Source organism: Leptospira yanagawae serovar Saopaulo str. Sao Paulo = ATCC 700523 (assembly GCF_000332475.2).
Lineage (GTDB): Bacteria > Spirochaetota > Leptospiria > Leptospirales > Leptospiraceae > Leptospira_A > Leptospira_A yanagawae.
Map to the genome: position 1 here is coordinate 230687 of NZ_AOGX02000024.1, position 54755 is coordinate 285441.

The 54755-nt window shown below is 41.1% G+C and carries 67 protein-coding genes and 2 tRNA genes (2 of these 69 running past the window's edge); 8 read left to right on the forward strand and 61 right to left on the reverse strand.

The genetic code is table 11. The annotated features are described in order from the left end of the window. The 4 genes in view from LEP1GSC202_RS12720 to LEP1GSC202_RS12735 are tightly spaced (at most 5 nt apart) and all read left to right on the forward strand, a layout consistent with a single transcriptional unit that may run on beyond the window. Window positions 1-645: the 3' portion of a glutathione S-transferase family protein gene (locus LEP1GSC202_RS12720; RefSeq protein ID WP_015678009.1), read on the forward strand. 27 nt of this gene lie to the left of the window's left edge; only the last 645 of its 672 coding nucleotides appear in the window; the start codon falls outside the window, past its left edge; it ends in the stop codon at window positions 643-645. 1 nt (window position 646) lies between these two features. Further along, window positions 647-871 (forward strand): BolA/IbaG family iron-sulfur metabolism protein, encoded by a 225-nt coding sequence (locus LEP1GSC202_RS12725; protein ID WP_015678128.1) that lies wholly within the window; start codon window positions 647-649, stop codon window positions 869-871. Between the two features lie 2 nt (window positions 872-873). Continuing rightward, on the forward strand, window positions 874-1182 hold the full coding sequence (grxD, locus tag LEP1GSC202_RS12730) for a Grx4 family monothiol glutaredoxin (RefSeq protein WP_015678202.1): 309 nt from the start codon (window positions 874-876) through the stop codon (window positions 1180-1182). A gap of 5 nt (window positions 1183-1187) precedes the next feature. After that, entirely contained in the window at window positions 1188-1430 is a 243-nt protein-coding gene (locus LEP1GSC202_RS12735) for a glutathione S-transferase N-terminal domain-containing protein (protein ID WP_015678379.1), read from the forward strand. On the opposite strand, the gene gshAB is transcribed toward LEP1GSC202_RS12735, so the two are convergent. The 18 genes from gshAB to LEP1GSC202_RS12825 all read right to left on the reverse strand — a co-directional run bounded on the left by gshAB (window position 1423) and on the right by LEP1GSC202_RS12825 (window position 17666). Continuing rightward, on the reverse strand, window positions 1423-2430 hold the full coding sequence (gshAB, locus tag LEP1GSC202_RS12740) for a bifunctional glutamate--cysteine ligase GshA/glutathione synthetase GshB (RefSeq protein ID WP_015678188.1): 1008 nt from the start codon (window positions 2428-2430) through the stop codon (window positions 1423-1425). The genes LEP1GSC202_RS12735 and gshAB overlap by 8 nt on opposite strands. 1 nt (window position 2431) lies before the next feature. After that, window positions 2432-4033: a glutamate--cysteine ligase gene (gshA, locus tag LEP1GSC202_RS12745; RefSeq protein ID WP_015678029.1), complete on the reverse strand. Its 1602-nt coding sequence runs from the start codon at window positions 4031-4033 to the stop codon at window positions 2432-2434. A gap of 3 nt (window positions 4034-4036) precedes the next feature. Then, window positions 4037-5773, reverse strand: coding sequence for a gamma-glutamyltransferase (gene ggt, locus LEP1GSC202_RS12750; protein ID WP_425256025.1), 1737 nt, complete (start codon window positions 5771-5773; stop codon window positions 4037-4039). A 32-nt stretch (window positions 5774-5805) separates the two neighbouring features. Further along, complete coding sequence (locus tag LEP1GSC202_RS12755) at window positions 5806-6129, reverse strand: metal-sulfur cluster assembly factor (RefSeq protein WP_015678234.1); 324 nt, start codon at window positions 6127-6129, stop codon at window positions 5806-5808. Continuing rightward, a complete protein-coding gene (locus LEP1GSC202_RS12760) occupies window positions 6113-6550 on the reverse strand; it encodes an iron-sulfur cluster assembly scaffold protein (RefSeq protein WP_015678153.1) in 438 nt (145 codons plus the stop codon). The genes LEP1GSC202_RS12755 and LEP1GSC202_RS12760 overlap by 17 nt, the downstream gene beginning before the upstream one ends. Beyond that, complete coding sequence (locus tag LEP1GSC202_RS12765; RefSeq protein ID WP_015678383.1) at window positions 6534-7778, reverse strand: cysteine desulfurase; 1245 nt, start codon at window positions 7776-7778, stop codon at window positions 6534-6536. Before LEP1GSC202_RS12765 ends, LEP1GSC202_RS12760 begins: the two co-directional genes overlap by 17 nt. Next, window positions 7775-8089 carry a Rieske (2Fe-2S) protein gene (locus LEP1GSC202_RS12770; RefSeq protein WP_039929049.1) on the reverse strand — a complete coding sequence of 105 codons (315 nt, stop codon included), beginning with the start codon at window positions 8087-8089 and terminating at the stop codon, window positions 7775-7777. Before LEP1GSC202_RS12770 ends, LEP1GSC202_RS12765 begins: the two co-directional genes overlap by 4 nt. Next, window positions 8089-9264 (reverse strand): SufD family Fe-S cluster assembly protein, encoded by a 1176-nt coding sequence (locus tag LEP1GSC202_RS12775; RefSeq protein ID WP_015678225.1) that lies wholly within the window; start codon window positions 9262-9264, stop codon window positions 8089-8091. The genes LEP1GSC202_RS12770 and LEP1GSC202_RS12775 overlap by 1 nt, the downstream gene beginning before the upstream one ends. Then, the gene (sufC, locus tag LEP1GSC202_RS12780; RefSeq protein ID WP_015678328.1) at window positions 9261-10013 is read right to left on the reverse strand and encodes a Fe-S cluster assembly ATPase SufC; all 753 of its coding nucleotides are present in this window, start codon (window positions 10011-10013) and stop codon (window positions 9261-9263) included. The genes LEP1GSC202_RS12775 and sufC overlap by 4 nt, the downstream gene beginning before the upstream one ends. Window positions 10014-10106: 93 nt before the next feature. Beyond that, window positions 10107-11345 (reverse strand): EAL domain-containing protein, encoded by a 1239-nt coding sequence (locus LEP1GSC202_RS12785; protein WP_015678386.1) that lies wholly within the window; start codon window positions 11343-11345, stop codon window positions 10107-10109. A 116-nt stretch (window positions 11346-11461) separates the two neighbouring features. Then, window positions 11462-12745 carry a sugar phosphate nucleotidyltransferase gene (locus LEP1GSC202_RS12790; RefSeq protein WP_015678100.1) on the reverse strand — a complete coding sequence of 428 codons (1284 nt, stop codon included), beginning with the start codon at window positions 12743-12745 and terminating at the stop codon, window positions 11462-11464. A gap of 54 nt (window positions 12746-12799) precedes the next feature. Beyond that, window positions 12800-13447: a phosphoribosylformylglycinamidine synthase subunit PurQ gene (gene purQ, locus LEP1GSC202_RS12795; RefSeq protein ID WP_015678243.1), complete on the reverse strand. Its 648-nt coding sequence runs from the start codon at window positions 13445-13447 to the stop codon at window positions 12800-12802. Then, window positions 13444-13692, reverse strand: coding sequence for a phosphoribosylformylglycinamidine synthase subunit PurS (gene purS, locus LEP1GSC202_RS12800; protein ID WP_039928992.1), 249 nt, complete (start codon window positions 13690-13692; stop codon window positions 13444-13446). Before purS ends, purQ begins: the two co-directional genes overlap by 4 nt. Further along, window positions 13674-14531, reverse strand: a complete 858-nt coding sequence (locus tag LEP1GSC202_RS12805; RefSeq protein WP_015678092.1) for a phosphoribosylaminoimidazolesuccinocarboxamide synthase — start codon at window positions 14529-14531, stop codon at window positions 13674-13676. Before LEP1GSC202_RS12805 ends, purS begins: the two co-directional genes overlap by 19 nt. After that, window positions 14528-15655 carry a PP2C family protein-serine/threonine phosphatase gene (locus LEP1GSC202_RS12810; protein ID WP_015678206.1) on the reverse strand — a complete coding sequence of 376 codons (1128 nt, stop codon included), beginning with the start codon at window positions 15653-15655 and terminating at the stop codon, window positions 14528-14530. The genes LEP1GSC202_RS12805 and LEP1GSC202_RS12810 overlap by 4 nt, the downstream gene beginning before the upstream one ends. A gap of 6 nt (window positions 15656-15661) precedes the next feature. Then, complete coding sequence (gene ccsA, locus LEP1GSC202_RS12815; protein ID WP_015678355.1) at window positions 15662-16360, reverse strand: cytochrome c biogenesis protein CcsA; 699 nt, start codon at window positions 16358-16360, stop codon at window positions 15662-15664. 54 nt (window positions 16361-16414) lie between these two features. Continuing rightward, a complete protein-coding gene (locus LEP1GSC202_RS12820; RefSeq protein ID WP_015678068.1) occupies window positions 16415-17068 on the reverse strand; it encodes a heme exporter protein CcmB in 654 nt (217 codons plus the stop codon). Continuing rightward, window positions 17058-17666 (reverse strand): ABC transporter ATP-binding protein, encoded by a 609-nt coding sequence (locus tag LEP1GSC202_RS12825; protein WP_015678002.1) that lies wholly within the window; start codon window positions 17664-17666, stop codon window positions 17058-17060. Before LEP1GSC202_RS12825 ends, LEP1GSC202_RS12820 begins: the two co-directional genes overlap by 11 nt. A gap of 8 nt (window positions 17667-17674) precedes the next feature. On the opposite strand from LEP1GSC202_RS12825, the gene LEP1GSC202_RS12830 reads away from it, so the two are divergent. Beyond that, window positions 17675-18691: a tetratricopeptide repeat protein gene (locus LEP1GSC202_RS12830; RefSeq protein ID WP_015678232.1), complete on the forward strand. Its 1017-nt coding sequence runs from the start codon at window positions 17675-17677 to the stop codon at window positions 18689-18691. On the opposite strand, the gene LEP1GSC202_RS12835 is transcribed toward LEP1GSC202_RS12830, so the two are convergent. Next, entirely contained in the window at window positions 18646-19434 is a 789-nt protein-coding gene (locus LEP1GSC202_RS12835) for an ABC transporter ATP-binding protein (RefSeq protein ID WP_015678172.1), read from the reverse strand. The genes LEP1GSC202_RS12830 and LEP1GSC202_RS12835 overlap by 46 nt on opposite strands. Window positions 19435-19510: 76 nt before the next feature. Here LEP1GSC202_RS12835 and LEP1GSC202_RS12840 point away from each other — a divergent pair, with 76 nt between their 5' ends. After that, window positions 19511-20410 (forward strand): hydroxymethylglutaryl-CoA lyase, encoded by a 900-nt coding sequence (locus LEP1GSC202_RS12840; RefSeq protein WP_015678116.1) that lies wholly within the window; start codon window positions 19511-19513, stop codon window positions 20408-20410. Continuing rightward, complete coding sequence (locus LEP1GSC202_RS19670; protein WP_083930029.1) at window positions 20400-21296, forward strand: TIGR02757 family protein; 897 nt, start codon at window positions 20400-20402, stop codon at window positions 21294-21296. The genes LEP1GSC202_RS12840 and LEP1GSC202_RS19670 overlap by 11 nt, the downstream gene beginning before the upstream one ends. Here LEP1GSC202_RS19670 and LEP1GSC202_RS12850 read toward each other — a convergent pair. The 4 genes from LEP1GSC202_RS12850 to LEP1GSC202_RS12865 form a co-directional block, all read right to left on the reverse strand. Continuing rightward, window positions 21256-21330 (reverse strand) — tRNA-Glu (locus LEP1GSC202_RS12850). The two genes, LEP1GSC202_RS19670 and LEP1GSC202_RS12850, sit on opposite strands and share 41 nt — an antisense overlap. 40 nt (window positions 21331-21370) lie before the next feature. Continuing rightward, window positions 21371-21443, reverse strand: a tRNA-Lys gene (locus tag LEP1GSC202_RS12855). 78 nt (window positions 21444-21521) lie between these two features. Then, entirely contained in the window at window positions 21522-22796 is a 1275-nt protein-coding gene (locus tag LEP1GSC202_RS12860; RefSeq protein WP_015677991.1) for an adenylosuccinate synthase, read from the reverse strand. 7 nt (window positions 22797-22803) lie between these two features. Beyond that, on the reverse strand, window positions 22804-23829 hold the full coding sequence (locus LEP1GSC202_RS12865) for an ATP phosphoribosyltransferase regulatory subunit (protein ID WP_015678263.1): 1026 nt from the start codon (window positions 23827-23829) through the stop codon (window positions 22804-22806). Between the two features lie 122 nt (window positions 23830-23951). On the opposite strand from LEP1GSC202_RS12865, the gene LEP1GSC202_RS12870 reads away from it, so the two are divergent. Then, on the forward strand, window positions 23952-25970 hold the full coding sequence (locus LEP1GSC202_RS12870; RefSeq protein WP_015677966.1) for a 1-acyl-sn-glycerol-3-phosphate acyltransferase: 2019 nt from the start codon (window positions 23952-23954) through the stop codon (window positions 25968-25970). Here LEP1GSC202_RS12870 and LEP1GSC202_RS12875 read toward each other — a convergent pair. From LEP1GSC202_RS12875 to rplL, 38 genes are all read right to left on the reverse strand, one after another. Further along, window positions 25960-27780, reverse strand: a complete 1821-nt coding sequence (locus tag LEP1GSC202_RS12875) for a PAS domain-containing sensor histidine kinase (RefSeq protein ID WP_015678247.1) — start codon at window positions 27778-27780, stop codon at window positions 25960-25962. The two genes, LEP1GSC202_RS12870 and LEP1GSC202_RS12875, sit on opposite strands and share 11 nt — an antisense overlap. A gap of 115 nt (window positions 27781-27895) precedes the next feature. After that, complete coding sequence (rplQ, locus tag LEP1GSC202_RS12880; RefSeq protein ID WP_039928996.1) at window positions 27896-28414, reverse strand: 50S ribosomal protein L17; 519 nt, start codon at window positions 28412-28414, stop codon at window positions 27896-27898. Window position 28415: 1 nt separating this feature from the next. After that, entirely contained in the window at window positions 28416-29393 is a 978-nt protein-coding gene (locus tag LEP1GSC202_RS12885; RefSeq protein WP_002974165.1) for a DNA-directed RNA polymerase subunit alpha, read from the reverse strand. A 25-nt stretch (window positions 29394-29418) separates the two neighbouring features. Further along, on the reverse strand, window positions 29419-30051 hold the full coding sequence (gene rpsD, locus LEP1GSC202_RS12890) for a 30S ribosomal protein S4 (protein ID WP_015677993.1): 633 nt from the start codon (window positions 30049-30051) through the stop codon (window positions 29419-29421). A 9-nt stretch (window positions 30052-30060) separates the two neighbouring features. Then, window positions 30061-30474 (reverse strand): 30S ribosomal protein S11, encoded by a 414-nt coding sequence (gene rpsK, locus LEP1GSC202_RS12895; protein ID WP_012388922.1) that lies wholly within the window; start codon window positions 30472-30474, stop codon window positions 30061-30063. Window positions 30475-30485: 11 nt separating this feature from the next. Continuing rightward, entirely contained in the window at window positions 30486-30863 is a 378-nt protein-coding gene (rpsM, locus tag LEP1GSC202_RS12900; RefSeq protein WP_035983662.1) for a 30S ribosomal protein S13, read from the reverse strand. 6 nt (window positions 30864-30869) lie between these two features. Then, window positions 30870-30983 carry a 50S ribosomal protein L36 gene (gene rpmJ, locus LEP1GSC202_RS19675; RefSeq protein WP_002974084.1) on the reverse strand — a complete coding sequence of 38 codons (114 nt, stop codon included), beginning with the start codon at window positions 30981-30983 and terminating at the stop codon, window positions 30870-30872. A 9-nt stretch (window positions 30984-30992) separates the two neighbouring features. Next, window positions 30993-31211, reverse strand: coding sequence for a translation initiation factor IF-1 (gene infA / locus LEP1GSC202_RS12905; protein WP_012476295.1), 219 nt, complete (start codon window positions 31209-31211; stop codon window positions 30993-30995). A gap of 10 nt (window positions 31212-31221) precedes the next feature. Next, a complete protein-coding gene (locus LEP1GSC202_RS12910; RefSeq protein ID WP_039928997.1) occupies window positions 31222-31785 on the reverse strand; it encodes an adenylate kinase in 564 nt (187 codons plus the stop codon). Window positions 31786-31788: 3 nt separating this feature from the next. Then, window positions 31789-33168, reverse strand: coding sequence for a preprotein translocase subunit SecY (secY, locus tag LEP1GSC202_RS12915; protein ID WP_015678147.1), 1380 nt, complete (start codon window positions 33166-33168; stop codon window positions 31789-31791). Window positions 33169-33175: 7 nt separating this feature from the next. Continuing rightward, the gene (rplO, locus tag LEP1GSC202_RS12920) at window positions 33176-33709 is read right to left on the reverse strand and encodes a 50S ribosomal protein L15 (protein ID WP_015677989.1); all 534 of its coding nucleotides are present in this window, start codon (window positions 33707-33709) and stop codon (window positions 33176-33178) included. A gap of 4 nt (window positions 33710-33713) precedes the next feature. Beyond that, entirely contained in the window at window positions 33714-33893 is a 180-nt protein-coding gene (gene rpmD / locus LEP1GSC202_RS12925) for a 50S ribosomal protein L30 (RefSeq protein ID WP_002974048.1), read from the reverse strand. A 13-nt stretch (window positions 33894-33906) separates the two neighbouring features. Then, the gene (gene rpsE / locus LEP1GSC202_RS12930) at window positions 33907-34410 is read right to left on the reverse strand and encodes a 30S ribosomal protein S5 (protein WP_002973816.1); all 504 of its coding nucleotides are present in this window, start codon (window positions 34408-34410) and stop codon (window positions 33907-33909) included. A 3-nt stretch (window positions 34411-34413) separates the two neighbouring features. Beyond that, the gene (gene rplR, locus LEP1GSC202_RS12935; protein ID WP_039928998.1) at window positions 34414-34782 is read right to left on the reverse strand and encodes a 50S ribosomal protein L18; all 369 of its coding nucleotides are present in this window, start codon (window positions 34780-34782) and stop codon (window positions 34414-34416) included. A gap of 6 nt (window positions 34783-34788) precedes the next feature. Further along, window positions 34789-35328, reverse strand: a complete 540-nt coding sequence (gene rplF / locus LEP1GSC202_RS12940) for a 50S ribosomal protein L6 (RefSeq protein WP_015677958.1) — start codon at window positions 35326-35328, stop codon at window positions 34789-34791. Window positions 35329-35342: 14 nt separating this feature from the next. Beyond that, a complete protein-coding gene (gene rpsH / locus LEP1GSC202_RS12945) occupies window positions 35343-35741 on the reverse strand; it encodes a 30S ribosomal protein S8 (protein WP_002973604.1) in 399 nt (132 codons plus the stop codon). A 17-nt stretch (window positions 35742-35758) separates the two neighbouring features. Continuing rightward, window positions 35759-35944 carry a type Z 30S ribosomal protein S14 gene (locus LEP1GSC202_RS19680; protein ID WP_012476296.1) on the reverse strand — a complete coding sequence of 62 codons (186 nt, stop codon included), beginning with the start codon at window positions 35942-35944 and terminating at the stop codon, window positions 35759-35761. Between the two features lie 10 nt (window positions 35945-35954). Then, complete coding sequence (gene rplE / locus LEP1GSC202_RS12950) at window positions 35955-36506, reverse strand: 50S ribosomal protein L5 (protein ID WP_015678219.1); 552 nt, start codon at window positions 36504-36506, stop codon at window positions 35955-35957. A gap of 2 nt (window positions 36507-36508) precedes the next feature. Beyond that, window positions 36509-36892 (reverse strand): 50S ribosomal protein L24, encoded by a 384-nt coding sequence (gene rplX, locus LEP1GSC202_RS12955; protein ID WP_012388931.1) that lies wholly within the window; start codon window positions 36890-36892, stop codon window positions 36509-36511. 1 nt (window position 36893) lies between these two features. Next, window positions 36894-37286, reverse strand: coding sequence for a 50S ribosomal protein L14 (gene rplN, locus LEP1GSC202_RS12960; RefSeq protein WP_002974152.1), 393 nt, complete (start codon window positions 37284-37286; stop codon window positions 36894-36896). Further along, a complete protein-coding gene (gene rpsQ, locus LEP1GSC202_RS12965; RefSeq protein WP_012388932.1) occupies window positions 37283-37552 on the reverse strand; it encodes a 30S ribosomal protein S17 in 270 nt (89 codons plus the stop codon). Before rpsQ ends, rplN begins: the two co-directional genes overlap by 4 nt. Before the next feature lie 3 nt (window positions 37553-37555). Then, a complete protein-coding gene (gene rpmC / locus LEP1GSC202_RS12970; RefSeq protein ID WP_015678229.1) occupies window positions 37556-37828 on the reverse strand; it encodes a 50S ribosomal protein L29 in 273 nt (90 codons plus the stop codon). Further along, window positions 37825-38238, reverse strand: coding sequence for a 50S ribosomal protein L16 (gene rplP / locus LEP1GSC202_RS12975; protein WP_015678382.1), 414 nt, complete (start codon window positions 38236-38238; stop codon window positions 37825-37827). Before rplP ends, rpmC begins: the two co-directional genes overlap by 4 nt. Before the next feature lie 22 nt (window positions 38239-38260). Then, the gene (gene rpsC / locus LEP1GSC202_RS12980) at window positions 38261-38938 is read right to left on the reverse strand and encodes a 30S ribosomal protein S3 (RefSeq protein WP_015678131.1); all 678 of its coding nucleotides are present in this window, start codon (window positions 38936-38938) and stop codon (window positions 38261-38263) included. A 3-nt stretch (window positions 38939-38941) separates the two neighbouring features. Further along, window positions 38942-39292, reverse strand: a complete 351-nt coding sequence (gene rplV, locus LEP1GSC202_RS12985) for a 50S ribosomal protein L22 (RefSeq protein ID WP_012476297.1) — start codon at window positions 39290-39292, stop codon at window positions 38942-38944. 8 nt (window positions 39293-39300) lie between these two features. Then, window positions 39301-39579, reverse strand: a complete 279-nt coding sequence (rpsS, locus tag LEP1GSC202_RS12990) for a 30S ribosomal protein S19 (RefSeq protein WP_002974021.1) — start codon at window positions 39577-39579, stop codon at window positions 39301-39303. Window positions 39580-39592: 13 nt separating this feature from the next. Continuing rightward, window positions 39593-40429 carry a 50S ribosomal protein L2 gene (gene rplB, locus LEP1GSC202_RS12995; RefSeq protein WP_015677973.1) on the reverse strand — a complete coding sequence of 279 codons (837 nt, stop codon included), beginning with the start codon at window positions 40427-40429 and terminating at the stop codon, window positions 39593-39595. Window positions 40430-40431: 2 nt separating this feature from the next. After that, window positions 40432-40737, reverse strand: coding sequence for a 50S ribosomal protein L23 (locus LEP1GSC202_RS13000; RefSeq protein ID WP_012388938.1), 306 nt, complete (start codon window positions 40735-40737; stop codon window positions 40432-40434). Window positions 40738-40741: 4 nt separating this feature from the next. After that, window positions 40742-41377, reverse strand: coding sequence for a 50S ribosomal protein L4 (gene rplD / locus LEP1GSC202_RS13005; protein ID WP_015678264.1), 636 nt, complete (start codon window positions 41375-41377; stop codon window positions 40742-40744). An 11-nt stretch (window positions 41378-41388) separates the two neighbouring features. Beyond that, the gene (gene rplC, locus LEP1GSC202_RS13010; protein WP_012388940.1) at window positions 41389-42012 is read right to left on the reverse strand and encodes a 50S ribosomal protein L3; all 624 of its coding nucleotides are present in this window, start codon (window positions 42010-42012) and stop codon (window positions 41389-41391) included. Window positions 42013-42023: 11 nt separating this feature from the next. Beyond that, a complete protein-coding gene (gene rpsJ / locus LEP1GSC202_RS13015; protein WP_002974412.1) occupies window positions 42024-42332 on the reverse strand; it encodes a 30S ribosomal protein S10 in 309 nt (102 codons plus the stop codon). A 5-nt stretch (window positions 42333-42337) separates the two neighbouring features. Then, window positions 42338-43543, reverse strand: a complete 1206-nt coding sequence (gene tuf, locus LEP1GSC202_RS13020) for an elongation factor Tu (protein ID WP_015678070.1) — start codon at window positions 43541-43543, stop codon at window positions 42338-42340. Window positions 43544-43592: 49 nt separating this feature from the next. Beyond that, on the reverse strand, window positions 43593-45521 hold the full coding sequence (locus LEP1GSC202_RS13025; protein WP_015678396.1) for an elongation factor G-like protein: 1929 nt from the start codon (window positions 45519-45521) through the stop codon (window positions 43593-43595). A gap of 77 nt (window positions 45522-45598) precedes the next feature. After that, on the reverse strand, window positions 45599-46072 hold the full coding sequence (gene rpsG / locus LEP1GSC202_RS13030) for a 30S ribosomal protein S7 (protein ID WP_015678186.1): 474 nt from the start codon (window positions 46070-46072) through the stop codon (window positions 45599-45601). 14 nt (window positions 46073-46086) lie between these two features. After that, entirely contained in the window at window positions 46087-46461 is a 375-nt protein-coding gene (gene rpsL / locus LEP1GSC202_RS13035) for a 30S ribosomal protein S12 (protein ID WP_004783543.1), read from the reverse strand. A 146-nt stretch (window positions 46462-46607) separates the two neighbouring features. Then, a complete protein-coding gene (gene rpoC / locus LEP1GSC202_RS13040; protein ID WP_015677975.1) occupies window positions 46608-50909 on the reverse strand; it encodes a DNA-directed RNA polymerase subunit beta' in 4302 nt (1433 codons plus the stop codon). Between the two features lie 14 nt (window positions 50910-50923). Further along, window positions 50924-54610 (reverse strand): DNA-directed RNA polymerase subunit beta, encoded by a 3687-nt coding sequence (gene rpoB / locus LEP1GSC202_RS13045; protein WP_015678105.1) that lies wholly within the window; start codon window positions 54608-54610, stop codon window positions 50924-50926. Window positions 54611-54735: 125 nt separating this feature from the next. Next, window positions 54736-54755 carry the end of a 50S ribosomal protein L7/L12 gene (gene rplL / locus LEP1GSC202_RS13050; protein WP_012388946.1) on the reverse strand. The gene runs 364 nt beyond the window's last position, so 20 of the gene's 384 nt are visible here — the last part of the coding sequence; the start codon falls outside the window, past its right edge — the gene reads right to left on this strand; the stop codon is at window positions 54736-54738.

The following is a 54755-nucleotide window of genomic DNA, read 5'->3' on the forward strand; positions in this document are numbered from 1 at the left end:
AAACTCTGTCCTTATGTGCAAAGATCTGTGATCAACCTTTTAGAAAAGAAGGTAGATTATGAAATCAAATACATTGATCTAGCAAATAAACCCGAATGGTTTTTAAAAATTTCTCCTTTTAGAAGGGTGCCAGTACTCGTTGTCGGGGAAGATGTTTTATTTGAATCAGCTGTCATCAACGAATACCTAGACGAAACAAACCTTCCATCCCTCCATCCCAAAGACCCACTTCATAAAGCAAAACATAGAGCCTGGGCGGAATTTGCAAGTGCGCTACTTGTTGATCAATATGGTTTTACAATGGCAAAGGAAGAAAATGAGGCATTGAAGAAAAAGCAAGAGATCCTTACCAAATTTCAGACTTTGGAATCCATTTTGCCTGTGCCTAAGAATGGAAAATTATTCTTTGCAGGAGAAACCATGCACCTAGTGGATACAGCCTATGCACCGTTTTTTATGCGACTTGAATTTTTAAAACAGAAAGACGATCAATTTGATTTGGTGAGTGGCTTTTCCAAACTCAAAGTCTGGAGTGATACCTTACTTTCTTTGCCTTCCGTAAAGAATTCTGTTTTACCGGAAGTGCCTGAAGAATACATTGCATTTATCAAAGCGCATCATTCGTGGATGGGAGGCAAACTATAGGATGACCATTCCAGAAATCCAAAAGAAAATCGAAAAAGGATTACCAGGGTGTAAAGTAGAAATTTTAGATCCTTACAGAGATGGTGTCCATATCAAAGCCGTTGTGACATACAAAGGTTTTGAAGGTAAGGGACTCATCGAACAACACCGAATGGTGTATGCAACATTAAAAGAAGAACTAAAAGAAGAAATCCATGCTTTAGCATTGGAAACTAGGAGTGAATAACCATGGAACAAGAGTTAAAAGATAAAATTGAATCGTTAATCAAATCAGAGAAGGTGTTTCTTTTTATGAAAGGAACACCTGAAATGCCACAATGCGGATTTTCAGCGGGTGTTGTCTCAACGCTGAAACAACAAGGAATTCCCTTTGGATCTTTCAACGTATTATCTGATATGAAAGTCCGGGAAGGAATCAAAGAATACACAAATTGGCCAACCATTCCACAGCTCTACATCAATGGAGAATTTGTGGGTGGACATGACATCACTGTGCAAATGGCACAATCTGGGGAACTCAAAAAAAAAGTAGGTTAATCCGTATGTTTAAACTCTACCAATATGATTCTTGTCCATATTGTTACCGTGTGAGGCAAACCATAGAAAAACTTGGCCTTACGGAAGGAAAAGATTATATTTTGGTAGAGGCAAGGAATGGAACACCTGGTCGCGACGAAGTGATTCGGTTAGGTGGAATTTCGCAAGTACCTTTTTTAGTAGATGGTGATATGAGGATGTATGAATCCCTCGACATCATCTCCTACCTTCAAAATAAATTTAAGTAAACCCTAACAAATTTAAAATTTTATCCCCTACTGCCCTCGGTTTTCCTGAATAAGGAAATTCGTGAATGTACAAAACAGGATTGAAATTGATCTCAAGCACCGCATACCGATTTGGGTTTGGTTTTTCTGCTATCGCACTGGAAATGATATCAATCCCACAAATCACTGCATTGGCAGCCTTTGCAGCTTGCAACGCTATCGTTTTATATTCAGGATGAACAACATCTGTGACGTCAATGGAATCCCCACCAGTTGAGATATTGGAATTTTTTCGTAAAAAAACTTGTTCTCCTTTTTTTGGGATCGTGGAAAAATCATAACCCATTCCAGACAAAACCAAACGTTCCACCTCAGTCATTTGGATTTTTTCCAAAGCAGTGATATGGCCCTCACCCCTTCTTGGGTCTTTGTTTTTTTCCTGAATCAACTCAGCGATACTTTGAACCCCATCTCCCACAACGTTTGCGGGAACACGATTGCACACAGCCACTACTTCATCACCTAATACCAGAAAACGATATTCAGGCCCATCAATGAATTCTTCTATAATGATCGAACTTGAATGAGAAAAGGCTTCCTTCACAAAGTAAGAAAATGACTCCAAGGAATCGTTTGGGTTTGAGATCCCTATCCCAATTCCAAAATTGGTTGTGACTGGTTTGATCACCTTTTTTTTATTTTGAAAAAAAGCATAATCTCCTATGGCATCGGCGAAAACCCCATAATTTCTGCCGATGGGAACCCTCACACCATTTTCACTTAACACAAGTTTGGATGCGATTTTATTTTCCATCACTAGATAGGTCATAAGACTATCCAGCCTAGTTTTACTCGCTTCTTTTACAAACTCAACATGTGATCCTTGTTTCAAACGCAAAAAATTTTCTTTGCGATCAATCACATCGACACTGATGCCTCGTTCTTTTGCATCGCGAATGATAATCTGTGTTGAAATTTCTAAGTCTTCCCAACCTGGGAGCAAAGCTTTCGGATTCGACACATCAAACCTCACTACAAAGTTTTAAAGGTTTGATTTGGATTGGTTTCTGATTCTTTTTTAAGTGGCTCCCTTCCAAGGTTTCCATTTTTTTTTGTTCGTAAATGGATTGTTCACTCATATCTTCGTAATACTTCATTCGATTCGGAGAAAGGTTTATTTGTAAAAGTTCATCCTTATGGGATTTTGCCAAAGCTAACCCAAATTCACGAAAACTAGATTTGTTAATTTTTAAATCCAATTCAGTCATGGCCCCTCCTAATAAGGATGGATCATCCCATTTTTCCCATTGCAATTCTAAAGCACGACTATAGGGTCCAGTCGCATCATTTTCATCTAACAAATCAGCAATGGGTTGAAGTTCGACAAAAAGTTGGAATAACATATCTCTAAGTGGGATTTCCTTTCCCATCAAATGAACTAAAGTATCAGTTTTTCGACCTAACCAAGTTGTAATTTCTTGGTTTTTCCGCCATTGTGCCATTTCCACCAAATCAGCTTTAGGTGATTCATGTAACATACAATAGAGTAAAACCATATGAAGGAAGTATAACCTGGATTCTTCCACGCCAATGGCCGAAAAAGGATCTAAATCTAACAATCGAATTTCGAGGTATTCTACACCTCTTTCCATAAGGGCATCCACAACACGTTCTTCTCCTTTCGGAACTTGTTTTGGCCTTACGAGAGAATAGTATTCATTTTCTAATTGTAAGACAAAATCATTCAATTGGTTTGTGGCTTTTGTATTAAATTTTTTATACGGTGCATAAGTTTTGGAAACTACTTGGCACATATCCGATGCGTATTCTTTTAATGAATTCACTGAGATTGGATATTTGCCTTGTACTTTGCTTGTATAACCAATATTCGATAATCGGAGAGTAGTTGCAAACGGGGCATTAAACGTTTTTGGGTCCAATTTTTGCAATTGTTTATAAGACTTTGGCTCGTCTACAAATGTTACATCTGTTAGGCTTGAACTACCGAATAAATATAATAATGCAGGTGAAATTCGATAAAAATTGCGTATGGTATCAAAATATATTTGAGATTTTGTTTCGATGGAAAGAGCTTTTTGAAAACGTTTTTCAGACACAACCGACAACATACAACTATCAAAGGAAACATTGTAATGAACCCCTGAGATTGTTTGCATTTTTTTTCCATACCGATGCCCAAGACCATTGCGATAGATTGTTTTTTTCCTACCTTCGATCGATGTTCCATACTGTCCCACGTCAATTTTGTTTTCTTGTGGTAAAACAGGAGGCATACTAAAAGGCCATAAAAATTCGTTTTTTAACTGTTTCGCTGTAAAACTATGGAGTTCAGTTAACTCAGCCAATGCCTCGGGAATCGTTTTATGTATGTTTGTTGCATATTCAACTTGTGCTTCCGCAAAATCAGTTTTGATGAGTGGATGGGTAAGGCTAGACCCAAGTTCTTTCGGATGAGGAGTTTTGGATAAGTTTGCATTTTCATTTACCCGAATGCTTTCCCGTTCCAATCCATGTTTGGCACTTAACAAACAATCTCTATATTCTTTTGTTATCAGTGTAAGGGTTGAATTTTTTTGTTTTGATTTTAATAATTTTGATTTCATCGACTAAAAACCTAAAGGAACTCCTTCTCCTTTTGGATCAGAAACTCCGATCAGTTTGTCTCCTTCTTTCGACACAACGAATACCTTCGCCCTGTGCCTACCATATTGGACTTGGTAAAATGGGAGTTCAGTTTCAGGAAAATATCCTTTTAATTCAGGATCTAAAAATAATGTATCTGGTAGGAATTGGTGGTGGATCCGAGGAAAGGAAACACTTTCATATAAATTTCTTTTTTGGACCAAATAATGATACAAAACATTGAAAATAGAGGTGGGAATTTGAGAACCACCGGGCGCCCCAATCACAAGTTTTGTGGCACCATTTGTTTCGGTTAAGATGGTAGGGCTCATACTCGAAAGTGGTGTTTTTCCAGGTGCAATGGCATTGGCTTTAGAACCCACAAGTCCATACAAATTGGGAACTCCTGGTGCAATCGAAAAATCATCCATGGTATTATTCAAAACAAGGCCAGTTCCGGGTACCATTTGTACGGCACCAAAAATTCCATTGATCGACTGGGTGGAAGAAACTGCATTTCCATCCTTATCCATTACCGAGATATGAGTTGTGTTATAGGAATCTTTTGGTTCGTTTGTTTTGGGAATTGTTTTCCAATTGCCTGACACTACTTTCTTTTCAATTTCAGAAACCTCGTCTTGGATATAAGATTGTGAGGTGAGTTTGGATACGGGAACTTCCGTAAACCTGGGGTCACCACCAAAAACGGAACGGTCCCTGTAGGCAACTCGCATCGCTTCCGTGATTTGAATCGATTCCCCCACAAGGCCTTTTGGAAAGGACTTTCGTTTTGCCATCTCAGCTACCAGTTGCATCATAGTGACCAAATGGACCCCAGAACTCGGTGGTGGCATGGTCATCATTTGGTAACCCCAAAGGTTGGAAACGAAAGGTTCTGTTTGCTTCACTTGGTATTCCTTCCAATCTTCCTCCGTGATAAATCCATCAAAATTTTGATAGTATGAAGAAACTCGTTTGGTTGTTTCTCCGTCCGTCCATTCCTTCTCCTCATTTTCGGTAATCCGTTGTAAGGTTTCGAATAAGTCATTTTGAATGAGAAGTTCTCCTTCCCGAATGGGACGACTATCAATCCCAAAAACCTTTTGCATTTCAGGATTCATATTAGGCCAAACTTTAGTAATTGCATTCGCCAAATCCGCATAGACAGCAAATCCATTTTTCGCATAACGCATTGCAGGTGCCATCACTTCGACTAAAGATAATTTGCCATGCTGTTTTTGGATTTTTAAAATTCCTTGTACATTGCCTGGCACTCCTACACTAAAAGCACCCTTTAGAATTTTATCAGTATTCGGTGTTCCATCTGGATTGGTATAATAATTTGGAGTTCCTTTTTTGGGTGATCGTTCTCGAAAGTCATAGGCCCACTTCCCTTTTTTAGGAAGGTACAGAATCGCAAAACCACCACCAAATAATCCAGTGGATTGTGGCCTCAAAACAGAAATGGCAAAACTAGCAGCAGCAAATACATCCACAACATTCCCACCTTGTTTCCAAACCTCAACCCCTGCTTGAGACGCAAGAGGATGGTCCGTGGCAATCATAAACTCACGACCAATCAGTTCGTATCGATCTCTTTTTAGAATAGATCCTTGGATTTGTGGAAAGGAAGTTTCTTTATCGATTGATTTGTTTTTCGATTCCAGAAAACTTTGAATTGACTCACAACTAACAAACGATAGTTGAGAATAAATCAAAATGAAAATCGAACTTTTCTTAAATAAAAAAAACCTCAATCGAATATCCCCATTTGCATTTTTGCCTCTTCACTTGCCATTTGTCTTGGTTCCCATTTGGGATTCCATACCACTTGAACCACAACTTCATTGATCCCATCCACACGTAGGGCATGGTTTTCAATGTCCTGTTTCATTTGGGGACCAGCTGGGCAAGCAAGTGAGGTATATGTCATAGTGACTTCTGCTTTTTCCCCTTCCACTTTCACATCATAAATCAATCCCAATTCAACTAGGGAGATTCCAATTTCAGGGTCTTCGACAGAACGGATGCTATGATACACTTCCCATTCTTTTTCAGTTTCAGGTTCTCGGATCATGGTTTACCTCAATGATTTTTAATAGGGTTTGCCAAGGCAAAAGGGCACATCGGTGCCTACTTGGGTGTGACTTCACTGCTTCTAAAAAGGATAACTCTTCTAAATCCCCAAACAAGGAAGATTCCTTTCCTTCCAAGATTTTTTTTCGTTCCGTTAGGTAAGTAGGAATGGAACTGATTTCAAAATGGGTTTGGTTTTTGAATAAAAATCCTAACGCTGCGGAACAAATGGAACAAGATTCTCCCGCTACAGCAACAATTTGTAGTTTTTGGTTCCCTAATTCTTTATAATAGAGTTTCACCTCGTCGCCACAAAGGGGATTGAGGGAATACACCTCCGAAAGGGTTTCCTTCGGAATTTGCCAATTGGCATATGATTTCCATTTCAGAAAATCTACATATGATTTATTTTCTAACGACACGACCAAATATCGATTTCACTTTTCCAATGGAATGGACAAGCATATCTATATCTTCCTTAGTATTGTAAAAATAAAAAGAAGCACGGCAAGTTCCTGGAATTTGCAATTGTTTCATCAATGGTTGGCAACAGTGATGACCTACTCGGATCGCAACACCTTCCTCATCCAAAATGGAACCAACATCATGCGGATGGATTCCTTCCATTGTAAAGGAGACAACCCCACCTCGTTTCTCAAGATCCTCTGTTCCGTAAAGGGTCAAACCACCTATTTTTCTTAATTGGTCTAACGCATATTCGGTTAACATACGTTCGTGGTCTTTGATGTTTTTCATCCCTACTTTTTGTAAATAATCCAATGCATGTGAAAAACCAATGACACCTGCGATATTGGGAGTTCCTGCTTCTAACTTGGCTGGCAGTGCCGCATATGTAGAACTTTCTAATTCCACAGATTCGATCATATCACCACCACCTAACCAAGGTGGCATGGCCTCTAAAATCTCTTCCTTTCCGAATAAAACCCCAACACCGGTAGGACCCAACATCTTATGTGCCGAAAAGGCATAAAAATCAACATCCATATCAACCAAATGGATGGGCATATGGCAAGCAGCTTGTGCACCATCCACAAGGACTTTCGCTCCCACTTGTCTTGCACGATCAATGATTTTTGATAGGTCATGGACGGTACCAGTCACGTTTGACATTTGGCTAATCGCAACAATTTTGGTACGTTTGGTAATAATTTCGTTTAACTTTGATACGTCGTATGTTGTGTCTTCAAGGATAGGGATAAATTTCAGGAATGCTTTTTTTTCTTGCGCCAACATTTGCCAAGGAACCAAATTGGAATGGTGTTCTTGGACGGATAATACGATTTCATCCCCTTCTGATACATTAGCCCTTCCATACGTTTGTGCCACCAAATTGATGGCATCTGTTGTCCCCCGTGTGAAGATGATTGCCTTTGCACACTGTGCTTGGAAAAAATGAGAGGTTTTGATCCTTGTCCTTTCAAAAAGTTCCGTTGCATGTTGAGAAAGGTAATACACACCCCTATGGATGTTCGCATTTTCCTTCGCATAATATTCGTTTGTTGCCTGAATGACAGAATTTGGTTTTTGGGACGTGGCACCATTATCTAAGTACACAAGTGGTTTTCCATTGGGCATGGTTTGCGAAAGGATAGGAAAATCCAATCTCAGTTTGTAAGGATCCAAACTCATACTGACTCCAAATCCACTTCTAAATCATTCCCATTGACCTTTGTAGGAAATACTGTAAGTGGTTCTGTGGCAGGAAGTGCCAAAACACTTCCATCTCGAATGTCAAATTTTGCAAAATGGCGTGGGCAAGTGATCACACATCCTTCCAATTTTCCACAGGAAATTTCTTCCCCATCATGGGTACAAGAATCTTCAAAGGCATAATATTCATTTTCCCATTTGGTGACGGCAACAGAAAAATGCCTAGTTTTGATCACAGTCAACTTGCCATCTTCAATTTCCTGAATGGAGACTAATTTCTTAAACGCCATCATTTCCCTCCCACGAGAATGGTATGAATGGAAGATTCCAAGTTTTGTTTTGTTTCTTCATCGAATCCAATTGATTGGATGGTCTCCCCATAAAAAGCAGTCACAAGTAAAGATTTAGATTCTTCTGGAGAGAGTCCCCTAGACAATAAATAAAAGTACTGTTCTTCATCAATATCTCCAACCGTTGCACCGTGTGTGCAGGATACATCTTCCGCAAGCACTTCCAATTTAGGATTCGCCTCAGCCCTTGCTTTTTTATTTAGAGAAAGATTAAACGATTCCTGGTGTGCCACCACCTTTTTCAAATTAGGTGGAATGATCAAATTCCCTGTAAACACATGGTGGGATTTGTCCGTTACAATTGCTTTATAACTGATTTTACTTGTGGTATGGTCTGCATGGTGGTACATTTCCATATCCATATCTTTAAGGTTTCTCCTACCAATTGCAGACACACCATCCACAGTCACTTCCCCACCTTTCCCAAGTAGATGAGAAAGCAAAAACCATTTGGATCGGAATCCACCAAATGGAAAATGATGGAACCGAAGAGAAGCGTTTTCTTTTGCCAAAACCAATACAGATCGAAATTGAATGAGGTCTTCATCAAAATTTTCTTCATCCAAAATTTCAACTACCGAATCACTTTCGGCAATCAATACATCAAAGACAGATAAGAGATGAAGGTTTTCAGCTGTATGCCTTGTTTCTGTTTTCAATTGGATTTGGGTAGAACTACCCTTTGGCACATAAAAGATCCGGAAAAGAAACTTTGGTTCATCTCCAAACATCGATTCGGTTGCTAAATGGAATTTTCCATCACAAAGGAAAACAGAAATCTCGGAAGCCTTTAGAATGGATAGATAAACAAAATATTCTTTTGGTAAGTATTGTTTGATTGTATCTAAGATTTCTTTTTGTTTTGTTTCTGATAACAAAGGTTCGACATGTAAATTGGCTGAATCTTGGTTTTGCAATTCGATACCAATCTGTTTCTCTCTTGGATCAAACCCAAGTTCTTCCCACTGAATCGAACTGATTGGAAATTTACGGAAACTTTCTTCCTTTTCCGTAGGAAATGGAATCGTTTCCCAGTCTTTCTTCAATGATTGGCAGAATTCTTGTTTTAAAAATGATCGTATCGCAAATTGATTTGTTTTGAGTGAGGAATTCATTTGACCCCTTCTCTCTCCAAAATCCAATCGTATCCCACTTCTTCTAATTTGAGAGAAAGGTCCTTTCCTCCTGTCTCCAAAATCCTTCCGTCTGCAAAGACGTGTACAAAATCAGGAACAATATAATTCAACATCCTTTGGTAATGTGTGATGAGCAAAATGGATCTTTCAGGATTTCGATTTGCATTGATCCCTTCCGATACGATCCGAAGAGCATCAATGTCAAGGCCCGAATCAGTTTCATCTAAAATGGATAACACTGGTTTTAATAAACTCATTTGTAAAATTTCAGCCCGTTTTTTCTCTCCACCAGAGAAACCATCATTCACATAACGCCCAATAAATGACTGTGGAACTTCCAAAAGATCCATCGCTTGTTTTAATTCTTGTTTAAATTCTTTGACGGGAACTTCCTTCCCACGGTGAGCTTTGAGAATGGATTTTAAAAAATTGCCAATGGTCACACCAGGTAGTGCCGTTGGGTATTGGAAGGACAAAAAAAGACCAAGCCTTGCCCTCTCGTCCGTTGCCATTTTGAGAATTGATTGTCCACGAAAGAGGATGTCTCCTGATGTGACGGTGTATTTCGGATGGCCGAGGATTACATTCGAAAGGGTACTTTTCCCAGATCCATTGGGACCCATGATGGCATGGACTTCTCCTCTCCCGATGGTCAAATTGACCCCTCGGAGGATTTCTTTGTCTCCCACACTGGCATGCAGAGATTGTATTTCGAGAATTGCGGACAAGGTGGTATCCTGTTTTTATTTATTTAGAATGATTCTATTATATAGACGAATCCCTTCTACCAGGAAAATCGACCACTCAAAAAAAACAAGATTCTATTCCGACCAACTCACCTGTGCCACTAGGATCTTGCCTGCCATAAGAGAAAAGGTAAAGATTACGTATTGGTTTTGGTTCCCAATATCATACAATGGATAGGTCACTCCCCATTTTTTCCGGAATCGTTCTGACTCTTCTTTGTGTTTCAAAAAGTAAGGTTTCCAGGCATAATTATTGCCAATTTGTCTGGACCGCTCCAAATACCCACCATTCATTCGGTCCAAATCATACGTAGGTGTGATTTGGTAACCTTCTGCATCACAAACAAATACTTTTAAGATCTCACGAGGGAGAGAACTCAGGATTTGTCCAAAACGAAAAGGGAAATCCTCTTCACTGGAATCCGATAGTTCATAAAACAAATCTTGTAACTGGTCGATGATCTTTTGCTCGCGGATTCCTTTTTCCCTGAGTTCCCTCGAACGAACCCCTGAGAAGTTTTCCAAAACAGATTTCATTTTGTCTGAGAAGGTATTGCGATTTAAAAAATGAGGGTTCGGTGTCGAAAAATAATAGCCTTGGAGGAGATTGGCACCCATGGAAAGGGCAAGGTTTACCTCTTCCTCGGTTTCAATTCCCTCAAAGAGGAGTTGGCTTCCGAGTTTTTGGCTCATTTCAGAAATGGCACCAAGGACCTGTTTGAAGGAGTTTTTATTCAAACTCTCCCGCATGATCTTGATGTCCACTTTCATGATGTCGGGATGGAGGTAACCAATGCGTTCTAAATTGGAAAAACCAGTACCCAAATCATCGATAGCAATTTTTAAACCATAATCTCGAAAGATTTGTACAATTTGGATGAGCCGGTCAATGGATCCATCGAATTCATCTTCTGTGATTTCGATCACCACTTGGTTCCGATCAATCCCATAGGTTTCAATGAGTTGGATGATATGGAAATTTTCAGCAAAGAGATCGGTATGATGCACCCGCGAAAGGAAGTTTGGCATCATATTAAAAAATAATTTTGTACGGAGGTTACTTTCCTTTAAGGTTTGGACTGCCTTCTCCCGTAATATCCGATCAATATTGTAAACGGGAACGGGGTCTTGTTCCCTGTTGTGGAAGAGACCACCTAAGGACTTGTAGGTGTTTTCTTCAGGATTGAACTGCCTACCGAGTACCTCGTAAGCAGAAATAGAGCGATTGATGGCATTGACGATGGGTTGGAAATGAGGGACAAAATATGTCTCGTTCCAAAACTGGTTTCCTTCCGTTGATTCCGTTGTGAACATGGTTCCCTTTCTTCCAAGCTAAAAGGGTCTTCCAAACTGGCAAGAAAATTTCCACAATTTTGAAACAAAATAGACCCATTTATGACCTACAGAAATCATAATTGTGTCATTTTGACTTAAATGGAATACCCGTCTGGAATCGCAGAATGGCGAGGGACAACAATGATTCCGTCTCGGATCCGAATGTAATCATCTTCGTACTCTTGTAGGTTTTGTTCGTTTAACAGGCGAACATTGGCGCCAATGGCACAATCTTTGTCGACAATTGTCCGTCGTATTTCGCAGTTAGGTCCAATTCCAATCGGGATTTTTCCTGACTTACGATCAAAGTAACCGTAGTGGTCAAGACCCATGATGATGGAATCATAAATTTTGGTACCTGAAGCGATGAGTTGGCGCACTCCGATGATGGAACGGTGCACCTCACATTGGTTAAGAATGGTTCCTTCTGAGATCAAAGCTTGGTTCACAACCGCCTGATTGATCTTTGACGGAGGAAGTGCCCTCGCCCGTGTGTAAATTGGAGTTTTTTCTAGATATAAATTGAATTTGGGAATGTGGTCAGTTAACATCAAATTGGCTTCGTAGAATGCTTTAATGGTTCCTATGTCTTCCCAATAACCGTCGTAAGTATACGCTTTTACCTTTCGTTCTTTAATGGCCTTTGGCAAAATTTCCTTACCAAAGTCAGCCATTCCTCGGTCTTCCAATACATCGATTAACGTAGAGGTATTAAAGATATAAATCCCCATATTGGCTAAAAAAGATCCATTTTCTGTCCTACAGGATTCAACTTGCGATAGGTCTTGTGGTTTTTCGATAAATTCTTGAATGGTTCCCCCGATCCCTGCCTTCACAATGCCAAGCCCATAAATTTGGTCTTCTGGAATCGCATTGGTAGCCACAGAAATTTGTGTTTCGGGGTCCATCAAATGGCTTTGCATAAAATCCGCCAAATCCATGTTATACAGCTGGTCGCCAGAAAGGATGAGGACATATTTTGGTTTTTGCTCTCGGATATAAGGTAATACTTTTCTTACGGCATCTGCGGTTCCTTCAAACCAATTGGCACTGGAAACAGTTTGTTCTGCAGCAATGATTTCTACAAAACTCTTTTGGTGGATGTTATTTGTTGCGTACGTGCGGTTGATGTGGCGATTCAGCGAATACGAGTTAAACTGGGTGAGGATGAAGATTTTTTCAAATCCACTGTTCAGTGAATTGGAAATAGGGATATCAATCAATCGATACTTCCCACCAAAACTCACAGCAGGTTTTGATCTTTTTTCTGTTAGGGGCAAAAGCCTAGTTCCTTTTCCCCCACCTAGAATGATTGTAAGGACTTCATCTTTTTTGAGGATAAAATCCACACAGTCAATTGAGTCTTCTTGGAATCGCATACCTATCCTTATAAGGATATTTGACGAAAAAGCAAGAAAAGGAAATCGAAGATTCTAATTTTTTAAAAGAGCTTCTAAGATTTGTTTGCCATCCATTTTTCCTGTATAAGGATTCATGGCTCGTTCTGGATGTGGCATCATACCAAGAACATTTCCTTTTTCATTGCAGATCCCTGCGATGTCATGTAAAGAACCATTGGGATTTTCATTGTAACGAAATACCACTTGGCCATTTTTTTCTAATCGTTCTAAAGTTTCTGCATCCGCAAAGTAAGCACCTTCGCCGTGAGCGATTGGGATGGAAAGGTTACCATTCATTTTTTTCGCAAACGCATTTTCTTTGACAGGAACAAGCTCCACATCTTTGCAAATGTATTTAAGAGTGCGATTGTGTAAAAGTGCACCAGGCAAAAGTCCTGATTCCGTCAGAATTTGGAATCCATTGCAAACACCGAGCACCTTTCCTCCTTTGTTTGCATACTTCACCACTGATTCCATGGAGGGACTAAATTTCGCCATGGCACCACAACGCAAGTAATCTCCAAAAGAAAATCCACCTGGCAATACAACAAGATCCGGCACATCATCAAAGGACTCTTTGTACCAAGTGTAGTTGACATCGGCTTGAAAGGTTTCCTGTAATACAGTTCCTACATCTTTATCACAGTTGGAACCAGGAAAGGTGACAACTCGCACTTTCATTGTGACTCTACCACCAATTTGTAGGTTTCGATCACTTGGTTTACGAGTACTGATTCACAAATTTCTTTGGCAATTGTTTCTGCTTCTTTTAAGGAAGAGGCATTCAATTTGATTTCAATGTACTTTCCAACACGTAAATCTTGGATTTGCCCCTTCCCTTGGTCATGGAGGGTACGGAGCACGGTTTGTCCTTGCGGGTCTAGGACTGATTCTTTTAGGGTGACATTTATTTTTGCGACAAACATAAGTTGATTTTCTCTTCCAATTCCAAGTATTTTTTACGTAGTTCCAGGATCAAGGATTCGGGAAGTTTGGGAGGTGGTGGATTTTTATCCCAAGATGTGGATTCGAGCCAATTTCGTAGGATTTGTTTGTCGAAACTTGCAGGAGTTTTTCCCAAAACATAAGTGGAGGCATCCCAATACCGAGATGAATCCGGGGTTAAAATTTCATCAATGAGAATCGGTTCCCCATCCAAAAGTCCAAATTCAAATTTTGTATCACAAAGGAGGATACCCTGTGTTGCCATCAAACGATGGGCTTCTGTGTACAAATGTAAGGAAATTTTTTTCACCTTTTGGAATAAGGCTGTGCCCACTTCTTTTTCCATCGTGGCTTCACTCACATTTTCGTCGTGACCCGAATCATTTTTTCGAGCAGGTGTGAAAATCGGTGTGGGAAATTGGTAGGATTCTTGGATCCCTTTGGGATAAGGTGTTTCAGCAATGGTCCCGGATTGTAAGTATTCCTTCCAAGCGGAACCTGTCAAATACCCACGAACCACACATTCAAAATCAATGCGTTTTGCCTTTTTGACAAGGACGGAACGACCCACAACTGCATCGTGGTTTTGGTAGGGTGTGGGAAATTGATTTGGATCATCTGTGACCAGGTGGTTTGGTATTTCATGAAAGTATCGGAACCATTTTGTGGAAATTCGAGTGAGGATTTTTCCTTTGTCTTCTACAGGTTCAGAAAATACGACATCGAAAGCCGAAATTCGATCAGTTGCTACAAGTAATAACTCATTGCCCAGATCATAAACATCTCTCACCTTTCCCTTGTAATGTGGACTTGGAATCATAATTGGATACACACCATTGCCATATCGTCACTCGGAGTGGATGAACCACAAAACTCTAATATTTTATTTTGAACCGTTGGTAAAATATCATTACCCGACTTAACGGAAGAATGAAAAATCTCTTTCATCCCGTCTTCCGTTATATATTCCAATTTGGAATTCATTGCTTCGCTTGCACCATCAGTATACATAAAAAACTTGGATCCTGTTTTCAAAGAAATGGATTGCACCTCATCATTGGCCACCATATTGATCCCCATGATCATTGGACTCATACCCTTTAATAGTTTTGTTTCCCCATCCATAAATACAATTGGAGCCGGATGTCCACCATTGATATAGGAAAGATTTAATTCTTGGTCTATGATCGCATAACAAAACGTAATCGCATAATCTTCAGGCAGAACCAATTCCATATTTTTACGTAAATGGGATACTCGTTCTTTTAGTCCCATATTGGGAACCAAATTGAATAATTGCATTTTGAACATGGCTCCTATGAGAGCTGCACTTGGGCCATGACCCGAACAGTCTGCAATCACAATATGAAGTTTTTTCTCTTCAATCCATGTATCTACAAAATCGCCACCGATTTGTAAGTAAGGATGAAATAATGTTTGGGCCTTGATTCCATTCCAAATAAAACTTTTTTCGGGGATGAGTTGGTCTTGTACGCGACGAGCTGTTTGTAATTCTTTTTCGTATTTACTTTTTTGTTGGTAGAGTTCGTCTTGTAAGTCTTTTAATCGAATCACAGAATGGATTTTGGCAACCAATTCACGTTTGTTAAACGGTTTGTTGATAAAATCATCCCCACCATTTTTCATTGCTTCTTGGAAACCCACTTCTCGTTCGATGGAAGTGATGAATAAAATTGGCAATAGTTTGAATTGGTCCATATCACGGAGTTCCCGACAAAAGGAAAAACCATCCTGGACAGGCATATTCACATCCAAAAGTAAGGTATCAATCCGAGTATTGAGTAAAACCAACCGAGCTTCTTCTGCAGAATACGCAGTATAAGTTTTAAACCCTTCTTGTAATAATAGGTATTTGAGAAGTTCCACATTTTCGGGGACATCATCAACTATCAGAATGGTATGTTGTGTTTCCGTTTGGCCCATTAGGATTTAGTCCATCTCAGCACGAAGGCTGTGTTTTAATTCCTGAAGTTTTTCATTGCGATTGGAAACTAAAAACAAAATCAGAAACAAAAAATGATACGCAAGCACCCCTAACCAAAGGGTTCGTTTCATATCTGAATCCATTCCCCCTTTGCCAAGCACACTTCCTGGATGATTTCCAGGATTTTCAATCCAACGAATGGCTCCCCATGTGAGAACAGCACTGATGGCACAGAGTACAGAAAGATAAGCAGATAAAATTGCCTTTTTTTTTCGGGAAGGAACCAGATAACGAAAGATAAAATAACTGAGTAAAGACAAACAAAGGATAAAAAAGGATTGTAACCTAGCATCTGTTTTGTCCCAAGGGACTCCCCAAGCACTATAAGCCCAAATGGGACCTGAGAACAAAACACCTACGGCAAACACAAAAGCCAGTTGGTTTGCCGTAAAGGCAAGCCTATCCCAAAGTAAATTTTTTTGAAACAAATACACAAGGGAAAACACAAAAGAAAGCAAAGGACCGTATAACGCGACCCAAGCGACAGGTACATGAAGGTAAAATATTCGATGGCTTAGTCCCTGCTCCAAAATCACATTCGGATATAGGATGGAAACAAATACTGCAATCACTAACGAAAAACAGACTACCAAATAAAACACGAAGTCAAAGGCGGGGTGTAATAATTGTATCTTACGTTCCATTTTTTTCCAGATTTTCAGAAAGGAAAAGAAATTCTAGGAGAAAATGGAATCCCACTACTCATTCTTTAAGGTTTCTACCATAATCGATCCGAGTGTTGCGTAAAACAAAAGGAAAAACAACAAAAGACCGACAGATGGGATGTAAAATCCAACTTCCACCCAATACCGATTTTCGGCTTCCAAACCAAATAAAAACAATGGGATCGAAAACGGTAATTGTAACAGAGGGATGATGATTTCTTTGAGCCGGCTCTCAAAGGCAATGATCCCAAGGGATACACCCAAAAATACCAAACATCCACTCCCTAAACTCGCAAAGAGCCATTCCCCAAATCCTCTGTCCAAACTCATATTTTGAAAGAATACGGAAAGTATAAGGACAAGAAACGCATTGACAAGGATCGTACAAAACCAAATGGTCAGGGACTTACTTACATACAAAGCAGTGGGACTCACGTAAGCGAGACTTGCTTCCCAACCCATCGATTCTCGTTCTTCCCAAAGGCTTTGGCTCACGATCACAAAATTTAAAAGAAAAATGATGGCCCACTTGAGTCCACGGATACTCCGTGCAGACAAAACCTCATTCACTTCGATGGAAGTATAAAAAATAAAAACAACCGAAACACTGAGGGTAAAAAGAGAGACAATTCCCCCGAGGGATCTGCCGATCAGGAAAAAATCTTTTTTTAATAAATTAAGAAACAATGATTTTCCCCTGCTTGATGAGAATTTGACCTGTACATTCTAATCCTTTTGGAACGGAATGCAGAACAATGAGAATCAATTTATTCTGTTTCTCTTCGTTTAGAATTCCACTAAGGACTTCTGATGATTCACTATCAAGTCCTGTATAGGGTTCATCAAATAATATGATATCGGCAGAAGATAATAGTACTCTCATGATGGCGACTTTTTGTTTCATCCCACGAGAATACAAATGAATAGGATCAAGTTTCCTTTTTTCCAAACGAAATCGTTTTATCAGTTCTTCTTTACGTCCTGCAGTGGGAACTGCATCCAAAGTCTCAAAATAATTTAAGTTTTCATCTAAATTGAGAGAGGAATAAAAACCGAGTTCATGGCCAAGGTAGGCTATTTTCTTTTTGCCTTCCGGCCAAATCCAATGAGGAGATATTTTAGAATCATGGTATATTTTTTTTAGTAAAGTGGATTTACCTGCTCCATTTTCCCCGAGGACTGCGTACATCCCTCTTTCAAAAAAACGAAGATTCACCTCTCTCAAAAGGGTTTTTTCGCCGACAGTAATAGTGAGGCCTTTTGTCTCTAAAATGGTTCGGTCCATTCTTCACCATGTTTCACCACCTATTCACATTCGCACTTCTGTTTTTATTTCCGACACTGGTTTGGGGCCAAAAACTAATCGGGAACAAAGAATACCCTGAATTGCTTTGGGGTAAGGATGAAGAATTTGATACCTCTGATTTTCCCAATGGTTCTTTCATTTACCATAAAGATGACTTTATCTTAGCTCGTGGAAAATTGTACCAAGGGGAGCCTCCAAAGTCGAATGGGAGTTTTACTTACGGTACAGAAACCATCACAAACTCAGGCAAATGGAATAACGATACCATTGACATCCTACTCAATGGGAAACCGAACATGCGCAGTGAAGTGATCAAACGTCTCGAAGCTGGAATCCGTTTTGACCCCCAATTTTTTCCGTTCCGATACAATTTGGGACGATTGTATTCGTTAGAAATGAAGTATGAAAAAGCCCTTGTTGAATTTGAATATGCAAAAGCAGAAATGCCAGACTATTACAAAACCTATTTGCATATAGGAATTTTATCAGAGATCACGAGGCAAATTTATTATGCCATCATGAATTATAAATTGGCAGTTGAAAAAAATCCTTATGATACGGAGGCACTCATCCGGCTTGCAGACCATTATTTGGAAACAGGTTTAAAAAACAGAGCCCTACTGTATTTAAACAAAGCCTTAAAAATTGAAGAAGAAAGTCCTAATGTCAAACTTGGGTTTGCCCGACTGGAAATGGAAAAAGGAAATTATCATATCGCTTATAAAATTTTTAACCGAACCAGTTTGACCACAGGGGAAGGAAAATTAAAACCTTACGATAAAAAATTCCACTATTACTTTGCAGAAACCGCATCCAAAGTGACTGACTATGAAACAGCCGAAGAACAGTACACAAAGATGTTGACTTTTACCAATGATCCTTTTTTCGCAACAGTATCTTCCAAGGTGATTGCAAGGAGAAGAGATATTGCAAAAAAATTCGCAGAAGCAAAACGTACTCAGTTGGATGATTCCGAAGAAGAAGTGGCTCCACCAAACGAATGAGATCTGGCTCTTATCAGTTCTTGTAATAGTTTAGATTTCGGATTTTTTAAAATTTCTTTTGGATTTCCAGATTCTGTGATTTGCCCATCCTCTAAAACAAAAACTGTATCACACATATAAGTTAAAAAACCAATATCATGAGAGACTATGAACATACCCAATTGATTTGTCCGATTCCTTTCTTTTAATTCTTCTGCGATTTTTTTTTGGACAAGAACGTCCAAAGCAGTCACTGGTTCATCTAACAATAGATATTCTGGATTTGCGAGTAATGCCCGAATGATGGCAAATCTTTGCAATTGACCGCCACTTAACTCTTGTTTGGTTTTATATAAAAATTCCTTTTGCAATCCAAAAGAATGGCTTATGTTTTCTAATTTTTGCCATTCTTCCATTTTTTCATTTCGAGTAAAAATAAACTTTTTTTGGATGCGAATGGGTTCGAGTAATAACTCCCCAATGTTTCCAAAAGGAGAAAAACTTCCAAAGGGATCTTGGAATACAGGTTGGAGGATAGGATGTGGTGTTTTACCAAGTGGATATCCATTCCAATCAATTTGGCCCTCCCATTTGTATCCGTCTCCAGCAGATAGGAGACCTAAGGCCAAACGAAAGAGAGTGGATTTTCCAGATCCAGACCTACCGACAAGACCTGTGATTTGATTAGTGTTTGCTTGCAAAGAAATTCTATTTAAGAGTTTCCTTTGCCCAATGGATACAGATAGATTTTTAATCGTAAACATATCTTTCTTTTGATAAAATCATTGCATTCTAAATTTCCCAGACAAGTGTAAGGGTAGGATTAAGGAGAGGGAACGATTGGAAACGATAAAAATCACAGAAGTGGGACCAAGAGATGGATTACAAAATGAAAAAACCATCCTTTCCACTCAGGATAAATTTGAATTCGTAACTCGTCTAGTAGAATCTGGTGCCAAACACATTGAACTCACTTCCTTTGTCAGAAAGGATCGTATCCCACAAATGGGTGATGCTTCCGAACTTGCTGCAATGGTTTTGCCTAAGTTTGGATCCCAGGTCCAATTTTCTTGCCTCACACCAAATCCAAAAGGATATGAAGCAGCCCTTACTTCTGGTTTTAAAGAAGTAGCTGTGTTCACTGCCACCTCTGAATCCTTTACTAAGAAAAATATCAATATGACGGTCTTAGAAAGTTTTTCATCCTTCCAACCAATTTTTGATAATGCCAATCGAGATGGAATCAAAGTAAGAGGTTATATCTCCACTGTTGTTTCTTGTCCCTATGAAGGAAAAATCAAACCATCAAAAACACTAGAAGTCGCAGAACGGCTATTAGAAGCGGGGGCCTACGAAATATCTTTAGGAGAGACCATTGGTGTGGCAGTTCCTACTGAAATCGAAGCCTTACTTGAAGTGATTCTAAAGAAAATCCCAAGCTCTTTGATCAATTGCCATTTTCATGATACTTATGGAATGGCCATTGCCAATATTAAACAAGCACTGACAATGGGGATTCGTAGTTTTGATAGTTCGGCAGGTGGGCTTGGTGGTTGCCCCTATGCAAAAGGAGCCGCAGGGAATGTTGCGACAGAGGATCTGGTATATTTTTTAACAAAGGAAGGGTATGAAACTGGTATCAATTTGGATTCACTAGTCAAGGTGAGCCAATTGATGGAAACCAAACTCAATAGAAATTTGAATTCCCGAACCTACATTGCTAAAAAAAATGTTGGATGAAGTATCGATACTTAAAACCAAACTTCACCAATTAATCAACAAATACAAACACATATCTTTTTTAGAAACTGACCCAATTTGTTTTCCAAAACGATACAATGATCCTCTCGACATTGAAATCGTATCCCTAATCTCATGTCTTTTTGCTTATGGGAATGTGAAAAACATTCAAAATTTTTTAAATCCAATCTTCCAATCAATGGGTGAATCACCATTTGAATTCCTAAGGAATCGTAAAACCTCCTTTTCCAATTTCTTTAAAAATACGAAAGGGTATCGTTTCCAAACGAAAGAGGATTTGGTTGTCTTTTTTGACACATTACAACGAATCCTTGGTGAAAAAAACAAATCTTCACCTGTTTTTGAATCCTTCTTTTTAGATCCAAATGGAAACTTTGATCAAAGTACTTCCATCCAAAACTTTCAAAAACTTTTTGAAACAGAGTTACTGACTACTGCAAAAACAAAAGTACTAAGCTACGGATTACAATTTTTAATCGGTAAATCGAAATCCAAATCACCAAAAAAAAGAATTTCTCTTTTTTTACGTTGGATGGTCCGCAAACACTACCCTGATTTTGGTTTGTATCATAAAATCAAACCCAATGAAATCCCCTATCCCATGGATGTTCACATCCAAAAACTAATTAAGATTTTAGGCATTCATCACAAAAAACAAATCCAATTAGATGATGCTTACGAGCTTACCGAATTTTTTAAGAAGATTAACTCCGCAGATCCTTTGTTATACGACTTTTATTTGACTCGCGTTGGTATCATCAACCGATGTAAAGGAAGATTTGAGGAGAAAATTTGTAATACTTGTGAGTTGAATGAGGCTTGTTTGGTAGTGCCACGGGGAATTGAACCCCGATTGCAAGGATGAAAACCTTGTGTCCTAACCATTAGACGATGGCACCGTTTTTTGAACGAACTAAGAGTTCATCGAACTCTCATTTTTGAGTCGTCGGGGATTCGAACCCCGGACCCATTCCTTAAAAGGGAATTGCTCTACCAGCTGAGCTAACGACTCGTTCTGTAGCCAAGAATATCGAACCACCTTTCTCGGTCAACAACTACTTAAAAAAAAGATTCGGAACTCCTCTTTTTTTTAATCCATAATGATCGTGTGGTCACGATCAGGTCCTGTGGAAACAATTCCAATTTTTGTTTTCACTAACTCTTGCAAAGACTTGATGTAAGACTGACAGAGGCTTGGAAGTTTTGCAAACGAGTTGATACCTGAGATATCATCCTTCCATCCTTTAAACTCAGCAAACAACGGTTTGACGTCTTCCAACCCTTGTGATGGGAAAAAATCTAATTTTTTACCTTTGTATTCATAACCGATTACTACAGGGATGGAATCATAATGACTGAGAACGTCAATTTTTGTTAAAACAAGTGAATTGATTCCGTTAACAGTTACAGCATGTTTGATCATTTGCACATCAAACCAACCACAACGTCTTGGCCGACCAGTAGTAGAGCCGTATTCTCCACCTAACTTCCGTAGCACGTCACCCGCTTCCCCTAAAATTTCAGATGGGAAAGGTCCTTCTCCCACCCGAGTGGCGTATGCTTTGGTAATACCAATCACATCTTGTAAATACCGAAAACTGACTCCCGATCCAGCAAGTGCACCACCAGTGGTTGGATTGGAACTGGTTACATAAGGATAAGTTCCAAAATCGATATCAAGCCCTGTCCCTTGCGCCCCTTCGAGTAAAACCCTTTTTCCCTTTTCTAATTCAGAGTTGAGGTAATATACCGTGTTAATGATATTTTTTCCCATTTTATCCGCAAAATCCAAGAGGAAATCATACATTTCGTTTGGATTCACGGGTTCTAAATCATAATACTTCACCAACTCTTGGTTTTTCACTTCCAAGATGTGATTTAGTTTTCGTTTTAAATTGTCTTTATCGAGAAGATCCCCTGCACGTACGCCGTTTCGAAGCATTTTGTCTGCATAACACATCCCGATTCCTTTTTTGGTGGTACCTATTTTTCGTTCAGGAGAAGAACCTGCTTCTCTTGCTTCATCAATCAAACGGTGGTAAGGGAGTAAAATATGGCAAGAATCACTGATAAGAACTTTGTCCTTCACTCGGAAGCCATGGGTTTCCAAATCAGCACATTCTTTTAAAAAATATTCAGGATCAAGAACGACTCCATTCCCGATCACACAAGTGGTATTATCATAGATGATTCCAGAAGGAACCAAATGAAAGATGTATTTTTTTCCACCAACAACAACAGTATGACCAGCATTGGCACCACCTTGGTACCGAACAATGATATCAGTATCTTTTGAAAGGTAATCAATTACTTTTGCCTTTCCTTCATCACCCCACTGGGCTCCAACAACTAAATTTGCAGGCATAATTTCCTCATTTTTCCTTATTTATCAATACTTCAATAGAATCCAAATGGAGCGCAAATCCACATGCGTCTTTTGGAATTCCAGTAAAACTTGCATACAATTCATTATAAACACCACCAGCGAATACTGGTTCAGGATCTTGTTCTACATACCCTTGGAACATAAAACCAGTGTAATACGATAAATCTCTTACCAGGGAAGGATCCCATATACAGGATATCGATGCCATTTGTTTGTTCCAAACATCAAAAAACGAAGTGATCGCTTTTAAATCCTCTTGAATTATGAGGATTTCATTTTTAGTCAAAACTTTATCCAAACGATTTATAAATGTTTGGATCTCACTAGAAGGAATTGGTTTTAACAATAAATGAATGATTTCCATATGAGAATCACTTGTATTCTCACGTGCCGCAAGTGACAAAAGTTCTGGAATGTTTTTTGTGTATAAAAACTGTCGTAAAACTTTTGTTTGTTCCTCATTCCATCCAAGAATTTGTAAGAGTGAACGAAAAAATGAGGAATGACCAAACACGATCGTAAATGATTTATTTGGTAAGGTATTCTTCCAAAGTTTTTGTAAAATTTGGATTTGGGAAATTAAGTGATTGGTATCACTTTTTCCTAGGCTTTCGACCCCAATTTGTAATACCTCTCGGCGTGAAGCGTTCCGTTTTTTATGGTCTCTGATTTTTTTAGCAAAGTAGTATACGTTTTGGTTTTCTTCCCAATGGGACCTTGCCGCCATCCCTTTTACCACTTGTAAGGTGAGATCTACGCCAGGCGATAATTCATTTCCATCCCAGTCTTTTGCGACGAGTAAACTCTCGACACCTTCCTGCAACTGCGAACGAAACGAATTCGAATAATCAAAACTAGGCAAAGTGATTTCAGAATACCCTTCTCTTTCAAAGAGTTCTGAAAATGTTTGTAGTAAAATTCGCCGGTTTTTACTTTCTTCTGGTCCTAAAAAATGAAATCCATCAGGAATCCATTTTTGTTCCGAGGAAATTGATTTGTTTTTTTGATTCATACCGGGATCTCGATCACCCAAGAAGTCAGGTTAGAGAAATCCAGGATTTACGCAATCAAATGTAAAAATCGAATAGACAAATCGAAACTTTTCAGTACGCTGATGTCGGTTTAGAGGCATACATGACAGAAAAAGAAGCCACTTTGGGACGTTGGCACAAAGAATTTTTTGAAAACATTCACTTATTTGTAAAATCCGGTCTTTCGGAATTAGAAGCAAAATCCATTTTAGAGGAATTCTTAGTTCTATCACAAGCCACACCCAAACCGAAGGTGATGGAAATCTTCCAGGAACCAGAACGATTAGAAGAAATCGGTGTCTACACCGACATTCGTCCAGAACCTCGGGATTTTATGCTCAAATTCCTCGATCCCATCATGAAGAAATTCAAAGTGGAAGGAACAGAAAATCTAAAACTCCTCGATGGCATCATCGGCAAATACCCTGTCACACTGATCTCCAACCACTTAAGCCATTTGGACGCCCCTGCCATTTTTACTCTGCTTTATAATTCTGGTCCCGAGGGTCGTAAAATTGCGGAATCCCTAGTCTTCATTGCAGGCCGCCTCGCCTTCGAACCAGACTTCACACGACTTGGACTTTATATGTTTGGGACTTTACTTGTATGTTCCAAAAAGGACATGGCAGACAACCCATCTCTTTCCGATGTGATGACAAAAATCAATATGCGTGCCTTCCGTAACTCCCAGAAACTACAGTCCGACGGAAAGGTCATCTCCATCTTCCCAGAAGGTACAAGGTCAAGAGATGGAAGGCTTATGCCATTTGTGGACACAGTGTACCATTATGTTGCAAATAAAGTCATATTACCAATCTCACTCGAAGGAACGGAAAAAATCCTTCCGATCGAAGGACTACTTTTCAACCAAGCGGTAGGAAAACTAGTCATCGGCAAACCTGTGCTTGTTGGTGAATTAACAAAAAAGGAAATGGAAAGTTTTCCTTCTCACATCGAACAAATTTCCTTTCCTGGAACTGGTGACAAAAAACAGTTCATCATCGATAATTTAGCCCTACTTGTAGGCAGTAATCTCAACAAACACAAACATGGAACCTATCGAAACTTGTATAAGGGTGATGTTAGGGAAACAAACCAACTGATCTCCCTGCCAAAAAAACCTGACGAACACGTAGTGATCATTGGTTCTTCTAACATGTCAGTGGCTTTCGCTTGTATCCTAGCAAATAAAAATGTGAAAGTTACCATCTACCACCCTGATTCAGAAATGGTAACTCGTAGCAATGAAGAAAGGCGAGATATCATCCACTATCCCATCTATAAACTCCCACCAAATATAGAGTTTTCGGATAACCCAGATGTCTTAGAATCTGCTACACTATTTGTGCAAGGAACAAACCCATGGGAATTTGATGCGGTTTATTCCAAAATCAGAACCTACTTACAAAAAAACAAATCCCCTATGGTGAATGTGATCAAAGGATTCACTGGTTCCAAAAAGGGTCTCATTCTAGAAGACTTAAATGAACTGTTACTCATCGAAAGGGATCGTTTGGCAGTCGTATCAGGTGCATGTTACCCTGACCAAATCATGGAACGGAAAATTTCCGGTTTTGAAATTTCAGCATTTGAGGATTCACTCATCCCAAAACTGAAAGAACTCCTGACCAATAATTATGTATTTACAAGGCCTGCCATCAATTCTAGGGATACCAAAGGAGTACAGTTAGGTGGTGCATTGAAAACTATTTATGCACTTGCGATGGGACTCGTAGAAGGTTATTTCAAACGTGAGTTAGGTGGAAATGTGGACAATACCCTTTTTCATTTGAGTAACCGATTTTTTAATGAAATGGTTTCCATTGGAGTATTACTTGGTGGAGATCCTACTACCTTTAACGGTTTGTCGGGTATGACCGATTTTATGTTAGCATGTTTTGGATCGGACACAAGGGACCGTAAGTATGGCTATGACCTTGCATATGGCACAAGGCCTGAAAAAATCACCAATGGATTTTATGGGTTAAAGGTATTACCGAACCTCATCCAACTCGATGAAAAACGCCATCCTATTGTTGCATCTGCATACAAAACAGTCATCCAAAACGAAGATTTTGATCTCGTTGCTGAAGAATTACAAAAACAGTTGGCTAGAGTTTAGGGATCGAAACGATAAAAACGGTATGGCCAGGTTCGGAAAAAAAACGAATTTGGCCTTTGTGCCTTTCTTCCACTGATTGTTTCACAATCCCAAGCCCAAGTCCCGTACCTTCCCCTTTTTCTTTTGTGGTATAAAAAGGTTCAAAAATTCGTTTTTGGATCGAAGTGGGTATCCCTGGTCCATTGTCTTTGATCGAAACCTCCACATCAGTATTGGTTTCTTCCACCTGCACAGTTAGTTTTCCTTTGAAGTGCATCGCCTGTAGGGCATTATAAATTAAGTTGGTCCAAATTTGAATGAGTTCATCTGGGTAACCTGGAATCACCGGATTTGCATTGTACAAACGAATGCATTCTATCCCTGATTTCATTTTGTTTTGGTATAGAGTGAGAACGGTTTCAATGGTTTCCACAATATTGGTTGGCATTTTTGCAGATCCTCTATCCATCCTTCCATAATTTTTCAAACTATATACAATTTTAGAGGTTCTTTCTACAGCCAAACGAATGGATTCAATACTTCGCAATGCATGGAGTTCATTCAATATGATACTTAGAATCGGTGTGTTTTTTAGTTTCTCAATGAAATTCGTATTCTCTAATATATAATCAGATACTCCCAAATCGACGATACGATCTGCCAAATCATAAGGTGAATCGATACTAGCGGAACTAAACAGTGATTCTAAATTTTTTTTAATTTTACGAGTCTCCGAAAAACTATGAGTTTTTGGTTTCACCTTGAAGAGTTCTGAAATCCAACGGATGATTTCTTCGGCATCTGCATTCGAATACTTCCCCATACATTCTCTGATTTCCATAAGCCTAACACCAAAATCACCTAAACGATTTTGTAATTGTTCACTGAAAGCAGAAATCGCCGCGAGTGGGTTGTTGATTTCATGAGCAACACTCGCCACAAGTTGCCCGAGGGTGGCCATTTTTTCAGAAAGTATCAATTGGTCTTGGGTTTTTTGAAGGTCATCTAAAATACGATTCAGTTCTTTCGTTCGCTCTTTTACTGCAAACTCTAAAGCTTCTTTGTTTTGTTTGGCTTCTGTGATATCGATTAAGATAGCAAGTAACGTAACCCTACCATCATGGTTCAGGAGAGTATTTCCCGATACCACGTGCCGAATTTCACCTGATTTCATGCGGATACTGGCTTCCATTCCCGTACTCCAACCTTTTTTTTGGACTTCCGCCATCAACCGGGCTCTGTCCAATTTGGTGATCCATATATTTAAATCGTGAGAAGTACGACCAATGATTTCCTCTCGACTAAATCCAATTAAGCGGCAATATGCTTCGTTTACATCATCGTATCTTCCCGTTTCCGCGTTGGATAAACTGACAGCAGCGGGATTCAATCGAAAGACACTCTCAAATAATTCTTTACTGATTTTTAATTCTTTTTGTAGGGCATTTGCCAAGTTCTCTTTCTCTTTTAAAGCAGTTATATTTTGCCCTGCACTGAGTAAGTACTTTCCACCCTCTACAATTTTACCACTAAATAGAATTGTAACCGTTTCCCCCGTTTTGGTCACAAGAGGGACTTCAAAGTTCAATACAAATCCATCTGTTTTCAATTTGGAAAGGATCACATCGCGATAGGATAAATTGGAATAAATCCCTAAATCAATCGTGGTTTTCCCGATTACCTCTTCCCTGTTTCGCCCGAGCCACTTGCAATACACTTCATTTGCTTCCACGTAAAGTCCTGTTTGCAAATCCGTGATGGCCATACCAATTGGACTTTCGGAAAAACTGGTGAACCAGATACGGTCTGAGATAGGAAGAGAGGATTCCATAGATTTCGGAGGTTAAACGATATAGGAAGTACGGAGGAAGGCAATAAAAAAACCTACCTAAGATTTCCCTTAAGTAGGTTTTTATAGCAAAGAATTCGTGTTAGCGGACTAACGTTTATTTAGCAGCTGCTACTTTTTCTTTTTTTGCCTTTTTCGGTTTTTCTTCCTTTTTGGCTGGTTTTTTTTCTTCTCGTTTTGCTTTCGTTTCGGCTTTTAATTCATCTTGTGTTTTGCGGTCCACAAGCTCTAAAATACCCATCGCCGTGTTGTCAGAAGGACGGTTCACAAGACGGATGATTCTAGTGTATCCACCTACTCTTTCTGCATAACGATTGGCAAGATCTTTCAAAAGTTTGTTTACGATTTCTTGGTCACCAAGATGGCTATAAAGGTATCTTGTATTGTGAAGGATCGCAGCATTTTTCTTTTGTTCGTCCAAATTTGCCAAGTTAGCATCTAGATTTTTTTTCGCTCTTGTAATGATTCGTTCTGCATAGGAGCGAGCTACTTTCAACTTCGCCACAGAAGATTCAATTCTTTCATGACGGAGAAGAGAGATTACCATATTTTGGATCATAGCTTTTCTATGATCTGCTGATCTATTGAGTTGTTTAACTTTATTTCGTTTGTTCATCTTAAAAATCTCTCATACCGAACGAAAGTCCCATAGAAGAAAGTTTCGCTTTCAATTCTTGTAAACTTTGTTCGCTGAAGTGTTTTGATTTAGTCATCTCATCTTCTGATCTCTTCACGAGTTCACCAATGAAGTCAATTTCCAAACTGCGAAGGACGTTGGTTGAACGAACAGAAAGTTCTAATTCTTCCACGTGTTTTGATAAAGCAGCTTTGAGTTTTTCATCCGCTTCATCTAACTCTTCTTCTTCCTCTTCAATTTCTTCTTCGAAATTAATGAAAACAGTGAGGTGGTCTTTTAAAATTTTAGCAGCTTGTGCAACTGCATCTTCAGGAGACACAGATCCATCAGTCCAAACTTCCATCGTAAGTTTTTCGTAGTCAGAACGTTGTGCAACACGAGTTTCGGACACTTCAAACAATACTTTTTGGATCGGAGAAAAGATAGAATCGATAGGGATCGTTCCCAAAACTTCGATATCTTTCTTTTTGTCTTCCGCAGGAACGTAACCACGTCCTCTTTGGATTTCCAAATCCATAATCAAATTGGCATCCTCATTGAGAGTTGCAATATGAAGGTCTGGGTTCATGATTTCGATAGATGAATCGACGGCCAAGTCTGCCGCACGGAAGTAACCAGCACCTTTCAGTTCCAAGTGGATCACTTTACTTGCTTCTTTGTCTTCAGGCTCGTATTTGATTCGAACTTGTTTTAAGTTAAGAATGATACGAGTTACGTCCTCTGCTACACCTTCAATGTAAGAGAACTCGTGTGAGACTCCTTCAATCCGAATCGCGGAAATCGCTGCGCCTTCAATCGAAGACATAAGGGTACGACGAAGGGAGTTCCCTATCGTAGTACCAATTCCTCTTTCGAAAGGTTCTGCAACAAACTTACCGTAGTTTGGTGTATTCACATCAGTTGTGAATTCGATTTTTTTGGGTCTTTTAAAACCTTTTAATAAATTCTTTGGAGACAATGTCGTATCCTTCTTCTCTAAATTCTTACTTCGAGTACAACTCTACGATTACCTGTTCTTTCACAGGGATATCAATATGCTCTCTTGTTGGAAGTGATAACACTTCTCCTGAGAACTTGGAATAATCCACACTCACCCAAGAAGCAGTTCGATTGATTGCCTGGGCTAGTTTGATATTTTCTTCGATAAACGCAGATTTTTGGAACTTCTCACGAATTTCGATTTTATCACCAACATTCACACGATAAGAACAGATGTCCACGCGGTGACCATTCACAAGGATGTGCCTGTGTGCCACAAAGTTACGAGCTTGTCTTCTCGTAACAGCGAAACCCATACGATAGAGAACGTTATCCAATCTTCTTTCGAGGAATTGGAGTAAGTTCTCACCAGGAATCCCTGGAGTGTGAGACGCTTCTTCAAAGTATCTACGGAATTGTTTTTCTAAGACACCGTAAGCGCGTTTTACTTTTTGTTTTTCACGAAGCTGAGCTCCGTATTCTGTGATCTTTCCTTTTTTCTCTGGAGGAAGACCTGGTGGGTACTTTCTCTTTTCAAGGGAAGATTTTTCTTTATGTAATGTATGACTATTTTTGAGAAAGAGGTTAAGCCCCTCTCTTCTCATCAATTTAACAACTGGACCTCGGTAACGTGCCATATCTAATTCCTACACCCTTCTTCTTTTTCGTGGTCGGCACCCATTGTGAGGGAGCGGAGTTACGTCTTTAATGAGTTTGATTGATAGACCTTTTGTGGTCAAAGAACGAATGGCAGACTCACGTCCAATTCCAGGACCTGAAACCATCACATCCACCTCTGATAAACCAGCCGCTTCAATTGCCTTGTCAGCAGCATTGGTAGCCGCAACTTGTGCAGCATAAGGAGTGGATTTTTTGGATCCACGGAATCCCATCATTCCAGAAGAAGACCAAGAAAGAACGTTGCCAGCCATATCCGTAATGGATACGATTGTATTGTTAAACGAAGCTTGGATATAAACCTTACCCCGTGGAACATTTTTCTTTTCTTTTTTCTTAACCTTTTTGGTATCTTTTTTATTTTTTGCGTCTTTTTCAGCCATGGATTAGTCCTCTACTTCGTAGCCTTTTTCTTATTCGCTACGGTTTTCTTGACTCCCTTACGGGTTCTTGCGTTGGTTCTCGTTCTTTGTCCATTGACTGGAAGTCCACGTCTGTGACGGAAACCTCTATAACAACCCACATCCATCAATCGTTTGATGTTTAGGTTGACTTCGGAACGAAGATCCCCTTCTACCTGGTATGATTCTTCAATGACTCGTCGGATCGCGGCTTCTTGTTCGTCCGAGAGGTCCTTCACCCTGATAGATTCGTCAATTCCTGCTTTTTTCAGGATATTTTGAGAGGATGTCTTACCAATACCAAATACGTATGTAAGACCGATCACTATTCTTTTGTTTGATGGTAAATCAACACCCGCGATACGTGCCATATCTTCCTATCTTTGCCTTTGTTTGTGTTTTGGGTTCGTGCAAATCACTCGGATTACACCTTTTCTGCGAATGACTTTGCATTCTGGACAGATTTTTTTGACTGATGCTCTAACTTTCATTATAGTTTCCTATTTCTTTCTGTAAGTGATACGGCCTTTGGTTAAGTCATAAGGTGAAAGTTCCACAGTGACTTTGTCTCCAGGCAAAATACGAATGTAATGCATACGCATCTTTCCTGAAATGTGCGCCAGAACTTTGTGACCATTCTCAAGTTCCACACGGAACATCGCATTTGGTAACGGCTCTAAGACGGTCCCGTCAATGGTGATTGCTTCTTCCTTAGCCAGAGTCTATCTCCTACTGGATTGATTTTAAAATAGTGTTAGTGATTTCTTCCATACTTCCCAAACCATTGATTTGCCGAAGGATCCCCGTGCCTTTATAAAAGTCAATCAGGGGCAACGTCTTGGTGTTGTAAGTATGCAGACGGTTTTTGATGGTCTCTTCGTTGTCATCCGAGCGCCCTTCTTTGATCGCTCTACCTAGCAACCGTTTGACGAGTTCTTCGTCAGGAACGTCTAGGTTGACAACGGAGTCGAGCTCCATGTGAAGCTCTTTGAGGATTTCCGAGAGAGCCTTTGCTTGCTCCACCGTCCTTGGAAATCCATCCAATATGAATCCATTCGCACAATCAGCTTCGACCAAACGGTCGCGAATTATGCCTATAACGACAGCATCTGGAACAAGGTCTCCCGCGTCCATAAATTTTTTTGCTTCAATTCCCATAGCAGTGCCATTTTTTACAGCGGCACGGAGGATATCTCCTGTGGAAATCTGAGGGATTTTGTATTTCTCTTTGATGATGTCAGCTTGCGTTCCCTTACCAGCACCTGGAGGGCCCATAAATATGAGTCTCTTCATTCGTTACACTCTTCCCTTGATTTTAGTCTTTTTCATGAAACCTTCATAATTTCTCATGAGAAGTTGGGCTTCGATTTGTTTTAAAGTTTCGAGTGCCACACCCACCATAATGAGAAGAGAAGTCCCTCCGAATGTATACACTAACGTTCCACCACCGGTGTTTGAACCTAGGTTTAAGAACTTAATGATGAGATAAGGAGCAAGAGCAAGACCTGCAAGGAAAAGAGCACCCGGTAAGGTGATACGATTCAAAATTTTCTCAATCATTTCTTTAGTTTGGCTACCAGGACGAACACCTGGGATAAATCCACCGTATTTTTTTAAGTTATCAGCTAACTCTTGTGGGTTGAACTGAATCGCAGTATAAAAATAGGCAAAGAAGATAATGAGAGAAGTATAAATCACATAGTAAAATAAAGCATGGTACCAGATTTGTGAGAACGGATTAAAGTAATCCATAATCACAGCCCAACCAGCCCATTGTCCACCCTTGGAAGACAACCACTGAACAATTGTTTGTGGGAATAAAATCAACGAAGATGCAAAGATAATTGGCATTACGTTGGCACTGTTCACTTTGAAAGGAATGGATTGGCTACGAGCCTGAACCATCTTTCTACCCACCATTTGTTTTCCATAATTTAATGGAACCCGGCGAACCCCTTGGGTTAAAATCACCGTAAGAGAAATGAGAACAATAAAGATAATGATTAGAATGAGGATACTAAGTGCGTCAGAAGTATCAGAAGTAAACATCGCAATGAGTGCTTCCGGCATACGACCGATGATACCAGCAAAGATAATCAGGGAAATTCCGTTCCCGATTCCACGTTCTGTGATTTGTTCCCCAAGCCAAATGAGAAGAACCGTTCCCGTTGTGATGGAAAGCATCGCAATTGGTAAAAAGTATCCCTCTACAGATGGGTTGATGAGACCTGGGTATTTTGCTTGAGCAGTTCCTGATCCAGTGGACCAAGAATTAGCAAGTTGGATCACCGCAAGGGATTGGATCGCACAAAGGATAAGAGTTCCGTACTTTGTGTACTGTTGGATTTTTTTCCTACCTTCTTCCCCTTCTTTTTGCATCTTCTGCAAACTAGGAATGAGAACCATCACAAGTTGCATGATGATCGATGAAGAGATATAAGGCATGATCCCAAGTGCAAAAATAGAAAATTTGAGAAGAGCACCACCAGCAAACAAATCTACCATTCCAAGGAAACCTTCACTTGGATCGGCAGTAATGCCCGTTACAATCAAACTGTTGATCCCAGGAATGGTCACGTGAGTTCCCATTCTGAAAAGTAACAACATACCGATCGTAAATAGGATTTTAGATCTTAATTCCGGGATTCGAAAGATGTTAGCGATGGTTTGAAACATAGTTTATCTAGTTTTTTTTCTCTTCTTTTTTCTTTTCTCTGATGATGACTTTTCCACCAGCTTTTTCGATTTTCTCTTTTGCGGAGGCAGAAAAAGCATCTACCGTAATGGTAATGGCAGTTGTCACTTCTCCTGTTCCTAATAATTTGATCGGTCCTATTTCAGACTTAATCAAAGATTTTGCTTTCAGAACCGCTGGAGTGACTTCCCCAGAAAGACCAGCTTTTGTTAAGGCAACTAAGTTTACTGGTTGGAATTCAACAGAGAAAATATTGGTAAAACCACGTTTTGGCAAACGTCTGTGGAGAGGGAGCTGACCCCCTTCGAATCCACGTCGCATCGAAGCTGCACGCGCTCTTTGTCCTTTGGAACCACGAGTGGAAGTTTTTCCCATCCCCGATCCTGGACCCTGGCCCACTCGTTTCGGAGACGTTTTTGCGCCTTCCGGAACGGGAACCAAGTTTTTATTGCCGAGAGATGTGGATTTTTTCGGACGTTTTGCGCCGAATCCACGACCTTGTTCAATTCTATCTTGTGCCATATGATTATACCTTTTCCACTTTCAACAAGTAACCTACTTGTCGTAACATCCCTTTCAATTGGGGAGTCATTTTGTGTTTTTTGGATTGGCCTTTCTTTTTCAGGCCTAGAGCAATCAGAGTTTTTTTGTGCATTGGAATGATGCCAATAGAACTTCTTTCTTGCGTTACGATCACTTCTTCCATTGTCAGTACCCTTTTATAGATCTTGCCCAAACAAATGTTTGAGACTAACACCACGTCGTTTCACCGCCATTGACGGAGTTTCCAACTGTTGTAAAGCATCCATAGTCGCCTTCACAATGTTCATCGGGTTTGAAGATCCCCATGACTTTGTTAAAACATCTTGGATCCCTGCTCTTTCCAATACGGAACGAACAGATGCTCCCGCGATGATCCCAGTTCCTGGAGAAGCTGGTTTCAAAATCACTCGAGCAGACTTAAACTGTCCCACCACATCGTGTGGAACTGTGTGACCGATATAGTGAATGGATTTTAAATTCTTTTTTGCCGATTCAATGGACTTTCGGATGGCATCTGGAACTTCATTTGCTTTTCCAAAACCAATTCCTACTTTCCCTTTGGAGTCACCAACTACAGAAAGTGCGTTAAAGGAGAAACGACGTCCCCCTTTCACAACTTTGGCAACTCGGTCGATTTTTACGACCTTCTCAGTAAATTCTTTTGTTTCTTCTTCTAACATCATTTAGAACTCCAATCCACCTTCGCGGGCAGAATCAGCAAACGCAGCGATCCTTCCATGGTAAACCATTCCAGAACGGTCTAAAACCACTTGCGAAACACCTGCTTTTTTCGCCTTGTCAGCGACTACTTTACCGAGTTCGGTTGCAGCCGATTTACTCTTCTTAGAATTTTCATGTTTCGGAAAATCTTTCTCGAGGGTAGTTGCGTAAACTAATGTTACACCCTTTGCATCATCAATGATTTGTGCAGTGAGGTAACGGTTTGTTTTGTTAAACACTAACCGAGGTCTTTCCGATGTTTGGCGGATTTTGTATCGAACTCGCTCCGCTCTTCTCAATCTTTTCGTATTTTTAGCTGTCTTGTTGATCATGACGTTCTACTTCTTACCGGTTTTTCCGGCCTTTCTACGGATGTATTCATTCGCGTATTTGATCCCTTTACCCTTGTAAGGCTCAGGAGGTCTTTTGGAACGAATATCAGCCGCAACTTGTCCAACCAGTTGTCGGTCTATCCCCGATACTTTGATTTTGAGCTGATCTGCGACTTCAATTTTGATGCCATTTGGTTCAGGAAATACCACTTCATGAGAATAACCAAGTGCCATCACGAGATCCTTACCGCGTTTTTGTGCACGGTAACCGACCCCAGTGATTTCTAGGTTTTTTTCCCAACCAGAAGTGACTCCTTTTACGCAGTTCATCGCAAGAGAACGAACAAGACCATGGAGTGCCACAGTCTTTTGGTCTTCACTTTTACGAGTAAAAACTAGTTCCCCGTTTTCTACGTTGGCACTTACACCTTCGTAAATAGGAGTTTTTAATTCCCCTAACGGCCCTTTGATGGTAAGGGCTTCTGCATCTGCTTTTACTTCTACCTTTGCAGGCAATTTGATGATACTTTTTCCAACTCGAGACATAGTGTTATCGTTCTCTAGAATACCTTACAGAGAACTTCCCCTCCTACTCTGAGTTTACGAGCACGTTTCCCAGTCATCACACCTTTCGAAGTCGAAAGGATGAGGGTTCCGATGTTATTTCGGAACGGACGGATTTCACCAGATTGGATGTAAACTCGACGACCTGGAGTGGATACTCTTTCGATCATACGAATCACTGGTTTTTTTTCCGTGTCATATTTTAGTTTTACTTGGAAGTCATCAAAACTTCCATTTTTTACAGTTTGAACATCATCTACAAAACCTTCTTCTTTAAGAAGATCTAGGATGGACTTTTTGATTTTGCTACCAGGAATCACACAAAGCTCATGTTTAGCTTGTTGTGCGTTTCTAATTCTTGTTAGCATATCTGCGATTGGATCTGAAAGACTCATATCTTACCTTAACCTAATTACCAGGAGGACTTTTTCACACCGGGGATCTGAGCCTTGCTAGCAAGGTCCCGGAAGCAAAGACGACACATATCAAAGCGGCGCAAATAAGCGCGTGATCGACCACAAAGAGGGCAACGATTGTACTCTCTCACTTTGAATTTTTGCTCTTTGGCGTGGCGTTCCATCATTGATTTTTTCGCCATGAGTAATCTCCTACTTACCAGCCGTTCGGTAAGGCATACCGAAGGCTTGGAATAATTCGAACGCTTCTTTGTCCACTTCCGTGTTCGTTACGAAAGTGATATTGATTCCATAGATCGTGTTGATTTTATCAAATTGGATCTCTGGGAAAATGATCTGTTCTCTGACGGAAAGGTTATAATTCCCTCTTCCATCAAAACCTTTCGGGCTCACACCACGAAAGTCACGAACCCGTGGAAGGGCTACGTTGATAAAACGATCAAGGAACTCATACATATGATGACCACGAAGAGTCACTTTGCAACCGAGCACCATACCTTCTCTCACTTTGAAACCAGCGATTGATTTCTTAGCAAAAGTTTTCACTGGCCTTTGGCCTGTGATTTGGCCAATCTCCACAAGGCAAGCTTCCATTGCTTTTGGGTTGGTATGAGCTTCGCCCATCCCTACGTTGATTACGATTTTTTCGAGTTTAGGAACTCGCATCACACTTTGAAAGCCGAGTGACTTTTGGAGTGTAGGACGAATTTCCTTTTCGTATTTTGATTTAAGCCTAGGTACCATATCTATACTTCTTTCCCTTCAGGTCGAGTCACTCGTACGGATTTACCATCCTTCTTGGCAAAGCCCAAGCGTACAGCCTTAATTTTCTTCTTTGGCTTCGCTTTGTTCTCTGCTTTTGCGTCGTGAAACATCACATTGGAAATATGGATTGGGAATTCGATTTCAATCGCACCACCACCAGGGTTTTCCTGAGTTGGGCGAACGAATCTTTTTCGTTTGTTCACACCTTCGATATAAACACGGTCTTTGCGTTTATCAACAGCGAGAACTTTCCCTTTTTTTCCTTTTTCTTTTCCAGAAATCACAAGAACTTCATCGTCCTTTTTGATTTTTGTTTTTTTGAATTTAGTAGGCTCGGAACCTCTATATGCTAACTTAGTCGCCATTTTAGAGAACCTCCGGAGCTAGAGATATAATTTTCATGTATTTTTTATCACGAAGTTCGCGGGCAACAGGTCCGAAGATCCTTGTTCCTTTTGGATTGCCTTTATCATCGATGATGGCAACCGCATTGTCATCAAAACGGATATAGGTTCCGTCTGGACGACGAACTTCTTTTTTCGTTCTTACGACAACGGCTCTTTGAACCGCTTTGTTATGCACTTTTTTCCCTTGCCCGTCACGAAGACCGTATGCAGGTTGTGCTTCTTTCACAGCGACGATGATTTCGTCACCAAGCGTTGCGTAGCGTTTTTTCGAACCGCCAAGCACTTTAACGCACATGACTTTTTTCACACCCGAGTTATCGGCTACTTGTAAAATAGTTTCTTGTTGGATCATACTAATTTAGCCTTCTCAATTACCTTTACAAGTTTATGGTGTTTCTGTTTAGAAAGTGGTCTTGTTTCCACAGCGATGACTCGATCACCAACTTGACACTCGTTCTTCTCATCGTGAATTTTCACACGAGAAGTTCTGGTCATAATCTTCTTAAACCGTGGGTGTACTTTTCTTGTGATGATTTCGATCACTACAGTTTTATCCATAGCATCGCTCACTACTACACCTTGGATGGTTAAAGACTTTTTAGAGTTTTTATCTTCCATAACCTACTTCTTCTTACCTTTGCTAGTTTTGGCAGCTTTTGGAGCTGAACCAGCCTTTGGTGCGATTTGTTTGAGTTTACCTTTTGCGCTGAGTTCCTTCTCACGAAGGACAGTGAGTGCTTGGGCAATTCTCTTCTTATGATTGCGGATTACCTTTGGGTTCTCAAGAGATCTTGTAACACCAAATTGGAATCTTGCTTTTCTTACTTCTTCGGAAGAGGAAAGAATTTCTTTCTTCAAATCTTCTGGAGAAAGTGATTTGAAATCGTCTTTCATAAAACGTTCCTCTTAACAAATGAAGTTTCTACTGGCAGTTTAAAAGCTGCTAGGTGGAGTGCTTTTCTTGCCGTGTCTTCATCAACACCAGCCATTTCAAAAAGAACTCTTCCTGGTCGGATTTCAGCAATCCAGAACTCAGGGTTACCTTTACCTTTACCCATACGAGTTTCAGCAGGTTTTTTAGTGATTGGTAAATGAGGGAAGATCCTGATCCATAATTTCCCACCTCGTTTCACTTGGCGGTTGATGGTGATCCTTGCAGCCTCAATTTGGCGCGCAGTGATACGACCGGAAGAAATGGCTTTTAAACCAAACTCTCCGAACGCAACGTAAGAACCTCTTTCGTCCTTACCTTTTAAGCGCCCTCTTTGGCGTTTTCTAAATTTTACTCGTTTAGGTGCTAACATGATGGTTTCTCTTTAGTACTTCTTAACTCGTTCTACGTTTTACAGCGTATTTATCTTCATCGGACTCTTCTTTTGTTGGGAAGTAGTCACCTGTATAAGTCCATACTTTCACACCGATCTGACCGAAAGTCGTGAGAGCTTCTTTGAATCCAAAATCAATTTTGGCACGAAGTGTATGGAGTGGAAACCGTCCTTCCATATACTTTTCTGTTCTTGCCATATCCGCTCCGTTAAGTCGTCCGGAGATTTGGATTTTCACACCTTCTACTCCACCGCGCATCGCACGACGAAGTTCCGCTTTCATCACTCGACGGAATGGCATCCTTTGTTCGATTTGAAGGGCCACTGTTTCAGCAATCGCTTGTGCGATGATCTCAGGTTTTTTCACTTCGATGATGTTCATTCCAATCGGCTTATCAGCGAACTTTTTAAGTTCTTGTTTTACCGCTTCGATGTTTTGGCCTTTTTGACCAATCACCATACCTGGTTTAGAAGTATGGAGGTTCACGTTGATTTTTTCAGGGAATCTTTCGATTATGATTTTGACAACGGATGCATTTTTGAATTTCTTCAGAAGGAATCTACGGATCTTGATATCTTCGTGAAGATTTTTAATGTAATCTTGTTTGGAAAACCAAACCGAATCCCAGTTACGTGTGATTCCGATTCGTAGTCCGATTGGATTTACTTTTTGACCCATAAATTAGCTAACCTTCTTTTCGATTTCAGAGACAACAACTGTAATGTGGCTAAGGCGTTTACGGATCCTAGATGCACGTCCTCGTGCTCTTGGGCGGAAACGTTTCATGATAGGGCCGTCATCCACATAGATTTTTTTAACAAAAAGTGAATTTGGATCCAAACTTTCGTTCATCTGAATGGCATTTGCCACTGCTGAATTGAGAAGGTTAATGATCATTGAACTTGCTGCTTTGTTTGTGAAACGCAAGATATCAATTGCTTCTTTGTAATCGTATCCACGAACTTCATCAGCAACCAGGCGAGCTTTTCTGGCAGAAATTCTTAGGTGTTTTCCAACTGCTTTTGCTTCCATCACTCTACCTATTTCTTCGCTACTTTTTTGTCTCCACCATGACCTTTGAAGGTTCTAGTGGGAGCAAATTCACCAAGTTTGTGACCGATCATGTTTTCGTTTACATACACCGGAACAAACGCTTTGCCATTATGAATCATCACAGTGTGACCAATCATGTCTGGATAAATTGTACTTCTTCTGGACCAAGACTTGAAGGGTGTTTTTTTCCCTTCAGAATTTAACTTGGTAATTTTTTTCATGAGGTGGTCGTCGATGAACGGACCTTTTTTTAAGCTTCTAGCCATGAGTATCTAGACCCTACCTATTCCTGTTTTTCTTACGTCTTTGGACAATAAAACGATCAGACGGTCTTGTCTTACGTGTTTTAAATCCTTTCGTAGGTTTACCCCAAGGAGTCACTGGGTGACGTCCACCGGAAGTTCTACCTTCACCACCACCGAGTGGGTGGTCCACAGGGTTCATAACGACCCCTCTCACTTTCGGTCTTTTTCCTAACCAACGGTTACGACCGGCTTTACCAATGATGACTAAGTTATGGTCTTTATTGGAGAGTTCTCCAACAGTCGCCAAACACTCTTTCCTTACCTTTCGGATTTCCGAAGAAGGGAGTTTGAGTGAAACATAGTCTCCGTCTTTAGCGGAGATCACAGCAAAGGAACCTGCTGTTCTTGCGATCTGGCCACCTTTTCCAATATGGAGTTCGATGTTGTGAACGTTCGTTCCTGCAGGGATTTTATCTAAAGGAAGTGTATTCCCTAGTTTGATTTCTGCATTTGGACCTGATTCTATTTTATCCCCAACCTTTAAACCGTTAGGAGCTAAAATGTATCGGTATTCACCATCCGCATAACAAACAAGTGCGATGAATGAAGAGCGGTTTGGATCGTATTCAATTGTTTTGACAGTCGCAGGAATTCCAAACTTGTTACGTTTGAAATCGATGATACGAAACTTTCTTTTGTTACGTCCACCTTTGCGTCTAACAGCAATCCGACCCTTATTGTCACGACCAGCCTTGTAAGAGAAATTGGCAGTGAGTGGTTTGTAAGGAACCACTTCTGTGATTTCTTTGAAATCTAATACGGAATAATACCGGCTAGATTGCGTTGTGGGTTTAAGTTTTCTAATTCCCATAATTAAACCTTAGCAAAATCCAAATTTGCTCCGTCAGCGAACGTCACTACGGCTTTTTTGTAGTGAGGTCTTTGTGACGGCATGTTTCTAAAACGTTTCATTTTCCCACGGTAAACTGCGACGTTTACATTTGTTGGAACCACGTTATACATTTGTTTCAGAGCCTGTTTGATCAAAGTTTTGTTCGCATCCGGGTGGACTTTGAACGTATACTTGACAGTTCTTTTTCCCATACGTTCGCCAATTGTTTGAAGGTCTTGCGACTTCTCTGTTACAACTGGTGATAAGATTACATTCTCTAGGTTCACTGTCTTATCCCTTCTTAGAATACTGAGCCTGAAGCTCTTTTAAAGCGCTTTCAGAGATTACTAACTTGTTATTATAGAGGATGTCTCGGCAAACGACTCGTTTGCTGTTCACATATTTGAGGTTCTCTATATTGCGAGTGGATTTTTTGAGGAATTGGTTTTCACCAGCTACCACAAAACCCACGTTACCCTTCTCTGCAATGTCCATGTTCTTCAAAATGTTGTAGATGGACTTTGTGGAGTAAGAAGAAGGTTCTACGTCTTCTATGATCGCGATTCTGTTTTCTTCTGCCTTTTTATTCAGGATGGAGAGAACAGCCTTTTTCTTAACGCTGCGTGACAGGTTTGAGGAATAATCTCTTGGTTTTGGTCCATGAATGATACCACCACCAACGAAATGAGGAGCTCTGATGGATCCTTGTCTTGCACGACCAGTTCCTTTTTGAGCCCAAGGTTTGATTCCCCCACCGCGAACTTCGGAACGATCTTTCGTAGAATGTGTCCCTTGTCTGTTGTTCGCATTTTCAGCTTTAACCGCATCATAGATGGCTCCAAGCGAAATGCCGGTAGCAAATAATTCTGCCGGAAGTTCAACTTCGCTTACGAATACGCCTTCTTTATTGTATTTACGCGCTTTCATGTTCTACCTATCTATCCGATTTTTTCTATCGTAACGATACCACGTTCCCTTCCTGGAACCGGACCGGATACAAATACCAAGTTGGCGTCTGCATCAATTTTTACTACTTTCAGGTTTCGAACAGTTGTCTGCTCAGAACCCATTCTTCCGCCCATTTTCAAACCCTTGAACACACGTCCAGGAGTTGTGTTCGATCCAATCGAACCAGGGTGTCTTTGGAAACGAGAACCGTGTCCTGCAGGACCACCAGCAAATCCATGGCGTTTTACAACACCTTGTGTTCCCTTCCCTTTTGAAGTTCCGGTCACTTTTACTGTATCATCTAAAGCAAAAATATCTGCGAGTTTCACTTCTGAACCCACGGCAACACCCTCAAACCCTTTGAACTCAACCAAAGTTTTTTTAGGAGTCGCGATATTCGCTTTTTTGATATGTCCTAACTCGGCCTTTGTTAAGTGTTTCTCTTTGGCATCACCAAAAGCCAATTGGACTGCTTCGTAGCCGTCATTCGCTTCTGTTTTTACCTGGGACACAAAACAAGGACCCACGCGTAAAACAGTTACAGTAACCATCTTACCGTCGTTATTGAATATGTGGGCCATGCCCAATTTTTCGCCGATTAAACCTTTAGCCATGGATCCTATCCTTAGGATTTAATATCTACGGAAACTCCAGCAGGGAGTTGAAGCTTCATCAGGGCTTCTACCGTATCTTCATTCGTATTTAAAATATCGATGAGTCTCTTATGAGTTCTCATTTCAAACTGTTCTCTAGCTTTTTTATTCACGTGCGGAGAACGTAATACCGTGTAGATTTCTTTTTTCGTTGGGAGTGGGATTGGACCGGAGACAGTAGCTCCGGTCCTCTTCGCAGTCGCAACGATTTCAAAGGTTGATTGGTCAATCAACCGATGATCGAAAGCTTTTAACTTAACGCGAATTCTTTGTCCAGCCATTGCGATTACTCAACGATCTCCGCAACAACACCAGAACCAATCGTTCTTCCACCCTCACGGATAGCGAACTTCAAACCTTGGTCCATAGCAATCGGGTGGATCAGTTCGATTGACATCGTAACGTTATCACCTGGCATTACCATTTCCATTCCACCAGGTAAGTTACAAACACCAGTGATGTCAGTAGTTCTGAAGTAGAATTGTGGACGGTAGTTGTTAAAGAATGGAGTATGACGTCCACCTTCGTCTTTTGTAAGAACGTAAACTTCCGCTTTAAACTTTTTGTGTGGAGTGATGGTACCTGGTTTCGCGAGAACTTGACCTCTTTCGATGTCTTCTTTTTTCGTTCCGCGAAGAAGAGCACCAATGTTGTCCCCTGCTTCCGCTTGGTCGAGAAGTTTACGGAACATTTCAATACCAGTAACAACTGATTTTGAAGTATCACGGATACCAACAATCTCGATCTCGTCGTTGATCTTAAGAACACCTTGCTCAACACGACCAGTTGCAACAGTTCCACGACCAGTGATTGAGAACACGTCCTCAACTGGCATTAGGAAAGGTTTATCAACGATACGAGTAGGGTTTGGAACGTAAGTATCAACAGCTTCCATCAATTTCAAAATGGATTTCATTCCAAGGTCTGAATCTTCACCTTCTAGAGCTTTTAATGCAGAACCAGAGATGAAAGGTGTTTTATCACCAGGGAAGTTGTATTTGTTAAGAAGGTCTTTGATTTCCTCTTTTACCATCTCAACCATATCATCTCTTTCATCAGCAGCAAGCATGTCTGCTTTGTTGAGATAAACCACGATGTAAGGAACACCAACTTGGCGAGCAAGGAGGATGTGTTCTTTTGTTTGTGGCATAGCACCGTCAGTTGCAGATACTACGAGAATCGCGGCGTCCATCTGAGCAGCACCAGTAATCATGTTTTTTACATAGTCCGCGTGACCAGGACAATCTACGTGTGCATAGTGACGGTTAGGAGTTTCATATTCCTGGTGAGACGTTGCAATAGTGATCCCACGAGCCTTTTCTTCTGGCGCGTTATCGATTTGGTCATAAGCAACAGCTTTGTTCTTACCACCAATCGCTTTCGCAAGGGTAGTAGTGATCGCCGCTGTTAGCGTAGTTTTACCGTGGTCAACGTGACCAATAGTTCCGATGTTTAAGTGTGGTTTTGAACGGTCAAATTTTTCTTTAGCCATTGTTAGAATCTACTCCTCAATCGTGGTGCAAGACCCGATATTCGGTTCTTTACTCCTTTAGAACTGCATAAAATTCAGAGGTAAAAGCAGTCCTTTCCCAAGAAATGCCAATCCCTTTGGTCATGTTTCTAAGAGCCCCTGAAAAGCCAAGCAGGTTTTGGGCCGATGCATTGGCTTTTAAGTGACTCTTCCCTGCCACAGCCTCAAAGATGGATACCACCTTTGCGTTCCTGCGACTTAGATCAGAAAGAACTACACCTAAGTGGTCTGCGTCTACCATCACTTCGATCTCAGTGAGTGGACAAACCAAATATGTGTTTGATGGAAAACACTCCTTCACTCCTGCAAGTATTGCTACCTTGAGTAATGTGAGAGTGGTTTGTAGGTCTCCCTTAGGCATCTCGTAAGAGAGAACTCTAAGTCTGAGGCCACAAACTTCCTCACCGTAAAACCCGTGTAAGCAGGCTTCCATGAAAGACGTTTCTATCGAATGTTTTACTTCTTCCGGAAGACTTACCTCGAAGGCAATATGCTTCGAAAAATCGGCAGTATCTTCCAGGACTGCGATGAGCGCGCCGCTTGACTTTTGGTCTTCAAAGGCACGATGCTCTAGGGCAACCTTATGAGACATTTTTTTAAAAAGCTCTAATTTGGCAATGTTTATCGAACTAAAAGAGAGTTTTTTTTCCGTTTTCTCAGAAATCCGACGGATTCCGATTTCCAAATGCAACTCCCCTCGCCCATATAGGACAATTTGTCCCGTATCCTCCTTTATCTCGAGGCGGTACCCTGGGTCTTCCCAAACAAGCTCTTCTAAGCGACATAACCAAAACTCTTTATCCGAAGATTCTTCCGGTTCGATCACGATGGAGAAAGGACTAGGATACCGATTGGAGACGTCTGTTCGGTCTTTCGCTACTTCGTTCTTCCGAAGGGAGACCGGGTTACCAGGCAAAAGGACCAAGTCATTGTGGGATTTGAGTAAAATGAGTTTTCCTTTCTCTAAGGCAGGTACACGAGACGCTCCATCAGAACCGAGAAACTGAAACAGTCCTTCGGGTTTGGATTCTTCTCTTGAGGATTTTCCATCCCATTCGTCCAATGTGATTTTTTTGAGACTGGTAAGTTCCATATCTTTGGTGGGGTATACAACCGCATAACGTCCGATATCGGGAGCCATCCGGCGAGAGAGAACGAGGAGAGGGAATCCACTAGAAATGAGTTCCCCTGTATCTTTTGGTTCCGTCCAAAGCACCAAATCCAAAAGTTCCCGAACCCCCTCTCCTGTTTTAGCAGAACCTCCATACACTGGATAGAGTTTCCCAGTCTTTGGACCCGTGCGTAAACCAATCATAGACAAATCAGTTTGTCCCGATGGGTCATTCCAGGAGGAAATCAATAGGTCGTCGTTCCAAGAGAGAAGTTCTTCTTTTACTGTCTTGGGAAAAGAGGATGCGTTGTTTAGATAAAATTCCAATGTTCCAAATTTATCTTTTTGGAATAAGGAAACAGGTGCCCCACCCAAAATTTCCTCAAGAGAAACCAAAGAATCCAAATAATCATCCCCAAACCGATCAAGTTTGTTGATAAAAAAAACCATCGGAACCTTTGCCATCCGCAACTCTTCGATGACTAATCTTGCTTGTGATTGGACAACCGTTCCTGCCTCCAAAACCACAATCGCGGTTTCCATCGCTGGCAGTAAATCAGTGACTTGGTTCCTAAAATCAATATGACCTGGTGTATCAATCAGTTGGATTTCAAATGTTCCAAAGGAGGTTTTCCATGGTACAAGATGAAAACTGGTGCGGATGGAGATCCCCCTCTCAATTTCTTCTTGGAGTTGGTCAGATTCAGTATTACCATCTTCAATGGTGCCCACAGCAGAAATGACACCTGCTTCGAATAAGATTCGTTCGGTGAGGGTAGTTTTCCCAGAATCAATATGAGCAAAAATGCCAATGGTGCGGTAGGTCATGGTTTATTGGTATGTCGGAAAATAAAAAAGCCAGGTTAAAACCTGGCTTGATAGTGATGGGAATCGAATATAAGAGATTACCAGCGGTAGTGAGAGAATGCCTTGTTGGCATCTGCCATCTTTCTGATGTCTTCTTTTTTCTTGATCGCAGATCCTGTGCCTTTTTGTGCTTCCATAAATTCTGCAGCCAATTTGTTTTTCATCGATTTTTCATTTCTACCACGGCTATACTTGATAAGCCATCGGATTCCAAGAGCAAGACGTCTTTCCGGACGAACTTCGATTGGAACTTGGTAGGTCACCCCACCCACTCGACGGGATTTTACTTCCACTTGTGGTTTTGCATTTTCTAAAGCTTCTTGGAAAACGGCAAAAGGATCTTGTCCTGTTTTTTTCGCAATGACTTCTAATGCGTCGTAGAACACTGCTTCTGCGACACTTTTTTTACCATCTACCATAAGGCAGTTGATAAACTTGGAAATCACTTTGTCGTTGTATTTTGGATCGCCTTCGATGTGGCGCGGTTCAACTTTTCCTCTTCTTCTAGACATATACCTTTCTCCGATTACGCTTTAGGACGCTTCGCGCCGTATTTAGAACGTCCTTTGCGACGTTTGTCCACACCGAGTGTATCCAGTGTTCCACGAATGATATGATAACGAACCCCTGGTAAATCTTTTACCCTTCCTCCACGGATGAGAACTACGTTGTGTTCTTGGAGGTTGTGGCCTTCGCCTGGGATGTAAGCAGTGACTTCAATTCCAGTAGTGAGTCGAACCCTTGCTACTTTACGAAGAGCAGAGTTTGGTTTTTTAGGAGTGAAAGTCATCACCCTTGTGCAAACACCACGTCTCTGTGGGCAAGCTTTCAGGGCAGGAGATTTAGTTCTTTTCTTTTGGTCTTCTCTTCCAATACGGATGAGCTGGTTAATTGTAGGCATTCGATTCCTTCTTCTACTTCTCTTTTTAAAAAAATAATGACGTTTTCGTCCAAAATTCCAGACAAGGACATTTTGTAAACGAAAACATGATTTTTGTCCCTAGAAACCATCCAATTTGGATGATTTCTAGAAGATTTCCTTAATGACTAATCGTCATCGTCCTCATCATCAGAATCATCTGATTCTTCTTCCAACTCATCTTCATCTTCGTCTTCTTCCGCCACAAGTCTTGAGAGTGTGGCAGTTGAAACTGGAGCTGCTTCTGAGAGTTCAGAAAGTTCTTCTTCCTCTTCTTCTGATTCAAGGTCCCAATCCAAGTCCCCAGGGAGTTCTTTGAAAACTTCAATGTCACGGTATTTTTTCATACCAGTTCCCGCAGGGATCATGTGACCAATGATGACGTTTTCTTTGAGGCCCATTAGGTTGTCTGTTTTTCCTTTGATCGCCGCATCCGTTAGAACCTTTGTTGTTTCTTGGAACGATGCTGCCGAGAAATAAGACTCAGTGTTAAGAGATGCTTTGGTCAAACCAAGAAGCACTGGAGTTCCTTGTGCAGGAGATCCCCCCTCTTTTTCCACTCGGTCGTTTTCTTCATCAAATAGGAATTTATCCACTTGTTGTTGGTTCACAAAGGATGTGTCCCCACTATCTGTGATGATCACCTTACGAAGCATTTGGCGGACCACAACTTCGATGTGTTTATCATTGATATGAACCCCTTGCAAACGGTATACCTCTTGCACTTCGGATACTAAGTATTCATGGAGTGCATTTGGTCCCTTAATGGTAAGGATATCATGTGGGTCAAAGTTTCCTTCATCCAACTGGTCACCTCGTTTTACGAAGTCACCTTGGCGAACACGGATTTGTTTTCCGATTGGGATCGCCACTTTTACCTTCTCTTGTTCTGGTGAATCAGGTAGGATATAGAGGATTCGTTTTTCTTTTACGATTTCCCCTTTGTCTTCGATTTTACCATCGATTTCAGCGAGTGTGCAGGCGTCTTTTGGACGGCGTGCTTCAAAAAGTTCGTCTACCCTTGGAAGACCACCCGTGATATCACGAGTTTTTTCAGCCACAGATGGGATTTTGAAGATCACATCCCCTTCTCTGACTTTGTCTCCATTTTGGAATTGGAGGAGTGCATCCACAGGTACGGAATACCCATCCGAACCAATAATGACTTTAGGAACAAGACGGTCTTTTTTCTGCTCTACCACTTTGAGGATGATATTGGAAGTTTTCGGATCCACATCACGACGGACGTTTTTACCAATTTCCAAATCTTCCCATTGAATGGTTCCCGCAGTTTCCGAAACAGCCACTTCATTGTATGGGTCAAACTCAGCGAGTGCTTTGTTTTCTTCTACAATTTGGCCTTCTTCTGCTTTTAAGATGGTTCCGATTTTTACGGGAATCACAATGTCATCACCGAGAATGCGTAGTGTGGTTCCCACAAGTGATACAACACCCGCTTGGTCGGATGTGATGCGTTGTTCAGTGGATTCACCCACTTGCGTTGCAAACACTTCCCCTTTTTCCAAACGTTGTCCGTCCACAATCCTCACACTCGATAGAGATTCTGTGTTGAACTCTTGGATGAGTCGGTTTACGATAATGGTTCCGCGACGAGCAAACACTTTTGCTCCATTTGCATTGGTCACCAAACGACCGTTAATGGATTTTACAAGAGATCTAAATGGAACTTTATGTTCTTTCTCTTGGATCGTTGCAGAAGCCGCACCACCCACGTGGAAGGTTCTCATGGTAAGCTGAGTTCCTGGTTGGCCGATCGATTGAGCCGCAATGGTTCCCACTGCTTCCCCAATCTCTGCAGGAACTAGGCGTGCCATATCCATACCATAACATTTTGTACAAATTCCATGGCGGGAACGGCAAGTCAGAGGTGATCTCACTTTGATTTTATCATAACCAAGGTTTTCAATTTGTTGGCCAAGTGCTCTTGTGATGAGGGTATCTTTTGGAAATACGACTTTCTCAGTCACAGGGTCCACTAGGTCTTCTGCAGTGTAACGACCGAACACTCTGTCCGCAAGGGAAACAATGACGTTCTCACCTTCTTTTACGATACCGAGAGTGATGTTTGCTTTGGTTCCACAATCATCTTCCGAAACAATTACGTCCTGAGAAATATCCACAAGACGACGAGTGAGGTAACCGGCATCGGCAGTTTTTAACGCTGTATCCGCAAGACCTTTCCTCGCACCATGTGTAGAGATAAAAAATTCTAAGACCCCAAGGCCTTCACGGAAGTTGGAACGAATCGCAAGTTCAATGATTTCCCCAGACGGTTTCGCCATAAGTCCCCGCATCCCTGCAAGCTGGCGGATCTGTTGTTTGGATCCACGTGCACCAGAAGCTGCCATGACGTATACCGGGTTAAACCCAGCTTGGTCTTTTTCAAGTTCCTTAAACATCCCTTCGGTAATGCGGTCATTGGTTTTGGTCCAAATCTCAATTACCTTTTTACGACGTTCTTCGTTTGTGATGATCCCTTTACGATACTCCATATCCGCTTTTTCTACTTCTTTGTTGGCATCATTCACAAGTCCCTCTTTTTGTGGGGATACTCGGATGTCATCAATTGAGATCGTAGGAGCAAATACAGTTGCGTAACGGTAACCAAGTCGTTTGATTTCATCGAGCATCACAACAGTGATCCCAGGTCCAAACTTCTCGTAAACGTCTGCAATGATTTTGTTTGTTTCTTTGTCACCGAGGGTTCTGTTGATGTAGACATACCCTTTTGGCATCACTTGGTTGAAGATAAGCCTTCCCGGTGTGGTTTCGATGATTTTCCCTTCGTGTAAAACAGAGATTTTGGAGCGAATCTCAACCGTTTTTGTTTCAATCGCATACATCACCTCTTCAAGCCCTGTGAAGAATTTTCCTTCTCCCTTCGCGTCTTTTACTTCAGACGTGAGGTAATAAATTCCAAGAACGATATCTTGTGTTGGTCCACAAATTGGCTGTCCATTTGCTGGGTTTAATATGTTATGCGGTGATAACATTAACATCCAAGTTTCGAGCTGTGCTTTTGGCGCGAGCGGAACGTGGATCGCCATTTGGTCACCGTCAAAGTCAGCGTTAAACGCATGGCATACGAGTGGGTGGAGTTTGATTGCCTTTCCTTCTACAAGGACTGGTAAAAATGCTTGGATACCAAGTCTATGAAGAGTCGGAGCACGGTTGAGTAGGACTGGGTGTTCTTTGACGACTGTTTCCAATACATCAAAAACTTCTTTGTCTTCTGCTTCGATTTTTTTCTTCGCAGACTTGATGTTTGGTGCAAGTTCCAAATCCACAAGGCGTTTCATGATGAATGGTTTGAATAGTTCCAAAGCCATTTTTTTTGGAAGACCCATTTGGTGGTACTTAAGTTCAGGACCCACGACGATAACGGAACGACCCGAGTAATCCACACGTTTCCCAAGTAGGTTTTGGCGGAAACGACCTTGTTTTCCTTTGAGCATGTCAGAAATCGATTTCAATGGACGATTTCCTTTTCCTTTTACGGTACGTTTGCGACGGCTGTTATCAAAAAGAGCATCGACTGCTTCTTGTAACATACGTTTTTCGTTTCGTACAATGATCTCAGGCGCTTTGAGTGCAAGGAGTCGTTTCAAACGGTTGTTACGGTTGATCACACGGCGGTACAAATCGTTTAGGTCGGAGGTAGCAAAACGTCCTCCTTCCAACTGCACCATCGGACGAAGTTCTGGTGGGATCACTGGAACGACATCTAGAACCATCCATTCAGGACGGTTTCCCGAATCACGGAAGGCTTCAAGAACTTCAAGGCGTTTGAAAATACGTTTGTCGGAGATTTTGTTTTTATCTTGGATCTTTTGGCGGATCACACGAGCTTCTGCATCGACGTCGATACGTGCGAGCAGTTCTTTGATGGCGTCCCCACCAATCCCTGCGATAAACTTATCACCGTATTCATCTAAATAATTATGGTATTCATCTTCATCGATGAGTTCCCCTCTGTTCCTTCCGGAATCAGCTGGGTCAATGATCACATACTTCTCAAAGTAAAGGACACTTTTGAGTTGGTTTATCGTCATATCAAGAAGGAGTCCCATACGAGATGGAACCGAACGGTAGTACCAAATATGCGAAACAGGTGCCGCCAGTTCAATATGGCCCATTCTTTCGCGACGCACTTTGGAGTGAGTTACCTCAACGCCACATTTGTCGCAAACCACTCCCTTATAACGGATGGATTTGAATTTACCGCAGTAACATTCCCAATCCTTTGTGGTTCCGAAGATTTTTTCACAGAAAAGACCATCGCGTTCCGGTTTTAGGGTACGGTAGTTGATCGTTTCTGGTTTTTTCACTTCCCCGAAAGACCACTCTTTGATCCGCTCGGGTGAAGCCAAACGGATCGTAATCGATTCGAAACTATTGTAATTTCTCATACTTTTTCCCTTCCCTACACGTTTTCGATGGTCTCGAATTTGATTTTCTTTTTGTTTTTCGAGAATTCATCTTCGTAATCAGAGATATCCACTTCCAATCCTTCGGAGTCTTTGATGATGATGTCAAGTGCCAGACCTCTAAGTTCTTGAACAAGAACGTTGAATGATTCTGGAATCCCTGGTTTGATCGAGTGGATTCCTTTGACAATCGCTTCGTAAATTCTCGCACGACCGAGCATATCATCCGACTTGATCGTGAGTAACTCTTGTAAGGTGTGTGATGCACCATAAGCCTCAAGAGCCCAAACTTCCATCTCACCGAGCCTTTGTCCCCCGAACTGCGCTTTACCACCGAGTGGTTGTTGCGTAACGAGTGAGTAAGGACCAGTGGACCTTGCGTGGATTTTGTCATCCACCAAGTGAGCCAGTTTCAACATATAAATGTATCCACAGAATACTTGGTTGATGAATTTTTCGCCCGTTCTTCCGTCGTATAACTGAAATTTGCTGTTTTCTGGTAATCCTGCTTTTTTGCAGAACTCATGAACGTCCCCTTCAGATGCTCCGTCAAACACAGGCGTTTCAAAATTGATTCCTAGTTTTTTCGCAGCGAAACCAAGTTGGGTTTCAAAAATCTGACCGAGGTTCATACGAGAAGGAACCCCAAGAGGGTTTAGGACGATATCAACCGGAGTTCCATCTTCCATGTATGGCATATCTTCTTGTGCCATCACACGTGCAACTACCCCTTTGTTACCGTGACGTCCCGCCATCTTATCACCCACGAGGAGTTTCCGTTTACGAGCAACATACACTTTCACCATTTCTTCCACGCCAGCAGCGAGTTCATCGCCTGTCTCACGGGAATAACGTTTGATATCGATCACAGTTCCTTCAAAACCATTTGGCATACGAAGAGAAGAATCTCTCACTTCTTTTGCCTTCTCTCCAAAAATGGAGTGTAATAATTTATACTCTGGTGTGAGGTCGGTTTCTCCTTTTGGAGTCACCATACCCACAAGGATGTCACCTGGTTTCACTTCCGCACCGATCCGGATCACACCTGACTCATCCAAATCACGGAACGCTTTGTCCGAAAGGTTTGGAATGTCACGAGTGATTTGTTCTTGCCCAAGTTTGGTTTCCCGAGCTTGGATTTCGAACTCTTCAATGTGGATCGAAGAGAAAACATCATCTTTGATGATGCGTTCTGAAATCAAAATCGCATCTTCGAAGTTGTATCCTTCCCAAGGCATAAATGCCACAAGAACGTTTCTCCCAAGAGCCAAGTAACCAGCGTCAGTGGATGGACCGTTTGCAAGGACAGTTCCTTTTTGCAGGATTTGTCCAAACTCACCGTATTTTTCCCCTTTGATGATTTGACCCGCAACAGGAGCACCCACTCCAATTTCCTGCCCTTCTTTGACAACAGCGAGGAATTGTACTTCCTCGGAGAGGTGGAGTTCATGGATTTCTTTTTCTCCATTGGGAGAAGTCACTTCAATGCGTTCTTTGGAAACCTTACTCACCTTACCACCAGTTGTGGTGTGTAACATGGATACGTTTGGTTTTTGGTTAAAACAAGTACCTTGGTTGGTTTTTTTGAATTTAATGAGTGGGTAGTGGACAATCTCTTTGGATTGGTCTTCTTTGATCCAAACACCAGTCGCATCCACTTTGGAAACCACTCCATCTTTTTTGGCAACGATACAAACCCCTGCGTCATAAGCCGCACGAGCTTCCATACCAGTTCCCACAAATGGAGCTTCTTCCGTAAGAAGAGGCACTGCTTGGCGTTGCATGTTGGAACCCATGAGCGCGCGGTTCGCGTCATCATGCTCAAGGAATGGGATGAGGGCCGTCGAAACGGACACCACTTGTAAAGGAGCAAGATCCATGTATTGGATCTCAGATGGGCTACGGAAAGGGAAATCCCCTCTATGGCGCGTGGAGATGAGTTTGGAAGTGAATTCTCCCTTTTCATCCACAGCCGAACTTGACTGTGCCATGTAGTGGTATTCTTCTTTATCTGCAGTTAGGTATTCGACTTGTTTTTGGACCTTTCCGTTTTTCACAAGGCGGTATGGAGTTTCAATGAACCCATAGTCATTCACACGTGCAAAACTAGACATGGAAAGGATGAGACCAATGTTTGGACCTTCCGGTGTTTCAATTGGGCACATACGACCATAGTGAGAATAATGAACGTCACGAACCTCAAAACCTGCTCGGTCACGAGAAAGACCTCCTGGTCCAAGAGCGTTTAACCTACGTTTGTGCGTTAGTTCCGCCAATGGATTGGTTTGGTCCATAAACTGAGATAGTTGCGAAGATCCAAAAAACTCATTGATCACAGCTGTGATTGGTTTGATGGAAATAAGAAGCTGCGGAGTTTGTTGTTCCGGTTCTTGAACGGTCATCCTTTCTTTGATGACTCGTTCCACTCTTGAGAATCCAAGTTTCAATTGGTTGGCAATGAGTTCTCCTACCGAACGGATCCTTCTGTTTCCTAAGTGGTCAATGTCGTCAGGGTAGTAGTTTTCCGCTTCCGACATGAGCATCACAAGGTAACGAACGGTTTCGATGATGTCTTGTTTTCTTAAAACGCGATCATCTGCTTTTGAGAATTCTTTTGGATTGTTGAATTCAAATTTGCTATTGATTTTGTAACGGCCAACCACTCCCAAATCAAATGTTTTGTGGGAGAAAAAGAGTCGTTTTAGTTCCGCTTCTGCGTTTTCAATCGTAGAAGGTTCCCCTGGTCTCATAATGGTATGAAACTTTTTCACAGCATCTTCGTAGTCGTTGACACCGTCTTTTTCTAAGCAGTTGATGAGAACTGGATTGTCTTTTCCTTTTGGAAATTCGATGACATCCACTTCCTTCACCTTCATTTCACGAAGGATGGAGATATTGTCTTCGTTGATTTTAGAACCAGCATCGAGCATTACCTCGCCTGTTTCCATATTGATGATATCAGCGATGGTTCGACGGCCAATGAGACGTTTGAGGTCTTTTGGATTGGCACCAGCGATTTTCATTTTGGATGAACCGTAGAAGAGGCGTAATACTTCTTCGTTGGTTCCCATACCCATTGCTTTTACAAGTAAGGTAGCTGGGAATTTTTTCTTACGGTCAATTTTGGCAACGAGGATCCCTTTGTTGTCCATTTCGAATTCCAACCAAGAACCTCGGTATGGAATCACTCGAGCGGAAAAGGTATCTCGCACTTGGTCATAAGAAAAGAAAATACCAGGAGATCTGTGCAACTGGCTTACCACTACCCTTTCGGCACCATTGATGATGAAAGTTCCGTGGTCAGTCATCACAGGAAGGTCACCCATATAGACAACTTGTTCGCGGATTTCGCCCGTGTCTTTGATGATGAGTCGGATGACTGCTTTTAGTGGAACCGCATAAGAAGAATCAGTGTCTTTACATTCTTGGGGATCGCGTTTCGGCTCACCCAAAACATAATGGCCATATTCCATGACCATATCGTTGTTTGGTGATTCAATTGGGAAGGATTCGCGGAATACCGCTTCCAACCCTTGGTTCAATCGTTTCGTCGGATCTTTCACTTCCGACTGGAGGAACCAATCAAAGGATTTTTTCTGTACGTAGATAAGATTAGGAAGTAAATTGAGGTCGGTAATTTTACCGAAATTTACCCGGTTTCTAATTTGCATTCGGGTATGCATGGAATACTCTCCCTAGAGACGTCAAAATAATAGATGGTATGATAAACGAAAAAATAGAGGTGGGGACGCCTACGGCCTCCCTGCCTCTAAGTTTTTGAAGACTGGGTTTAAAAATTGGCAACCGATTAACCGGCAGCAGCAACTT

Excerpts from the sequence above, each read along its gene's own strand:
- LEP1GSC202_RS12725 (WP_015678128.1), top strand. The coding sequence starts at position 647 with ATGACCATTCCAGAAATCCAAAAGAAAATCGAAAAAGGATTACCAGGG.
- grxD (WP_015678202.1), top strand. The coding sequence starts at position 874 with ATGGAACAAGAGTTAAAAGATAAAATTGAATCGTTAATCAAATCAGAG.
- LEP1GSC202_RS12735 (WP_015678379.1), top strand. The coding sequence starts at position 1,188 with ATGTTTAAACTCTACCAATATGATTCTTGTCCATATTGTTACCGTGTG.
- gshA (WP_015678029.1), bottom strand. The coding sequence starts at position 4,033 with ATGAAATCAAAATTATTAAAATCAAAACAAAAAAATTCAACCCTTACA.
- LEP1GSC202_RS12755 (WP_015678234.1), bottom strand. The coding sequence starts at position 6,129 with ATGATCCGAGAACCTGAAACTGAAAAAGAATGGGAAGTGTATCATAGC.
- LEP1GSC202_RS12765 (WP_015678383.1), bottom strand. The coding sequence starts at position 7,778 with ATGAGTTTGGATCCTTACAAACTGAGATTGGATTTTCCTATCCTTTCG.
- LEP1GSC202_RS12770 (WP_039929049.1), bottom strand. The coding sequence starts at position 8,089 with ATGGCGTTTAAGAAATTAGTCTCCATTCAGGAAATTGAAGATGGCAAG.
- LEP1GSC202_RS12775 (WP_015678225.1), bottom strand. The coding sequence starts at position 9,264 with ATGAATTCCTCACTCAAAACAAATCAATTTGCGATACGATCATTTTTA.
- LEP1GSC202_RS12785 (WP_015678386.1), bottom strand. The coding sequence starts at position 11,345 with ATGTTCACAACGGAATCAACGGAAGGAAACCAGTTTTGGAACGAGACA.
- LEP1GSC202_RS12790 (WP_015678100.1), bottom strand. The coding sequence starts at position 12,745 with ATGCGATTCCAAGAAGACTCAATTGACTGTGTGGATTTTATCCTCAAA.
- purQ (WP_015678243.1), bottom strand. The coding sequence starts at position 13,447 with ATGAAAGTGCGAGTTGTCACCTTTCCTGGTTCCAACTGTGATAAAGAT.
- purS (WP_039928992.1), bottom strand. The coding sequence starts at position 13,692 with ATGTTTGTCGCAAAAATAAATGTCACCCTAAAAGAATCAGTCCTAGAC.
- LEP1GSC202_RS12805 (WP_015678092.1), bottom strand. The coding sequence starts at position 14,531 with ATGATTCCAAGTCCACATTACAAGGGAAAGGTGAGAGATGTTTATGAT.
- LEP1GSC202_RS12810 (WP_015678206.1), bottom strand. The coding sequence starts at position 15,655 with ATGGGCCAAACGGAAACACAACATACCATTCTGATAGTTGATGATGTC.
- ccsA (WP_015678355.1), bottom strand. The coding sequence starts at position 16,360 with ATGGAACGTAAGATACAATTATTACACCCCGCCTTTGACTTCGTGTTT.
- LEP1GSC202_RS12825 (WP_015678002.1), bottom strand. The coding sequence starts at position 17,666 with ATGGACCGAACCATTTTAGAGACAAAAGGCCTCACTATTACTGTCGGC.
- LEP1GSC202_RS12830 (WP_015678232.1), top strand. The coding sequence starts at position 17,675 with ATGTTTCACCACCTATTCACATTCGCACTTCTGTTTTTATTTCCGACA.
- LEP1GSC202_RS12835 (WP_015678172.1), bottom strand. The coding sequence starts at position 19,434 with ATGTTTACGATTAAAAATCTATCTGTATCCATTGGGCAAAGGAAACTC.
- LEP1GSC202_RS19670 (WP_083930029.1), top strand. The coding sequence starts at position 20,400 with ATGTTGGATGAAGTATCGATACTTAAAACCAAACTTCACCAATTAATC.
- LEP1GSC202_RS12860 (WP_015677991.1), bottom strand. The coding sequence starts at position 22,796 with ATGCCTGCAAATTTAGTTGTTGGAGCCCAGTGGGGTGATGAAGGAAAG.
- LEP1GSC202_RS12865 (WP_015678263.1), bottom strand. The coding sequence starts at position 23,829 with ATGAATCAAAAAAACAAATCAATTTCCTCGGAACAAAAATGGATTCCT.
- LEP1GSC202_RS12870 (WP_015677966.1), top strand. The coding sequence starts at position 23,952 with ATGACAGAAAAAGAAGCCACTTTGGGACGTTGGCACAAAGAATTTTTT.
- LEP1GSC202_RS12875 (WP_015678247.1), bottom strand. The coding sequence starts at position 27,780 with ATGGAATCCTCTCTTCCTATCTCAGACCGTATCTGGTTCACCAGTTTT.
- rplQ (WP_039928996.1), bottom strand. The coding sequence starts at position 28,414 with ATGAACAAACGAAATAAAGTTAAACAACTCAATAGATCAGCAGATCAT.
- rpsD (WP_015677993.1), bottom strand. The coding sequence starts at position 30,051 with ATGGCACGTTACCGAGGTCCAGTTGTTAAATTGATGAGAAGAGAGGGG.
- rpsK (WP_012388922.1), bottom strand. The coding sequence starts at position 30,474 with ATGGCTGAAAAAGACGCAAAAAATAAAAAAGATACCAAAAAGGTTAAG.
- rpsM (WP_035983662.1), bottom strand. The coding sequence starts at position 30,863 with ATGGCACGTATCGCGGGTGTTGATTTACCATCAAACAAAAGAATAGTG.
- rpmJ (WP_002974084.1), bottom strand. The coding sequence starts at position 30,983 with ATGAAAGTTAGAGCATCAGTCAAAAAAATCTGTCCAGAATGCAAAGTC.
- LEP1GSC202_RS12910 (WP_039928997.1), bottom strand. The coding sequence starts at position 31,785 with ATGAAGAGACTCATATTTATGGGCCCTCCAGGTGCTGGTAAGGGAACG.
- secY (WP_015678147.1), bottom strand. The coding sequence starts at position 33,168 with ATGTTTCAAACCATCGCTAACATCTTTCGAATCCCGGAATTAAGATCT.
- rplO (WP_015677989.1), bottom strand. The coding sequence starts at position 33,709 with ATGGCACAAGATAGAATTGAACAAGGTCGTGGATTCGGCGCAAAACGT.
- rpmD (WP_002974048.1), bottom strand. The coding sequence starts at position 33,893 with ATGGAAGAAGTGATCGTAACGCAAGAAAGAAGTTCTATTGGCATCATT.
- rpsE (WP_002973816.1), bottom strand. The coding sequence starts at position 34,410 with ATGTTAGAAGAAGAAACAAAAGAATTTACTGAGAAGGTCGTAAAAATC.
- rplR (WP_039928998.1), bottom strand. The coding sequence starts at position 34,782 with ATGATCAACAAGACAGCTAAAAATACGAAAAGATTGAGAAGAGCGGAG.
- rplF (WP_015677958.1), bottom strand. The coding sequence starts at position 35,328 with ATGTCTCGAGTTGGAAAAAGTATCATCAAATTGCCTGCAAAGGTAGAA.
- rpsH (WP_002973604.1), bottom strand. The coding sequence starts at position 35,741 with ATGAGTCTTTCAGATCCAATCGCAGATATGCTAACAAGAATTAGAAAC.
- LEP1GSC202_RS19680 (WP_012476296.1), bottom strand. The coding sequence starts at position 35,944 with ATGGCGAAAAAATCAATGATGGAACGCCACGCCAAAGAGCAAAAATTC.
- rplE (WP_015678219.1), bottom strand. The coding sequence starts at position 36,506 with ATGGTACCTAGGCTTAAATCAAAATACGAAAAGGAAATTCGTCCTACA.
- rplX (WP_012388931.1), bottom strand. The coding sequence starts at position 36,892 with ATGGCGACTAAGTTAGCATATAGAGGTTCCGAGCCTACTAAATTCAAA.
- rplN (WP_002974152.1), bottom strand. The coding sequence starts at position 37,286 with ATGATCCAACAAGAAACTATTTTACAAGTAGCCGATAACTCGGGTGTG.
- rpsQ (WP_012388932.1), bottom strand. The coding sequence starts at position 37,552 with ATGGAAGATAAAAACTCTAAAAAGTCTTTAACCATCCAAGGTGTAGTA.
- rpmC (WP_015678229.1), bottom strand. The coding sequence starts at position 37,828 with ATGAAAGACGATTTCAAATCACTTTCTCCAGAAGATTTGAAGAAAGAA.
- rplP (WP_015678382.1), bottom strand. The coding sequence starts at position 38,238 with ATGTTAGCACCTAAACGAGTAAAATTTAGAAAACGCCAAAGAGGGCGC.
- rpsC (WP_015678131.1), bottom strand. The coding sequence starts at position 38,938 with ATGGGTCAAAAAGTAAATCCAATCGGACTACGAATCGGAATCACACGT.
- rplV (WP_012476297.1), bottom strand. The coding sequence starts at position 39,292 with ATGGAAGCAAAAGCAGTTGGAAAACACCTAAGAATTTCTGCCAGAAAA.
- rpsS (WP_002974021.1), bottom strand. The coding sequence starts at position 39,579 with ATGGCTAGAAGCTTAAAAAAAGGTCCGTTCATCGACGACCACCTCATG.
- rplB (WP_015677973.1), bottom strand. The coding sequence starts at position 40,429 with ATGGGAATTAGAAAACTTAAACCCACAACGCAATCTAGCCGGTATTAT.
- rplD (WP_015678264.1), bottom strand. The coding sequence starts at position 41,377 with ATGAAAGCGCGTAAATACAATAAAGAAGGCGTATTCGTAAGCGAAGTT.
- rplC (WP_012388940.1), bottom strand. The coding sequence starts at position 42,012 with ATGGCTAAAGGTTTAATCGGCGAAAAATTGGGCATGGCCCACATATTC.
- rpsJ (WP_002974412.1), bottom strand. The coding sequence starts at position 42,332 with ATGGCTGGACAAAGAATTCGCGTTAAGTTAAAAGCTTTCGATCATCGG.
- tuf (WP_015678070.1), bottom strand. The coding sequence starts at position 43,543 with ATGGCTAAAGAAAAATTTGACCGTTCAAAACCACACTTAAACATCGGA.
- LEP1GSC202_RS13025 (WP_015678396.1), bottom strand. The coding sequence starts at position 45,521 with ATGACCTACCGCACCATTGGCATTTTTGCTCATATTGATTCTGGGAAA.
- rpsG (WP_015678186.1), bottom strand. The coding sequence starts at position 46,072 with ATGTCTAGAAGAAGAGGAAAAGTTGAACCGCGCCACATCGAAGGCGAT.
- rpsL (WP_004783543.1), bottom strand. The coding sequence starts at position 46,461 with ATGCCTACAATTAACCAGCTCATCCGTATTGGAAGAGAAGACCAAAAG.
- rpoC (WP_015677975.1), bottom strand. The coding sequence starts at position 50,909 with ATGAGAAATTACAATAGTTTCGAATCGATTACGATCCGTTTGGCTTCA.
- rpoB (WP_015678105.1), bottom strand. The coding sequence starts at position 54,610 with ATGCATACCCGAATGCAAATTAGAAACCGGGTAAATTTCGGTAAAATT.